The sequence below is a fragment of the Dactylosporangium sp. CA-092794 genome, from assembly GCF_050948465.1.
In the GTDB taxonomy this organism is placed as follows: domain Bacteria; phylum Actinomycetota; class Actinomycetes; order Mycobacteriales; family Micromonosporaceae; genus Dactylosporangium.
On record NZ_CP192044.1, the window covers coordinates 403,039 to 459,432 of the forward strand.

Genomic DNA, 56,394 nt, shown 5'->3' on the forward strand with positions numbered 1-56,394 from the left:
GCGCCGCGATGCCCGCAGGTGGCCGCGATGCCCGCCCCCGGTGCGTCGCAATGCGCCGGGGCGGGCATGGTCGGTGATCATGTCCCATACGCCGGTCGCCGTGCGCCGCGCAGCGACCGGAAGTCTCCGCGATCATGCTGCACGCGACACCGACACCAACGGCTTTTCGTGATCGCGGAGTGAACGTGTACACCCGTGTACCACAAGGCTCCGTGATCATGGCAAACCCGTGGTGCAGTCCCGGCGGTGATCATGATCGCGGAGACTTTCGTCCGCCCTGGCCGCAGGCGCGACCACCAGCGGCGGCCGGGGGCGAAGGCCGACCCGATCGATGCCGCGTATCGGCCGCGTTGGGCGGGGGAGAATTTGTCTAACAACATATGATAGTGGCCACAGGGCTATAGATTGGCATATCGTGATGCGGTGATCGATCACTATGGGGACCGGCCCGTGTACAAACAGCTTGCGGACATCTTGCGGGATCAGATCTACTCCGGCGCCGTGCCGCCGGGTAAGCAACTGCCATCCGATCTCTATCTGTCGCAGATGCATCGGTTGGGCCGAGGAACGGTCCGGAGAGCGGTTGAAGTTCTGCAGAATGAGGGCCTCGTAACCAGAGACAAGGGGCAGCGGGCCACGGTGCGCGAGCAGTCACCGCGTGACGTCGTGTTGCTGGAGCCCGGCGACGAAGTGAGCGGCCGGATGCCGAACGACGCGGAGCGGCGGTCGTTGGGCCTGCCGGTCGGGGAGCCGATCCTCGAAGTGCGTCGCCGCGGCGGATACGTCGATGTCTTTCCTGGCGCGGCGACGACCCTGCGGGTACCCAGCGCGGAAGACTGACGTCCGTCAGCCGGTGCGGCGGTGGCGGCCGGGGTGGTCGGAGGCGGCGACCCGGTGGCGTTCCAGGTGGGACATCACGGCCTGGTTGGCCTCCCAGCCGTCCGGGAACTTCACGACCTCGTTGAGGTACATGCGGCCGGTCGACGGGTGGGCGTCCAGCAGCTCGGTGATGCCGGCCCGGGCCACCGCGATGCACGCGTGGCGGTGGCGGGAGGTCAGCACGCACAGGCGGCCGGCCTCCAGGTGGAACGCCGTGGCGTCGCGGCGGCCGGACAGAGGGTGCCAGACGATGGTGACGTCGTACTCGCGGCCCTGGAGGCGGTTGGCGGTGTCGACCGTGATGCCGCTGTCGGGCGGCAGGTACTGGCGGACCGCGGCGGCCTGGTCGCGGTGGGCGGTGCCGATCGCGATGCGGTCCGCGGTGATCAGCGAGCCGGCCGGGGTCTTCTCCGAGGTGGCCACGACCCCTCGTTCGAGCAGGCGCAGGGCCAGGTCCGCGCAGGACTGGGCGACCTCCGTGTCGGTGCGCATGGCGTGGCGGGCGGGGAGCTCGTGCAGGGCCCAGCCCGACATGACCGCGGTGGAGAGCGTGTCGTCCAGCGGGGACGCGCCGAAGGCGTGCGTGGAGAACGTGAGCCAGCGGTCGGCCGGGCCGGTGCCCGCGGCGAAGCCGGTGAACGGGTAGAACGCCTCGGAGACGACCGGGGCGGCGCTGGACGGCAGGCGCCAGGAGATCGGCAGGCGGTGGACCTTGACCTCGGGATTGTGGCGCAGCAGCACCGCCACGGCGCTGAGCTGCGGGTCCCACGACAGGCCCGCCCAGCGTTCCGTCTCCACCGTCGAGAAGGGGTCGAGCTGGCCCGGGTCGCCGACGAACAGGGTGCGCTCGAAGCGGCCCGCGACCTGCAGCAAGGCGTCCGAGCGCATCTGATACGCCTCGTCGACGATGGCCCAGGGCCAGGAGCCCTCGGTGAGGGTTGCCCATTTGGCGGCGGTACCGATGATGACCCGGCAACCGGCCAAACCCGCCACGGCGGTGTCGACCTGCACGGTCCCGTGTTCGCTGATGCGGGGGACTGGCACGTAGTTCTGGGCGGAGAGGCGGCCGATCGGCAGTGCCGGCTCGGCGCGGGACAGGTTGGCGATGAGGTCGTCGACCTGCTCGTTGGTCTGGGCCACGACGGCCAGCGGCTCGCCGGAGCCGGCGATGTGCCGGGCCGCGCGGACGACCAGCGTCGACTTGCCGGCGCCGGGCGGGGAGTCGACGACCACGCCGGGGGCGGCGCCGAACTGCAGGTCCTCCAGCACGGCCGGGAACACGTCGACGGTCATGACCAGGCCTCCACGGCGTCTTCCTCGGTCGGTTCGGGCGGGGCGGGCGGGCCGCCGTGCGTCCACGGCGTGTCCTCGGCGCTCGGGAAGTTGCCGTTGGGCTGGAAACCGGCGGTGAGCGGGCTGTAGGTGATCCGCTCGCCGACGGCCGGGACGCTGCCCGGCGCCGCGGTCAGCGACTTGCCCATGCCGCCGGTGAGCTCCAGCACTACGTCGAAGCCGCCGCCGGGCACCGGGGTGACCTCGAGGATCTCGGCGTTCTGCCCCGGCCGGGCGGGCGACTGCACGCCGGTGCGCGGGGCGAGGCGCAGCGGGTCCGCGGTGCGCACGGTGATGTGCGGGCGGAGCTTGCGGCGCGGGCCGCCGGCGTCGATCCGGTCCGGCTCGGCCGCCACGACGGTGCCCGCGAAGGCCTCGCCGGCGAGCCGGAACTCGGCCATGACCAGCGGGTCGTCCAGGGCCCGCTGCGCGTCGAAGCGGGCCTGGGCGCGCTCCAGCCGGTTCAGCCGGCGGGCGGCGGCCACGGCGCTGTCGCGGCGGGGCTGGGGCAGCGAGCCCGGCGTGCTCACATACTCGACGTAGTCCGTGTAGGCGTCGCGGTCCTCGGCCCAGCGGTCCACGACGTGAACGCCGGGCGGCAGCGCCCGCAGCAGCTCGACGCCGCGCCACATCAGCCGCCAGGTCGGCTCCAGCTGGCCGCGCAGCGTCGACTCCAGGTGGGCCAGGGCGTGGCGGCGGGCCGCCGGGTCGGCGTCGGTGCGCGCGTAGCGGTTGATGGCCGGCTCGAGCTGCGACTTGTCGAACGTCGGGTCGGTGGTCGGGCCGGCCGGCGGCCACAGCTCCGGGTCCTCCGCCTCGGCCGCGGCCTCGAACGGCGAGCGGCCGGCCGGCGGATCCAGCCAGGCCATCAGGGCGGCGAGGTTGGCGTCCTCGACGGAGCTCTGGCCGGTGGCCCAGTGCGCGCCGAGCACCGAGGTCATGGCCGGCATCAGCGACGAGCCCGGATACTCGGCGCGCTCGGCGAAGAACGTCAGCCACCGGCCGAACAGCGGCACGACCTTCGGCACGGCGTATTCGCCGAAGGTGCGGCGCAGGCGGGTGGAGCGGCCGAACAGGCGCACGAAGCCGATGCCGCCCGGGTTGGGCACGAGCAGCTGCGGCGCGTCGGCGAAGCGTCGCCGGTTGCCGCGCACCTCTTCCTGCTGCCGGGCGAAACCGTCCACATAGGACATGAAATAGCGGCCGAGCTCGGCGGCGAAAGCGAAGCGTTGGTCACGGTTTTTTGGCTGTGGTACTACGAACAGCCGGGCCGAGTCCGGGCGGTCGCCCACCATCGCGGCCAGCGGGGCGTTGGCCTCGCCGGCCAGCGTGAGCGGGATGAGCACCAGCGGGCGAGCGCTGATGTGGGTGTGCCGGACGGTGGTGATCTGCTGGGCCGCCTCGTGGCGGACGGCCAGCGCACGGGCCAGCGACGTCAGGGAGCTCACGCCGGTGCCCCGACGAGCTCGGTGCGTATTCGGAGGGCTTCCCGCAGTACCGTTGCCGCCTCGATTTGCTCCGGAGCGGGAGTGAGCTTGCCGGATGCGAGGTCCAGCGCCGTGTCGATCGACTCGACGCTGCCGAGCTCCTCGCTCACCGACTTGCCCAGCGCGAGGGTCGTGCGGTGCGCCTCGCGGCGGCAGAAGTAGGACATCTCGCACGTGGCCAGGCACTCGGGGGAGTACCGCGCGGGGATGTTCTCCAGCGTGTCGCACAGCTCGCCCACCGGGCGGGTCGGCGCGCCGTCGCGGTCCGGCCGCAGGTCGAGCGTGAGCCCCGGGTCCAGCTCGTCGAGGAGTGCGTCGATGCGGGCCATCCGGCCCAGCTGGCGCTTGAGCACGGTGAGCTGGCGGCGGACGTCGAGCTTGGTGGCGACCGCGCGGTTGGAGAAGTTCTCCGGGCACACCAGCACGACCTCGTGCGAGACACAATTCGGGTCGTGGCCGAGCTCCTCGATCAGCCGGCGCAGCGCCACGACGTAGACCGCGGACTGCACGGCGGCCACCGCGACCTGGCCGCCGTCGGCCTGCCCGTCGATCACCGCGAACGACTTGATCTCGATGACGTAGAACTTGTCGCGGTACCGGAAGGCGATGAGGTCCGGCTCCAGGAAGACCTGCCGCCCGCCGACCGGCAGGCGCAGCAGCGGATGGTCGAACAGCGTGCCGGCGTCGTCGGCGTGCTCGGCCGCGGCGCCCAGCACCTGCCGCGCGAACGCGTGGCGGACCTCCTGGGTCTCGTTGCCGCCGGCGTCTTCGAGGTCGAGGTACGCCGCCTCGCCGATCGACAGGTCGAGCACCTTGCGCAGCATCCGCAGCAGCTCGGCGCAGCCGTTGGCCTTGACCTGCGCGATGAACGCCCGGGTGCGGGTGATCGCGAACGGCGACTGGCCGTAGGGCGGCGGGAATCCCACGCGGGCGGCGACCGCGCGCTTGTCGACCCCCGCGGCGTCCATCACCGCCCGGCGCACGCACCCCGGGTTGGTGGTCAGCGCGGCGATCGTGCGGGCGTTGTGGGCCTGCGGCGGCACCGGTCCGCGCAGTGACGCAAGCCGATCTTCGGTGCTGTTCACGTCCGTACTTCCTTCGCGGCTTTTCTATTCTTGGCCGGCCGCCGCTTTGAGCGGCCCGGGGCCGAAGAGCTGCTCGGCATCGGTCAGTTGGGCGCGGGCCCGGGCGGCGGCCGCTTCGCGGTGCGACCGGTCGGCCGGTTGGTGGGTTTGCAGCTCGGCCTGCGCGGCGCGGATGACCGCGTCGGGCTTGGCCGAGCCGATGCCGTCCGCGGCGCCGGGGATGTTCTCGGCGAACAGCCACAATAGGCGCGCCGTGGCCCGATCGCTATCGGGCAGCCGGGCCACGTGTTCCGCGATGCTGACCGCGGCGTTGAGGAAGTCGACCCGCGGGCTGAGCGCGCCGATGATCCGCCGCTCCAGCGGCCAGGTCGACAGCGCGAGCAGCGCACGGGCCGGCGTCAGGCGGTCGGCGTTGAGCGCGGCGCAGAGGTAGTACGGCCGGGAGAACGGCGCGACCCGGAACGACCGCTCCTCGTCGCGGCGCAGGCTTGTGAGCTTGGCACTCTGGATGTCGCCGCCGAAGCAGGCGTTGTACACCTGGGCGATCAACCGCGGCGCCGTGGGCACGGTGAGCAGGGTCAGCGCGTTGTGGACCTGTTCCCGCAGCGGCAGCAGCGCGGGCGCCGCGCCTTGGGGAATCCGATCGGCATCCGCATCCGGGGCGAGCTCCTCCAAGGCTTCCTCCCAGGCCCGCTCGAGCGCATGGAGCTCCGCCTTGAGCCCCCGAACCCGTGGCCGATCACCGGCGGACATCGCTTGGCGGACCTCGGCGCGCAACGCCTCGATCTGCCGCTCCAACTCCTCAACGGTGTCGCCCACACACGGACAGTACCGTGCTCCAGTAATTTCCAGCAATCCCCTTGCAGCCCTGAGTTACCTTCCACTATGTTCCACTAAGTTCCAGTAATCAGCCAGCGCCAATGCGTGGGCGGGAGCCGGGGGTTTCCATGCTTGAGCTGCACAAAGACCTGACACTGGAGACGGTGCTGCGCGGCCTTCGGGCCTCCGGCCTGCACCCGGTGCTCCTCTCCGAACTGTCCGGCGACACGGAGTTGGTCGTGGTCGCCGTCATCCGCAACGACCCGGCCACGTCGACGGCCAAGGCCGGCTGGGACCTACTCACCGACCGCGAGCGGACCGCGGCGCGCCTGGCCGGTCAGGGACTGACCAACCGGCAGATCGCACGCCGCATGGACATCACGCCGCACACGGTGAACTTCCACCTGCGCCAGATCTTCCGCAAGCTGCAGATCAGCTCCCGCGTGCAACTCGCCGCCTATGCCGCCGAGCACCCGCAATGAACGTCAGAGCCGCCGCACGGCCGCTGAGTTGAGCCGGGCCCCGATCGTCCGCTCGACCAGCATGGCGACAAGATCCGCTTTCTTCGTCTTGCTGATACCGGAGATGCCGAGCTCGCCGGCCACGGCGCGAAGGTCGGCGACTGACATGGGCGTCAGTCGCCGCTCGCCCTCCTCGCGGGTGTGCATCTGTTCCAGCGCTTCGACGACGTGGGTCATGTCCTGTGCCGGCTTAGCCGCGGTGCGTTTCGCGGGCGTCCGGGTAGGCGTTACCGGCTTGCTGGCGCCGTAGGGGTGGTATGTGATGGTCGCCCGGCCCTCGGCGATGTCGGCCAGATGATCCTCGGGCAGGGAAGCCAGGAACTCGGAGACGCGCTGCAGGACGGTCATGGAAAGCTTTGCGACGTCGCTCACGCGGCTGCTCCTTCGGCGTGGATGGTGTTAAGGAACTCGGAGGCCAGCGTCCGCAGCTCGATGTTGATCTGCGAGGTGACCCGTTCACGGAGCACCGCCGGCACGCCGCGGGGCACCGAGCCCGCGAAGAGGGTGTTGTTCTCGCGCATGTACGTGCTGAAGACCGGGATGCCGAGGCCGCGCACCTGGTTGATGTAGTTCTGCAGCGCCGAGATCGGACTGCCGTTGCGGAATTGGATCATGGTGAACACGACGCCGGCGATGTTGGGCTCGATCCGGCTGTGCCGCATCTTCGCGTGTTTGAGCGAGTGCTCGTTGTGCCGCTCCACGAGCTCCTGCACGTTGCCGTAGAGATATTCGATGCCCAGCGTCGAGAGGTAGTCCGCCTTTGCCGGGATGACGATGTGATCGCTGGCGATGATTGCCGACTGCGTCACCACGTTGAAGCTGGGCGGGCAGTCGATGAAGATCCAGTCGAATTCCGCAAATGACTCGTCGTGCAGTGCGTCGGCCAGCGCACCGCGCATTCGGAACAGCGCCGGATCGAACTTTTGTTCGATTCCGCCGATGCGTCGCGCGAGCTCGAAATCGACGTCGATGAGCCCGAGATGCGATGCGATGAGGCCGAGCCGACCGCTGCCGTCCGGCAGTGCCGCGTTTACCGGACGGGGATAAACGACCTGTTCGCCCAGGGTAACGCTGGGTATGCCGTCCTTGATGCTGTCGAACCAGCGCTTGATGGTCTGTCCGCCGCGAAGCTCCGCGCGCCATTCGTCCGGATGGTAGAAGCAGAACGTGAGGCTGCTCTGCGGGTCCAGGTCGATCAAGAGCACATGCTGGCCGCGGCGGGCGAGTTCGGCGCCAAGGTTTGCGGTCAGCGTCGTCTTGCCGACCCCGCCCTTGTAATTGATGACCGACACCACCTGCACCGATCGACCGTAGGCCACTCGAACGGAAGGTCGCCACCAACCGTTAGGCCGAGTCATTCCGCTACTTATGGACCCGTGATTCCGCGGAGAGGCGTGATAGCTCTACAGAATGCGGCTCGAAGACCTGGTGCCCGGAGCGTCCGTGATCGGGGTGGTGCCGGGCGGCCCCGTCGAGGTGATCGCCGTGGCGCCGATGGGGCCGGACACGGTCCGGCTCGTGTACCGCACGGAAGCCGGCGCCCTCGGCGAGCAGATCCTGATGCGGGTCAGCGAGCCGTCGCTGCAACTCGTCGAGACGCAGCGGACGCCGTTTGACGCGGCGGCCGAGGACTTCAAGCTCGCCGCCGAGGCCATGCGAATCCGCGCCGCGGCACAGTCCGATCTGATGCTCGCCGTCACGACCAGCGACCTCGAGCCGCTGCCGCACCAGATCGAGGCCGTGTACGGGCACCTGCTGGACAAGGTCCCGCTGCGCTTCCTGCTCGCCGACGACCCGGGTGCCGGCAAGACGATCATGGCGGGGCTGTACCTCAAGGAGCTGATGCTGCGCGGCGACCTCTCCCGTTGCTTGATCGTCGCGCCCGGCGGGCTGGTCGGCCAGTGGCAGGACGAGCTGAGCGAGAAGTTCGGCCTGCGCTTCGCCGTGCTCACCGCCGACACTGCGGCCGCGGTGCCGCCCGGACAGTCGGTGTTCGAGGAGTACCCCCGGCTGATCGCGCGGATGGATCACCTTTCGCGCAACGAGACGCTCGTCGAACAGATCAGTCATTCCAGCTTCGATGTGGTCGTGGTCGACGAGGCTCACCGCATGTCGGCCCACTACTTCGGCAAGAAGCTGCAGAGCACCAAGCGGTACAAGCTCGGCCAGATGCTCGGCAGGTCCGCGCAGAACCTGCTGCTCATGACGGCGACGCCGCACGCGGGCAAGGAGGAGGACTTCCAACTGTTCCTGGCGCTGCTCGACCCCGACCGCTTCGAGGGCAAGTACCGCAAGAACGAACACGTGCTCGACGCCGACGGGCTGATGCTGCGGCGGGTCAAGGAGGACCTGCTTACCTTCGCCGGTAAGCCGCTGTTCACGCAGCGGGTCGCCTACACGGTGCCGTATGAGCTCTCCGATCTCGAGGCCGAGCTCTACGAGGCCGTCACCGAGTATGTGCGTCAGGAGTGGGATCGGGTCGATCAGCTGCGCAGCGCCGGCGAGATCGTCCGCGGCAACCGGGTCGGCTTCGCGCTCACCGTGCTGCAACGCCGGCTGGCGTCGAGCCCCGAGGCGATCCTGCGCTCGCTGCAGCGCCGGCAGGAGCGCCTCGAGCGGCGCCTCAACGAGCTGCTGACGAAACCTGCGGCGAAGGACAAGGAGCGCCTGCCGGACGTCGAACTGGCCGACCTCCTCGACGACGACCTCACCGACTCCATGGAGGAGACCGAGGAGCAGGTGGTCGACGCGGCGACGGCGGCCCGCTCGGCCGACGAGCTGCGGTTCGAGATTTCGGTACTGCAGGGGCTGGTCGCACTGGCGGCGAAGGTCCGCGCATCGGGCGCCGACCGTAAGTGGGCCGAGCTGAAGGTGCTGCTGCAGCGGCACGCCACCCATAAGCTCATCATCTTCAGCGAGCACCGCGATACCCTGGCCTACCTGGTCGAAGGCATTGCCGGAGTGCTGAACAAGGATGCCGTGGTCGCCATCCACGGAGCGATGTCCCGCGAGGCGCGCCGCGCCGTGCAGGACCGCTTTACGTCCGACCCCGGCTGTCTGGTGCTGGTCGCGACGGACGCCGCCGGCGAGGGTCTCAATCTGCAGCGGGCCCACCTGATGGTCAACTACGACCTGCCGTGGAACCCGAACCGGATCGAGCAGCGCTTCGGCCGTATCCACCGTATCGGCCAGCGCGAAATGTGCCACCTGTGGAATCTCGTCGCCGTGAACACTCGTGAGGGCGCGGTCTTCGAGCGGCTGCTCGCCAAGATTGAGGAGCAGAACGCGGCCCTCGGCGGCAAGGTGTTCGACGTGCTCGGCGAGGCGTTCGAGGGCGAACCCCTACACGAGCTCCTCCTCGCCGCGATCCGCCGCGGACAGGACCCGAAGGTAAGGGCGCACCTCGATCGGATCATCGACGAGCGCGTCGGCGACCGGGCCGTCAAGCTCGTCCAGGAGCGGGCGCTGCACCAAGATCTACGATCGGTGTCCGATGTGGACACTGCCCGCCGTGACATGGAAGAGGCGCGCCTGCTGCGGCTGCAGCCGCACTACATCGAGGGCTTCTTCCGCGACGCGTTCGGCCGCGCGGGTGGGCGCATACGCGAGCGCGAGGCGAGTCGCTGGGAGATTCCGTCCGTGCCGCAGCAGGTTCGCGAACTGCGGACGCCGACGGCTCCCATCAACCTGAGGTACGAGCGGGTCTGTTTCGACCGCTCGGCCATCCGGGTCGACGGAGGGCTTCCCGCGCAGTTGCTCGCACCGGGCCACCCACTGCTGGACGGCCTGGTGCAGTTCACCGTCGAGCAGTATGGCCAGGCACTGGAACGCGGCACCGTCATGGTCGACCGGCTCGATCCGAGCGAGGACCCGCGGCTGCTGGTTGCCCTGGACGAGGAGATCATCGACGGGATGGAACGCGCGGTCGCCAAGCGCTTCCAGTACGTCGAGCTGTGGCACGACGGGCGGGCCCGGCCGAGCGCCGCGCCGTTTCTCGACTACGACGCGCCGACGGCCTACGAACTCGAGCTGACGGTCGACCTGCTCACGGCGCCGTGGCTGTCGGGCGCACGGCGTACCGCCGAGCACTGGGCCGCGAGCGAAGACCTGCCTCAGTGGTACGCCACCATCAGCGAACGCCGCCGGGACCAGGTCCGTCGGACGACGGGCCTGGTGCGCGAGCGGCTCGAGCAGGAAATCCAGTATTGGCGGGACGAAGCGGCCCGGCTGGCCAACATCGTGCGGCATGGCGGCAAGCCGGCGATGCAGCCGACGACGGCGGAGCAGCGTGCCCAGGATCTGCGTCGGCGCCTCTCGCGCCGGATGGCCGAGCTGGATCAGGAGGCGCACACGCAGGTGCGCCCGCCGGCAGTGGCGGCCGTTGCGCTCGTCGTCCCGCAGGGCCTCATCGACCGGCGGGCTGGCCGCCGGGCGGATCTGGCCGCCGAGTACCTGGAGGATCTCGCCGCCGTCGAGCGCCGGGCCGTCCAGGCCGTGGTACAGGCCGAGCGCCGGCTGGGCCGCGTGCCGCAGGTCATGGCCCACGACAACCCCGGATACGACGTGCGTTCGGCCGATCCCGACGGCCACCTGGTCCACATCGAGGTGAAGGGCCGGGCGGCCGGTCACGACAGCTTCTTCGTCACCAACCGCGAGATCCGCGCCGGGCAGAACGCGGACAACTATCGGTTGGCGCTCGTCGAGGTGGACGAGCAGGACCCGGCGGCGGACCGGGTCCGCTACGTGCGCGATCCCTTCGCGGACGTACGCGTGTCCGCGTTGGTCAACGGCGTGCAGTTCAAGTGGCCGCAGATGTGGGCCCGGGGCACCGAGCCTTCCTGAGCGGCAACCCGCTCCTCACCATGCACCGCTCTGGCGAACGCGGGGCCGGCGTCGATCGTCGCTGGACGCCGCCACGATGGGGTGAGGCTGGAGAACCTCGGCGGTTGCGGACAGAAGCTGGCCGCAATCGGCCATAGCGTTGGGGGTGTCAGCAAGTTGGCGACTCCGAACGAGGGTGATGACAAGATGACCGCGGCGATCAACCAGACCGTGACCGGTGAGCGGGCCGACCTGCTCGAATCGCTCGGCCAGGCGCGATTTTTCCTCCGCTTCACCGCCCGCGAGCTCACCGACGAGCAGGCCGCTACCCGCAGTACCGTCAGTGAGCTCTGCGTCGGCGGCCTGATCAAGCACGTGACGGCGGTCGAGCGGCAGTGGGCGCGGTTCATCGTGGAGGGGCCGGGGGTGATGCCGGGCGGTGATGACCCGTCGGCCTTCGAGGAGTACGCGTCGGGCTTCCGCATGCTGCCCGGCGAGACCCTGGCCGGGTTGCTCGACGACTACGAGCGGGTCGCGGGCGCCACCGATGAGCTGGTGCGGACGCTGCCCGATCTCGACGCCGGGCATGCGCTGCCGCCGGCGCCGTGGTTCGAGCCGGGGGCGCGGTGGAGCGCGCGGCGGACGCTGCAGCACATCATCGCCGAGACCGCGCAGCACGCGGGGCACGCCGACGTCATCCGGGAGGCGATCGACGGGGCGAAGTCCATGGGGTGATGGCCGCGGCCGTTACGTCGGCGGTGCCGGGGGAACCTTGTGACGGTGATCGTCGTATTGCCCGGGCGTGTCCGCAGCGGCCCGGCCTGGCGGCTGATCTGCCGGGGCGATGGCCGGGCCGACCTGCTCGCGTACGTCCCGCAGCCGGGCGGCTGGAAACGAGCGGTCGAGTGCATCCGGGACACCGCCGGCACCCTGAGCGTCGTCTGCGGCGAGGACGGCCAGTACGGCTGGATCCTCACCGACGAGCACGGCGACCTGGTCGCGGCATCACCCGCGGTGTACCGCGACGCGGAGGGCTGCCGCCGCGCGTTCAGCGACGCCCGGCGGGCCGCCGGAACCGTTGTGGCACCTTAGAAACTCACCGGGTGAGGACGGCGGTGGCCGTGTAGGTCGAGCCGTCCGGACGGTAGGCGATCTCCAGGCGGCCGTCCGGGCCGAGGTGGATCGTCATGACGCCGGTCGGCGTGCAGCGGCCGGACGTGATCGCCTCCTGCGCCCGGATCACGTCGCCGCTGCGTGACAGCACCGTCACCGTGCCCTGGCAGGGGATGTCGGGGTAGCGGACCTGTGCGGTCTTCGCGCCGGCCGTGATGTCCAGGTTGATCTGGTGGGACTTGGCGTTGTCCTGCTGGTACTCGCCGGTCCAGGAGCCGGCCCAACCCGCCGGGTACTCGAGCGCGGCCGGCTGGGTCGCGACCGCGGCCGTCGTCACCGGGGGTGGTGCTGCGGCGGCGGGCGTGGTCTGGGCCGCCGCGGCGGGCTGGGACTGGCTCGCCGCCGTCGACGCGGCCGGCTGCCACGGGCGGATGACCGCGAGCACGACGCCGACGGCGACCAGGGCGGCCACCACGGCGACGGCGATCATCGCGCCCGTCCGCCGTGGCGGGGCGGGAGCCGTCGGAGCGCCGTACCACACCGGGGGCACCGGAACCGGGGGCGGCAGGACCGGGGCCGCCGCCACCGGCGCTGCCGAGACTGAGGGCGCCGACGTCGGGGAGGCGGCCGGTGGCGGGGCGCTGACCGGGAAAGCGGCGGTCGGGCCGACCGCAGCCCAGCCCGGCGAGACGGGGGCCGACGGAGGCGCGCTGACCTGGGCGGTCGGCTGACCGCTCAGGGTGCCCTCCGCAGGAGCCCCCAACCGCAAGGCGCCCTCCGCGACCACCAGCTCCGGCTGGTCGATCACCGTCGGGGCGATCCGCAGCGTGCGGTGCAGCAGCGTCGCGGCGAGCGGAATGCGCGACGAACCGCCGACGAGGAAGACGCCGGCGATGCGTTCCGGGGGTACCCCGGCCTCCTGCAACACCTGCAGCGTCATCGAAGCGGTGCGCTCGAGCTGCACGCGAGCCGCCTTCTCGAACTCCTCGCGGGTCAGGCGCACCTGCTGGTCGACCAGGGGCAGGTGCAGGTCGCCGCTGGCGTACCGGGACAGCTGCTCCTTGACCGCCCGGGCCGACTGCCACAGCGTCTGGCGGGCCTGCTGGTCGGCCGGCGTCTGCGGCCAGTCGAGCCGGCGCCACGCCTCGGTGGCGGTCGCGGTCTGGGTGCGCACGTGGTCGACGACGGCGGCGTCGAGGTCGAGGCCGCCCACGTCGGGCAGGCCGGCCGACGCCACCACCTCGAACCCGCCCGGCGACGGCAGCAGGACGCTCACATCGAAGGTTCCGGCGCCGAGGTCGTACACCACAATGCTCCGCCCCGGCGGGATCCGCTGCCCGAGCACCGTAGCGAAGTACGCGGCGGCCGCCACCGGCTCGGGGACGAACCCGACGGTCCCCAGCCCGGCGGCCTGCGCCGCGGCCGTGAGCACCGCCAGCCGGGGCCGGCCCCACGCGGCCGGATGCGTGAGCACGACGTCACCGACGGGCTCACCGGCGACGCGGTTTGCCTCGGAGTACACCCGATGCAAGACGGCGGCGACGAGGTGCTCGATTGGAAATTCCCGCTCGCCCAGCCACACCGCGCGGTCGTCGATGCGCCGCTTCGGATTGGCCTCGAACCCGGCCGGCGCCCCGATCGCCGCCCGGACCGCGTCGGCCCCGACCAGGAGCCCGGTGTCCGGCCCGGCGAACACGGCCGAGGGCAGCAGCGGCGAGCCGTCGAACAGCAGCGGCCGCACCCGCCCGTCCGGCCCGGCCAGCGCCGCAACCGTGTTGGACGTGCCGAAGTCGATGCCCAGCCGGTATGCGCCGCTCACCCTTTGACCCTAGGGAAGGCCGACAGCCAGGTGGCACGCCCGCACGGACGCACTCGACAACCCGAACGCCCGACCCGCTCCGGCCGGATCGCTATCCGCGCGCTATGCTTACGGGCAGCGATGTGGAGCTTCGAGTCCTTTGGTGCGGATTTTCTGCACGAAGAGGTCTAAGCGAGGGGGTTGCGGTGCTTCTGCGCTTCCGGGTTGCGAACCACCGTTCGATCCGGGCCGAGCATGAGCTGTCGCTGGTCTCCACCGAGTTCAACGAAGGCACGGCCCGATCGACCGGGGTGCGGGCCGAGGGTCGAGAGATCGGTGTCCTCCCCGTATCCGGCATTTTCGGTGCGAACGCCTCCGGTAAGTCCAACGTGCTCGCCGCGCTCTGCGCCATGCAGGCGGCGGTCCGCGGCTCATTGGCCGACTGGGCGCAGGGCGCGGGGGTGCCGCGCGAGCCGTTCGCCCTGGATCCGCCGGCCCGCGACGACACGTCGCTGTTCGAGGTCGACCTGCTCCTCGGCCAGCGACCCGTCCGCTACACCTACGGCTTCGAACTATCCGACGAGCGGGTGGAGGCCGAGTGGTTGCATGCGTATCCGCACGGTCGTAAGCAGGTCTGGTTCGACCGCGAGGCCGACCGTGAGCACGGGGAGGAGTTCACCTTCCCGGGCGACGGGCTCAAAGGCGGCAAGGAAAGGCTCGCCGAGTTCACCCGGCCGAATTCCCTGTTCCTGACCGTCGCCGCGAGCCTGAATCAGCCGCAGCTCAGCGTGATACATCGCTGGTTCCTCGAAAACCTGGAGATCGTCACGCCGGGTGCTGACATCGCCCGGCGCGGGGAGCACACCCGCCGGCTGCTCACCGAGGCTCGGGGCAGGGAAGGGCGCCGGAAGCAGATCGAGGCGCTCTTGCGGGTCGCGGACCTGGGGGTGGTCGGGCTCCAGGTCGACCCGTCTCTGCCGGCCGAGCAGCAGGTGCGGCTGCTGCATTACAGCGGCTCGGGTGAACCCGTCCCGCTCGACTTCATGCGGCAGGAGTCTTTGGGCACGTTCGCGTGGTTCGGTTTTCTGGGTCCGCTGCTCGATGTGCTCGATCGCGGGTCGGTCCTGTTGGTGGACGAACTCGACGCCAGCCTGCACCCGATGCTCGCGGCCGAGGTCATCCGGCTCTTCCAGGATCCGGCGGCCAACCCGCGCGGCGCGCAGCTGATCTTCACGACCCACGACGCCACGCTGCTGGGCACGTCGATGGTCGACCGGCCGATCGATCGCGACCAGGTCTGGATCACCGCCAAGCGCCAGACCGGCGAGACCGAGTTGTACCCGTTGATCGACGCGAGGCCACGTCGTGAGGAGAACCTGGAGCGCGGCTACCTCCGCGGGCGCTACGGCGGCGTGCCGCGAGTGACCAGCGGCGAGCTGGCCAGGGAGATCATGCAGGTACTGGCGGAGGCCGGATGAGCCCGCGCCGCCGCAGCAACCCAAACGCGGAACGGCGCCTTCACCGCGGCCCGGCACCGGCGTGGCGCGGCAACCGCGTGTTCTATGTGGCTGTCGAGGGCGAAGCGACCGAGCCGGATTACCTCGCCATGCTCAATCGGGAGTTCGGATCCGACCATCAGTTCCTCATCCACCCGCTCTACAAGCGCAACGGGATGACCCCCACCCGCGTCGTCGCGAAGGCCTTGGAGCAGCGAGACGAGGTCGCGAGCGGCGACGGCCGGGTCCAGCTCTGGGCATTGTTCGACCGGGACCAGCACCATGAGATTCCACAAGCGATGCGCGCCGCCAGGGCCGGTGGCGTGCGGGTCGCATTCTCCCACCCGTCCTTCGACCTGTGGCTGCTGCTGCACTTCACCGACGTTTCCGGTCAACAGGACGGATCGAGCCGGATAGTCCACCAGAAGCTACGGCAGTGCACTGGCTTCGAGACCTTCGACCTGCACAACGACAAGAGCGTCAGCGGTCCGCGGGCGCAGGCGCTGCACGGCCGGTATCTCGACGCCGTCCGGCGGGCAAAGAGGCTGGTTGACGACTGCCCCTCCGGCGCGTGTTCGGCGAGCGACGGCCACGTCCAGTCCTGCGATGCCCTCCGACGAGACCCGTCGACCGACGTCTGGCAGCTCCTCGTCGAGTTGGGCATCGCCGGGCGGTGACGATCGCGCCGGCTCACCCCGGCGGCATCGGCCTCACCACCGCGCCGACCCGCTCGGATCGCTATCCGCGGGGATCGCCCGCCAGTCGCGCGGCGTGGGCGGTCTCCTCGGGCGCGACCGTGTCGGCGCGGCTCTCCCGCAGGCGCCAGCGGGTGATGGTCCCGTCGGGTCCGTGCAGTTGACCGTCGCCGAGCGCCGTGTCGATCCGGCGGCGTACCTCCGGCTCGTCGCTGGGGTCGGCGGCGAACAGTATCCGCAGCCGGACCAGGTCGCCGGCCTGCTCGGTGGCGGTGTGGTGGGCGGCGAGCGGGCATGGCGGCTCGTGCTCCCAGCCTCCGCACAGCGCGAGCGTGATCGCGCCGCCGGGGGCCCGGGTGTCACCCTCGTCGGCCATCTCGAGCACCGCGACGTGTGCAAACCCTTCCCGCATGCCCCCAGTATGCCGAGCCGGTGAGCGTTCCGGACGGGTGAATGTCTCCGTGATCATGATGCCCGCGGTGGGCGCACCGCGGGTTTGCCATGATCCCGGAGACTTTCGGTACGCGGGGGTACATGGACGCTCCGTGATCATGAAAAACCGTTGGTGTGGCGGCGGGTACGGCATGATCGCGGAGACTTCTGGTCGCTGCGCCGTGCTCCGCGGCGCGCGCTGCCCGCCGTGCTCCGCGGCGCGCGCTGCCCGCCGTGCTCCGCGGCGCGCGCTGCCCGCTGTGCGGGGACCTGCATCGCGGATCGGTGCCCGCCGAAGGACGGCCGCCGCCGGGCGTGGCGGCCTGCTCGGCGGCGACCAGCCCCGGCGGCGGGGCGGCCAGGCTGACAGCGGCCGGTGCCTGGTGGCGCCGGCCGCTGCGGGTGCGGGGTGCGAGTGGGCACCGAGGCTGCGGGCCGGCCACCCCTGGCCGCACGCGGGGCACCGCCGCACGGCCACGGCCCCCGCCCACCGGACCGGCCCCCGCCCACCGGACCGGCCCCCGCCTGACGGCAGGCAACCGCTACGACCAAGCGCCCTAGCTGGAGGCGATCGCCGGGCCCGGGTCGCCGGTGGTGAGGTGGGTGGCCTGGGTGAAGTCGGTCTCGAACTGGGCACGCAGCGCGTCGAGGCCGGAGTACTCCGAGAAGTGCGCCGACTCGCTGCCCTGCGCGGCGAAGACGGAGTCGGACTCCTCGGTGTCGTGGGAGTAGTTGGTGAAGTCGGTCGACTCGTAGTGGCTGCCGTCCGCGCCGGTGACTTCGACGTGCCGGCCGGTTTCGAAGTCGGTCGATTCGGCCGCGGAGTGGTCCTGGGCGTAGACGCCGAACTGGGAGTTGTAGTCCTGCTCGCTGCCCGACTCCTGGTGCAGCTGCTCGAGTTCGCCGGCCTCGTGCCCGGTGGAGAAATCGCCGTATTCGCTCATGGTGCCGATCCCTTCGCTTCCGATTGTTGCGGCGCGTTCGCCGGTACCCATGAAGCTACTAGGATTGGTAGTAGAAGCTATCCCCTGTTCGTGCCAGCAGGGTCGGGATTTACGACCGGCCATAGTACGTCGGTGATCGCGGCAATCAGGGCGACGACGACGAAGGCGATGGTCACCCACAGCGAGGCGCGGAACGCCAGGTCCCAGCTGCCGCCGTTGTACGCCAGCTGGTTGAAGAACATCGAGCCGACCGCCGCGATGCCGATCGCCGTGCCGATCCGCTGGCCGGTCTGCAGCACCGCGCCCGCGCTGCCGGCCCGGCGGACCGGCACCTCCGACAGGGTGAGCGCCTGGTTCGGGCTGATCACCAGGCCGCTGCCCAGGCCGGCGACCAGCAGCGGGACGGCGGTGGCCCAGCCGGCGCCGGTCCCGGGCACGAAGTGCAGCGCGGCCACCGTCGCGGCCAGCCCGGCGACGACCAGGATCAGGCCGGTGACGACCAGCGGGCGGCCGTACCGGTTGACCGCGCGGCCGCCGATCGCCGACGCGGCCGCCGAGCCCAGCGCGAACGGCGTGGTCGCGAGGCCGGCCAGCAGCGCGGTGTAGTGCAGGCCGTTCTGCAGCAGGAGCGTGAAGGTGAAGAAGATCGAGGTGAAACCGCCGAAGTAGAACAGCCCGACCAGCGCACCGAGCGCATAGGAACGTACCCGGAACAGCGACAGGTCGATGACCGAGGTCGCCCGGCGGCCGAAGCGCCGCTCCCACAGCACGAAGCCGGCCAGCACCACCACGGCGGCCAGCGCCAGCAGCCACTTGCCGTGGCCGGGCCACGACCGCTCCTGCACCAGCGGCAGGAGCAGCAGTACGACGCCTACTCCCAGCAGGGACACTCCGACCGGGTCGAGGCTCTCCCGCTCCCGTGCTTCCGCCGGGCGGCCGGGGAGCCAGCGGGCGGCCAGCGCGATGGCCACCGCGCCGATCGGCACGTTGATGTAGAAGATCCAGCGCCAGCCGTCGGCGGCGCCGAACGCCTGGATGAGCAGGCCGCCGAGCAGCGGGCCGACCGCCGTGGAGATGCCGATGGTGGCGCCCAGCAGGCCGAAGGGCCGGCCCCGCTCGGGCGGGTCGAACAGCTGCTGGATCAGGCCGGAGACCTGCGGGTTCACCACGCCGGCGGCGGCGCCCTGCGCCAGCCGGGCGGCGATCAGCCAGGTCGGGCCGGTGGCCACCCCGGCGGCGGCGCTGGACAGCGTGAAAGCGGCCAGGCCGGCGATGAAGGCGTTGCGCCGGCCGTGCGCGTCGCCGAACCGGCCGGCCGGCACCAGCAGCAGCCCGAAGGTGAGCGCGTAGCCCGACAGTACCCACTGCAGCTCACCGGAGCTCAGGTGCAGGCCGGAGCGGATGGACGGCAGGGCGACGTTGACGATGCTCACGTCCAGCAGGGTCATGAACCCGGCGACGAGCGCCACGCTCATCGCCCGCCACCGGTTCACGGCCCTGCCTTGCCCGCCGCCGCCCCGCCGCAAACCAGCGGTCAGACCAAAGCGGGCTCGGGGGCGAGCTCGGGAGTGTGCTCGACGCGGTGCTCGTGCAGCGGCCACCCGCGCCCGGCCAGTACGCCCGCGCCGAGGCAGGCGGCGGCGAGCAGCAGCGTGACCTGCAGGCCGAACCGGTGCGCGCAGCAGCCCCAGCCGATGGCGCCCAGGCCCTGCCCGCCGAAGAGGACCACCTGGTAGAAGGCGAGGCCCCGGGCCCGGACCCAGTCCGGCAGGTAGCTGTCGATCGCGGCGTTGGTGCAGGCCAGCGCGATCACCCAGGCCGCGCCGGCGGCGACGAGCACCACGCCGGCGCTGAACGGGTCGCGGTCGACCGCGATGACCACGATCGCCGCCAGGAAGACGCCGGCGGCGGCGGTCATCCGGTCGCGGGCCGCCACCGCGCGCAGCCGCGGCTGCAGGAGCGCCCCGGCCACGGCGCCGGCGCCGAGCGCGCCGAGCAGCATGCCGTAGCCGCTGACGCCGAGCCCGAGCCGGCTGCCGGCCAGCACCGGGAGCAGGGCGAGCAGGGCCGAGCCGGGCAGCAGGAACAGCATCGCCTGGCCGAGGATCCGGCGTACCACGGGCGCGCCGCGCACGTACCGCCAGCCGGTGCGCATCGCCGCGCCGAACGGCTCCGTGCAGCGCGGCGCGCCGACGCCGGACGGGCGCCAGGCGGCCAGCACGCCGACGAACGTGAGCACCGTCACGGCGTGCAGCGCGAACACGGCGGACGCGCCGGCCCGCGCGATGACGAACCCGGCGATGGCCGGGCCGACGGCCCGCACGACGTTGGCGCTGACCGCGCCGAGCGCCGACGCCTGCGGCAGGTGCTGCTGCGGTACCAACTCGGGCGTCAGCGACCCGAACGCGGGCATGGTGAACGCGGCGCCGATGCCGAGGGCGCACTGCAGGGCGATCAGTGTCGTGGACGCCATCCGGTCGTCCAGGGCCAGCCCGGCGAGCACCAGGCCGACCAGGGCCGTGGCCAGTTGTACGCCGATGAGCAGCCGGCGGCGGTCGACCAGGTCGGCCAGGACGCCGGCCGGCAGGCCGAGCAGCAGTACCGGCAGCATCCCGGCCGCCTGGACGAGCGTGACGAGGATGTCGGCGACCGGGTGGCGGCCGGAACCGCCGGAGATCAGCCACTGGGCGCCGATGACCTGCATCGCGGTGCCGGCGTTGGCCGCGGACATCGCCAGCCAGAGCGCGCGGAAGGCGCGGCAGCGCAGCGGAGCCCACGCGGAGTCGGTGCGGGCGGCGTTCAGTGATCGGGTCGTCATGAGTGGGGAGCGCCAATCGGGGGCCGAGGACCGGACGCCCACCAGCCTCCCGGAAACCGCCTAATCCGGACATCGCTGCCACCGCCCGTCGCCGAGGCCCGGTGCCGGTACGACCCCGTTACCGGCTGTCCGGTAGCAAGGGTGAAAGGCCGTGCGCTACACCACTACGAGTGCGTGGCCAGGTCGAGAATGCGCTCGAGGATCTGCTGCGGGGGCACCGGCGGCTCCTCGGCCAGGCCCTGGTGGTAGAAGACGGTCGCCGGGGTGAGGCCGGGCAGCGCGTTCGCCTCGATCACGATGATCTCGCCGGTCTTGCGGTGCATGAAGGCGTCGATCCGGCCGTAGCCCTCCATGCCCAGCACGTTGGCGGTGCGGGCGATGCGGGCGCGGACCGCCTCGACGGCGCCCGGCTCGACGCGGCCCAGCGGCGGCCCGGGCGGCGGCGTGATGTTGATGCCGGTGCCGCCCATGAACTTCTCCTCGAGGCTGAGGATGCCGGCGCTGGCCACGGTGATGCTCGGGTTCATCGCGACCATCGCGCCCTTCGGGCCGATGACGCCGACGGTGACCTCGATCCAGCCGGTGTCGCGGTCGCGGCCCCAGATCAGCTCGGCCGCGCCGGAGCCGTCCTCGACCCGCACGTCGTCGGTGTCGATGTAGTCCTCGAACAGCAGGAACGACGGCCGGCTGGTCGGCATCTCGACCAGCTGCTCGGGGCTGAGCAGCGAGAACCCGGCGCCGGAGAGGCGGGCCGCGCCGGCGTGGATGAACTCGAGGTAGCGGCGCAGGTCGGCGGCGTTGCCCAGGGGCAGGATGCCGGCCGAGCAGCCGTCGTCGAGCGGCTTGACCACCACCCGGCTGTCGGTGCACTGGGTGACGATCTCCTGCCACAGTGTGTCGATGGTGGCGTCGTCGAGCGTCTCGGGCACCGCGACGCGGATCCGGCGGGCGGTGTGGATGCCCTCGGCGGCGAGCCCGGCGACGACCTTGCCGGTCTCGTACTTGTCCATGCACAGCCGCGACGCCGCCGGCCCGGAGCCGTTGTAGCGGATGCCGTGCCGGTCCAGCACCTCCTGCAGGGTGCCGTTCTCGCCGGCACCGCCGTGCAGCGCGATGAACACCAGGTCGTGCCGCCCGAGGAAGTCCTCCATGGTCAGCTGCACCGGCGGGGTCACCCGCGTGCTGATCGCGCCGGGCGCGAGGCGCAGCCGCTCGACGATCCGCGCGGCGAGCCGGCCCCGCCGCTCCTCCAGGCGCACGCCGTCGCGGCAGGCGGAGACGATCTCCTCGACCGAGTGGCGCAGGGCGGAGGAGTAGGACACCTGCCACACCGAGCCGTCGGGGTCGAGCAGGTAGGGGACCGGCGCGTATTTGCCGGACCGGGCCAGCTTCAGCCACACGTTGGTGCCGCTGAGCACGGACACCTGCCGCTCGGCGGTGGAGCCGCCGAAGAGGACCGCCACCGGCTGCTTGGCCGCCGACGAGTCCGTTTGTGCGGAAATTTCCGGGAATGGTACGTCATGTCGGCGCGCCGCCGCCCTGAGCACCTCGAGCAGCACGTCGGCGTGGGTCATGCCCAGCTGGGCCGCCTGGATGAACAGGAAGCTGTTCTGCTCCATGCCGCTGATCGGGTTGACGTCGGAGACCAGCACCGAGCCGTCCGGCTGCAGCCACCCGTCGATGCGGGCGAAGTCGCGCAGCCCGAGCGCGGTGAACACCGCCTCGGAGGTGGCCTGGATCCCGGCGATCGTCGCGTCGTCGCGCGGCGGCGGGCAGTGGTAGTGCGAGTCGTTGCTGGCGAGATACTTGCGGCGGTAGTCGAAGATCTCGTGGTCGCCGGCCCGGTTGTGCAGCTCGATCTCGACCGGCAGCAGGGCCACCGGCCCGTCCGGCCCCTCGAGCACGATCGTGGTGACCTCGACGCCGCCCATCCGCGGCTGCACCACGATCCGGTCGTGCCGCTTGCGCAGCCCGCGCAGGATGTCGGCGGCGGCGCCCCGGTCGCGGGCCACGAACACGTCGATGCTGGACCCGCCGCGGGCCGGCTTGAGCACCAGCTTGGCGGCGTCGGGGAAGGCCTCGGCGACGACCCGCTCGGCCTCGGCGTCGGACATGGCGGCGTCGACCAGCACCGAGGGCACCGCGCCGATGCCGGCGGCGTCGAGGGCCTGCTTCGCCTTGTACTTGTCGAACGCGGTCGCGCACGCCTGCGCGCCGGTGCCGACATACGGCACGCCGGCCCGCTCCAGCAGCGCCTGGACTCCGCCGTCCTCGCCGAACTCGCCGTGCATGACCGGAAACACCAGGTCGGTGCCGCGCAGCCGGGACAGCAGCTCGTCCTCGGTCAGCGGGCGGCCCTCGTGGGCGAGCTTGAAGTCGAAGTCGGAGGGGGTGTTGCAGTACAGCAGGCCGCGCGAGATCGCGAAGGGCCGCGTCTGCCGATCGAAGAAGATGATCTCCTTCAGGTCGATGACCCCACCGGCCAGGTGGTCCGCTACGGAGCGTGCCGAGTTGAGCGAGATGCCGCGCTCCGCGGACGGACCGCCGAGCAGTAGCGCAACGTCGACCATCGGTTCCTCTTCAGCTTTCGGGGGCCTCGCCGGCGTTTTCAGGGCCACTTTCGACCCGGCCACTCTACACCGCGCCCTGATCACGCACTGTCGGCAAGCTTCATGTATGAACGGTGACGTACCCCCTGGAGGCTCCCCATGCGATCGACACCGGTTACGCTCGGCCACGGCAGGCTGTAGTGCAGAGGTCGACACGCCACCTTGCGAAGATGGAGGACGCCGGTTCGATTCCGGCCGGTCTGCCCTTCCTCGCCCGTGATCTGCCCCAGTGGCGGCGGATCCGCGCCGAGATGCCGTCGCCGTCCGTGGTCGCGGCGGCGGCCGAGGCCCGCGCCGCCGGCGACTGGCGCGCCGCAGCCACACTCATGCCCGTCGATGTCGTCGTCGACCCGCCCGCGGTCCGCGCGCGCTTCGGCGCCGCGGCGGCCGACGCGCTGGAAGACGACCTGCGCCACCTGTGCCTCGACCTGCTGTGGTGGCACCTGCCCCGGCACCGGGGCGGGATGACGACGCTGCAGGCGCAGGTCAGCGCGATCCTCGCGCCGCGCACGGGGGCCGACACCGCGCCCCTGCTGCGCCTGCGGCTGCCGCGGTCGCCGACCGGGCCGCAGCGGGTCCGCCTGGAGGTGGCGAGCCTCGCCGACCTGCAGTACGACCGCTGGTATCTCGCCCCGCGCCACACCTGGGACGTGCGCGAGACCGCCGAACTGGCCAACGTTTGGCAGGATTCGCAGGTGTACTCCCTGTTGTCGGCCGGCGACCATGCGTCGGCCTGGCGGCGGTGCGGGATCGCGGTGGACTCGATCGACCCGGAGGCGCTCCAGCGTCCGACGACCGCGCCGACCTCGCCGCTCGGCGTGGCCGAGCAGGCCCGGGCGGCGGCCGCCGCCTTCGGCGTCGACGAGGTCGCGACGCTGTTCGGCGCCTACCTCAGGCTGAACGTCTCGGACCTGACCGCGACCGGCTCGGACCCCAGCGAGTGGATGGAGGTCCCGGTCCGCATCCCGACCGGCACCATTCCGCCGGACCTCGCCCTGATCGAGGCGGGCCTGATGTCGCCCTCGCGGTTGCACCCGCTGATGCGTGAGGCGCTGTACCCGGACGCGCCGAGTTTTGCGGAGAATGCCGGTTTTGTGGGATATCCCGGATCGTTCCGGGTGCGCTGCGGCGCCGACTGGCACCGGCTCGCCATCGAGGGCGGCGCGCTGCGGCTGCCCGACCACGACGAGGCCGAGCAGCTGCGCGAGGCCGCACTGCGCTCGCTGGGCGGCTCCAGCAGCGGCTGCTACGCGGCCCAGCAGGCCTGGACCACGGGCGGCCGGCTGCCGCGCGCGCTGGCGGCCCACCGCCGCGAGGTGCTGCACCGGCTGCAGCACGGCGACACGGAGTACCTGATGGAGGGCCTGGGCAACGGGAGCATCGACCCGCGGATGCGCGCGGGCAACGGCTGGTCGCTGGTGCACATGGCGATGTGGGTCGACCACGCGCGGGCCCTGCCGGCGCTGCTGGCCGCCGGCGTGCCGGTCGACGCGCGGGACCGGATCGGGCGCACCCCGCTGTACACCTGCGTGATGAACGGCGCCGATCCGGAACTGGTCCGCGCCCTGCTCGCCGCCGGCGCCGACCCGCACGCCGAGACCGTCCACGGCGCCGACCCGGCCGGCGTGGCCCGCGCCCGCGGGGACTGGCGCGACCTGCGGTTCCTGGGCGACCTGGTGTCAGGTGGTTGACAGTAGCGGCCAACTCCGCCCGTTCGGGCCAGTCGCCGCGCCCGCCCCGTTGGCATAATCGGCGCGTTCCGTGGGAGCCGACCTCGACCGACGGGTGGATCATGACGCTTGAGGCAGCGAAGACCGACGAAGTCGTCCCCGCCCGCACCGCCGCCCCGGCACGCCTGCCGTCGCTGACCGGCACCCGCTTCCTGGCCGCGTTCATGGTGCTGGGCTTCCACGTCTCGATCTCCGGCCTGTTCGCCCCCGGCCTGGCCCAGGACACCCTGACGGCGATCTTCGCCCAGGGCGCGAGCGGCGTGTCGTTCTTCTTCATCCTCAGCGGCTTCGTGCTGACCTGGTCGGCCCGCCCCGGCGACCGCCCCGCCCGCTTCTGGCGCCGCCGCTGGGCCAAGATCTACCCGAGCCACGTCGTCGCCTGGGTCCTGGCCCTGGGCGGCATGGTCGCCGCCGGCAAGGCCATCGCCGCCGACCAGGGCCTGGCCACGCTGTTCCTGGTGCAGGCGTGGTGGCCGACCGAGCGGGTGTACTTCGCGGTGAACACCCCCAGCTGGTCCCTGTCGGCCGAGGCGTTCTTCTACCTGACCTTCCCGCTGATCTTCGCCCTCCTGCGCCGCGTCCGCCCCGGCGCCCTGTGGTTCTACGCCGCCGCCGCGGCCGCCGCGGTCGTCCTCATGCCGGTCGTGGCGCTGGCCCTGCCGGAGCACCTGCGGTACTGGTTCGTCTTCGTCTTCCCGGTGACCCGATGGTTCGAGTTCGCGCTGGGCATCGCGATGGCCCGCATCCTGCGGGAGAATCGGTGGGCCGGCCCCGGCCCCCGCGTCGCCGCGGTCCTGGTGGTCGCCGCCTACATCGCCTCGAAGTTCGTCCCCGACCAGTTCCAGCCGGCCGCGGCGACGGTCATCCCCTTCGCCCTGCTGATCACCGCCCTGGCCGCCCGCGACGTCACCGGCGCCCCAAGCTTCTGGCGCCGCCCGATCATGGTCTACCTGGGCGAGATCTCCTTCGCGATGTACCTGCTGCACCAGATCGTGCTGCGCTACATCCAGAAGTTCCTGCACGCCAACGACTGGCCGACCCTCAAGGCCGCCGCCGTCGCCCTGGCCATCGTGGCCATCTCGATCGCCGCCTCGGCCGTCATGTACCGCGTGGTGGAAAAGCCCCTGACCAAGCGCCTCGGCTCGCCCCGCCGCAAGCCCCAGCACTCCGCCGCATGACCCGGAGCGTCAGCTTCGATGGCGGGTCCGCGGTCGCCCCGACGCCCGGGCTCGTGTTCCGCGATCGGAACGCCGTGGCATGAGCCGAGCGCCATTGCCCGAAGGCCATCGGCGAGTCACGGCCTGATCCGCAGCAGCGCGGCCCGGCCGCCCGGACGGATGTCTCCGTGATCATGCGGGTTGCCGCGGGCGCACCGCGGGTTTGCCATGATCGTGGAGACATTTGGTACACAGGGGTGCATGTTCACTCCGTGATCATGAAAAACGCGTGCTGTCTCCGGTGGTCCGGCGTGATCGTGGAGAGTTCCGGTCGGGCGGGTTAGGCCAGGCGGTCGATCAGGGCGAGGGTGAGGGGGACGAGCGGCAGCAGCGGGCAGGTGACGGCGATGCCGGCCCGCGTGGTCCGGGACAGCGGCCGCGGTGGTGCGAGGAGCCGGTGCAGCCGCTCCAGCGCGTCGCCGCCCTGGGCGCAGAGGGCGCCGTCGGCGGTCGGTGGGGGCGGGGAGGACATCGCGACCAGCGCGCGGGCCAGGTCGATCCGGCGGGTGCTGCGGGCCGCCGTGTCGTCCGCGCACAGCTCGACCAGTCGGTCGACCTGCTGCCGGGCGAGGCGGAAGCAAAGCACCCGCGGAAAGGCCTCGGCGAGCAGGCGGGTCCAGTGGACGGCCCGGTAGTGGCGGCCCGCGTGGTGGCCGCGCTCGTGTGCGAGCACCGCCGACAGCTCGGGCGGGGCCAGCCGGTTGACGGCCGCGGTGGTGATGACGATGTCCGCGGCGCGGCCGGGCACGAGGTAGGCGGCGGGGTGCGGGTGGGCGACCACGGTGGCGCCGGGGATGGCGTCGGGCGCGGTCATCCGCACGAGCAGCCGCAGCCGGCTGCGCAGGGCGCGGCGCGCGGCGTAGCTGCGGTCCGCGCCGAGGGCCAGGCGCGCGCCGAGCAGCAGCAGGGCGGCCAGGCCGGCGAGTGCGGCCGCGTGGGCGCGCCGGTGGTGCCGGCCCAGCAGCGCGTCGAGGCAGGCATGCCAGGCGCCGGCGACCAAGTCGTGGGTGCAGTCCCAGTACAGCATCAGGCCGACCCCGGCCAGCACGCCCGACAGCAGCAGCGCCGCGGTCAGGGCGAGCCACGCGGCCACCGCGAGCCGCGGCGCGCGGGCCACCCAGCCGGCGCCGGCCAGTCGCGGCGCCGCCAGCATCAGCAGCGTCGCGTAACCGGCCAGCAGCAGCGGGCTCATCGCCCGGCGATCCGGCGCTCGTAGCTCTCCAGCGCCGCGCGCAGGGCCGCCGCCTCGTCGAGGGTCATCCGGCCGACGAAGTGGGTCAGCGCCTCGGTCCGGTCGCCGCTGTCGACCAGGGCCTCATGCATGGTGTGGGCGACGTACTGGTCGCGGGTCATCGCCGGGGAGTACCGGTAGGCGCGGCCGTCGGGCTCGCGGGTGAGCCAGCCCTTGCGGTACAACGTGTCCATGACGGTCATGACCGTGGTGTAGGCCAGCTCCCGGTGCCAGGTCAGCCCGGCCAGTGCCTCGCGCACCGTCGTGGCGGTGCCGCGGCGCCACAGCAGCTCCATGAGCGCCGCTTCCAGATCCCCGAACCCCTGCACGCCACTACTATTCCACGTAGTGCAAGCCCGGCTCCCATGCCCGGGGTCAGTGCTGGGTGAAGATGCGTTGGACGCGGGGGCCGACCTGGCTGAGGAGCTCGTGGGAGACGGTGTCCATGGCCGCCGCGGCCTGCTCGACGGGGGAGGAGAAGCCGGCGTACTGGCCGAAGATCAGCACGTCGGAGCCGACCTGGGCGTCGGGGTGGCCGGTGATGTCGATCGCCATCGAGTCCATCGAGATCGTGCCGGCGATGTCGCAGCGGCGGCCGTTGACCAGCACGAACCCGACCTTGCGGAAGGCGCGCGGCACCGCGTCGTAGTAGCCGGCGGCGATCAGCGCGATGCGGGTGCCGGGCGCCTGCGCGCGGAACAGGCCGCCGTAGCCGACCCGCTCGCCCGGCGCCATGTCGTGGATCTCCACGATCCGGCTCACCAGGCCAACGCCCGGGGTCAGGGTGATGAGGCTGCTGGTCGCCGTGGACGGCTGGATGCCGTAGAGGCCGAGGCCGATGCGGACCATGTCGTAGCGCGCCTCGGGGAAGCGGATCGTCGCGGCGGTGGCGGCGGTGTGGCGTACCACATCCTCGAAACCCATGTCGGCGGCGGCCGCGCACACCGTGCCGAAGCGTTTGAGCTGCTCGCGCGTCAGGTCGTCCTCGGCCGGGTCGTCGGGGCAGCCCAGGTGGCTCATCAGGCCGGCCAGCCGCAGGTGCTCGCTGTCGCGCAGCTTGGCCAGCAGGTCGATGGCCGCCTCCGGATACAGGCCGCTGCGATGCATGCCGGAGTCGACCTCGACGTGCACGTCGAGGCGGCGCCCGCTGACCGCGGCGGCGCGGCAGGCGGCGTCGTACATCTCGACGGAGTAGAGCGACGGCGTCAGCCGGTGCCGGACCAGCCGCTCCACGTCGCCGGGGACGGCGAGGAAGACCAGGATCGGCATCTGCACGCCGGCTCGGCGCAGCGCGACGCCCTCCTCGGTGGTGGCCACGCCCAGCCAGTCGACGCCGGCCTCACGCAGGGTGTGGGCGACGATCACCGGATTGGTACCGTACGCGTCGGCCTTCACCACGCCCATGAGCTTCGTGTGCGGGCCGACCAGCTTGCGAAACGCCGCGACGTTGCTCTTCACCGCGGCGAGGTCGACGTAGAGCCGGGTGGCGGCGGCGGTCTCGACGAGGTGCATCCAGTCGTCGGTGACCATGGTGTCGCGCGGCACGTGCACCAGCGCGACATCCTCCGGGCGCAGCTCGGTGGCCACGAACGCGCGCATCCGGTCCTCGTCGGGGAAGCGGTGCACCTCAACGCCGGCGCCGCGCAGCGCCGCCTCGATCAGCCCGTGCGCCTCGGCCGTCAGCCCGCACACGACCTGCACGTGCTCGGCGCGCAGGCAGCGGGCCATCGCCTCGGCCCGCTCCGCGTCGAGGCCGGCCAGCGGGTCGCCGATGATCATCAGGGTGCGGCCGTGCGCGCCCATGAGCGAGCGCGCCGTGCGCAGCGCGCTGCTGAGCGCCAGCGGGTCGGTGTTGGCCAGCTCGCCGACGACGGTCGCCCCGTCCGGCCGGCGCCACATCTGCATCCGGGTCGACGGCGGCGTGTACTCCGCGACCGCCGCGAGCAGCTCCGCCGAGCCCATCCCGAGCAGGGTGGCGGCGCCCATGGCCAGCTCGAGGTCGGTGAGCACCTCCGGCGACGGGGTGGCGACCAGCAGGTCCTCGGCGGCGCCGTCGGGCAGCGCGGCGCGGACCAGCGAGGCGTGCTCGACGTGGCGCAGGCGGGTCAGCCGCGGCAGGGCGGGGTCGCCCACCGGCAGCACTCGCGCCTTCGTGATGTCCCGAGCCTGCAGGTGTACCGCCGGATCGGGCTCGCCCATGATCAGCCATCCGTCGGCGGGCAGCCCGGCGGCCATGATCAGCAGCTCCCGCGCGTGCGCCTCCCGGCTGCCGAAGCTCTGCACGCTGCGCGAGCCGAGGTTGGTGAACACCACCGCGTCCGGCGCGACGATGCGGGCCAGCCGGGCCATCTCGCCCGGCTCGGTGGCGGCCGCCTCGATCACCGCGATCGGCACGTCGGCCGGGCACTGCAGCACCGACAGCGCGACGCCGAGCTGGCTGTTGTAGCTGCCCGGGCTGCCGTAGGTGGTGCGGTGCCCGGTGAGCAGCCCGACCAGCGCGTCCTTGGTCACGGTCTTGCCGTTGCTGCCGATCACCGCGACGAACGTCGTCGCGGTGAGCTGGGCGCGCCACCACGCCGCCATCGCCTGCAGCGCGGCGAGCGGGTCCGCGACGGCGATCAGCGGACCGGCGTCGCGGGGCAGCTCGGCCAGCCGGTCGGCGGCGACGACCGCGGCGATCGCGCCGTTGGCCAGCGCCCGGCCCACGAACCGATGACCGTCCGTAGCGCCACCGAGCGCGAAGAAGAGGCTGTCGGCCTGCAACCGGTCGGAGTGGATGGCGACGCTGCCGACCTCGCGCTCCTCCGCCGGAAAGTGCACGGTACCGCCGATGATCGACGCGACCTCGGTGACCGGGACTGGGTCCATGTCGGGCAATAGTAGTTGGAGAGCGGGGTACCACGGACAGTAAGATTGCCCGGTGCTAGAGATCATGGAGATCCTCCGGGCCGACGCGCACGCGACGCCGGAGCGGATCTCGGCGATGACCGGGATCGCCGCCGACGAGGTGCGGGCGCAGATCGCCGAGTGGGAGCAGCAGGGCATCATTCGCCGCTACAAGGCCGTCGTCGACGCCGACCGGCTGCGCGAGCTCACCGGGGCGCAGCAGATCACCGCGTTCATCGACGTGGCCGTGATGCCGGCCCGCGGGTTCGGCTTCGACGACGTGGCGCTGCGGATCTCCCGCTTCCCCGAGGTGCGCTCGGTCTACCTGGTCTCCGGCGCGCAGGACCTGCGCTGCGTGGTCACCGGCCGCAGCATGCACGACATCGCCGACTTCGTCGCGCAGAAGCTCTCCACGATCGAGCGGGTCACCGCGACCGCGACGCACTTCGTGATGAAGACGTACAAGGACGACGACGAGCTCTACGCGACCGCCGAGGTCGACCGGCGCCTCCCGGTCACGCCATGAAGCCGCTCAACTCGATCGTCGCCGCCTGCCCGCCCTCGGGCATCCGCCGGTTCTTCGACATCGCCGCGACTCTCGACAACGTGATCTCGCTGGGCGTGGGTGAGCCTGACTACGTCACCCCCTGGCACGTGCGCGAGGCCGGTATCTACGCACTCGAGCAGGGCTACACGACCTACACATCCAACGCCGGGCTCTTGGAGCTGCGCCGGGCGATCGTCGAGGACCTTTCCCGGCGGTACTCGGTAGCTTTCGACGCCGGCGCCGAGTGCCTGATCACGTCGGGTGTCTCGCAGGGTCTCGACCTCGTCATGCGCACCCTGCTGGAGCCCGGCGACGAGGTGATCATCCCCGAGCCGTGCTACGTCGCCTACGGCCCGTGCGTCACCTTCGCCGGCGGCACCCCTGTCTACGTACCGTCGGATCCGCGCTTCCACATCCTGATCGACGAGATCGAGCGGGCGATCACCCCGCGCACGAAGGCGATCCTGGTCTCTTCCCCGTCCAACCCGACCGGCGCGGTCCAGCCGCGCGAGGTGCTCACCGCGCTGGCCGATTTGGCGGTACGTCACGATCTCTACCTCGTCTCCGACGAGATCTACGAGCGGCTGAGCTACGACACCGCCCACACGTGCGTGGCCGCCCTGCCCGGCGCCCGCGACCGCACGATCGTGCTCGGCGGCTTCTCCAAGGCCCACGCCATGACCGGCTGGCGGGTCGGCTACGTGTGCGCCCCGGCCCCGGTGCTGGAGCTGGCCAGCCGCATCCATCAGTACACGATGCTCTGCGCCCCGCACGTCTCCCAGGCCGCCGCCCTGGAGGGCCTGCGCTCCGGCGAGCCGCAGGTGATCGAGATGGTCGCCGACTACGACCGCCGCCGCCGGCTCTTCGTGAAGGGCCTCAACGAGATCGGCCTGACCTGCGACGAGCCCCAAGGCGCCTTCTACGCCTTCCCGTCGATCCGCGCCACCGGCCTGGACTCGGAGACCTTCGCCGAGCGCCTGCTGTCGGCCGAACGCGTCGCGGTCGTCCCGGGCAGCGTCTTCGGCCCGTCCGGCGAGGGCCACGTCCGCTGCAGCTACGCCACCGCCCTGCCGCTGCTGGACGAGGCCCTGGAGCGGATGGGCCGCTTCGTGCGCACGCTGACCCCATGACCGGCGTCGAGGGGCCCGCCGCCGGCTACTGAACGGCGGCGGGCCAGCTCGCGGATCAGCAGCGCGCCGCCGCCGTACATCGGGGCCAGCGCGACGAGCGCGAACAGCATGGTGATGGGCAGGTTGCCGAGCAGAAACTCGGCGACGAGCGGCGCGAGGAAGAACAGCCCGGCGGCGGGGGCGATGCGACGAATCATGTCTATGAATGAACCACCGGCCGGGCGGCGGCAGCAGGATCAGATCTCAGGCATTGTCCAGTACATATGTCATGCCCGGCGCCGGGCTTCCTGCAGCCCTCGGGCGGCCAGCCGGTCGGCCCGCTCGTTCTCCGGGTGGCCGTTGTGGCCCTTCACCCAGTGCCACTCGATCTGGTGCCGCGCGGCGAGCGCGTCGAGTTCCTGCCACAGGTCGACGTTCTTCACCGGCTGCCGGTCGGTGGTCTGCCAGCCGTTGCGCTTCCAGCGCGGTACCCACGCGGTGATGCCGTTGCGCACGTAGGAACTGTCCGTGTAGAGGTGCACGACCACCGGCCGGGTGAGACTCTCCAGGGCGCGGATCGGGGCGGTCAGCTCCATCCGGTTGTTCGTGGTGGCGGTGGCCTCGCCGCCGAAGAGCTCCCGTTCCACGGTCCCGTACCGCAGGACGGCGCCCCAGCCTCCCGGACCGGGATTTCCGCTGCAGGCGCCGTCCGTGTAGATCTCGACGTGGTTGGTCACGCCCCTATTAGACCGTGTGCCATGGTTCGGCTGGTCAGGCCGTGTGCCATTGTTGGGCTGGTCAGGCCGTTCGCCATTTCTGGTTGGCGCCGCCGGAGCACTCCCAGGTCTGCAGCGGCGCGCCGTCGGAGGCGTTCCAGTCGGTGATGTCGACGCATTTGTTCGCCTGCGGGTTGACCAGATCGCCGGCCGCGGTCAGCACGAACTGCTGCGCCGCGTTGCCGCTGCAGTTGGCGATCTGGATCGCCGCGCCATTGGCGGTGGAGCCCCACGCCACGTCCATGCACTTGTTGTTCTCGGTGCGCAGCGTGCCGTCGACGAACGTCCATTGCTGGTTGGAACCGCCGTTGCAGCTCCAGGCGATCAGCCGCTGCCCGTCGGCGAAGTTGCGGGCGGGCACGTCGATGCACTTGCCGTGCCAGTTGCTCACGATCGACCTGGTCTGCTGCCCCGGTGCCGGGGGCGGCGGGTTGGCCGGGCCGGTGCTGCCGCCGGAACCACCGCCCGAACCGCCGCCGGTGCCGGAACCGCCGCCGGTGAACGGGCTCAGGGTGATGCCGGCCGCGCGCGGATCGCCGTCGTGCACCAGCGACTCCTGGTTGAGCACGTCGTCGAAGGCGAATCCGTAGGCCTTTCCGTCGGCCATGTTGGCGTGCACGATCCGTGAGTAGTGGTTGGTCAGCGCGCTCTTGTAGAAATCGGCGGCGGTACCGCCCGGCTGCGTGTCGATGGTGCCGAGCGTGCTGCGGTGCAGCGCCGCGCACAGGGTGCGCGCGATCGGCCCGACGACCTGGTCGTTCGGCGCGGCGAGCGCGCCGTCGCAGCCCCACACGTTGCTCGTCGACGGCCGGTTGAACGAGGCGACCACCTGGCCGGACCCGTTCGTGAAGGTCATCACGTTGCCGTTGGTGCGGCCGAAGTACTGCACGTTGGGCTGATCGGTGAACGGGCGCACGGTGAGCGTCTTGCCGGTGTACGCGGCCCAGGCGTTGGCGATGTACGGATCGAGGTACGTCGCGCTGAACAGCCCGGCGTCGGCCGCCTTGCCCGGCGCGAGCACCCGCAGCACCGTGCCGTCGGCGCGGGTGACGACCGTGCCGCCCCAGCCCGCCTGGCCCTTGACCTGGTCGATGACGTTCTGCCGGCCGTTGGCCACCAGCGCGCCGGTGGTGTGCACCGCGCCGTCCGCGCCGGTGACGCTGACCGCGTGCGGCACGGCGAACATGTCGACCTGCGAGCTGTTGAGCCACAGGCCGGCTTCGTTGTAGGTGAATTCGCTCCAGTCGAAGAGAATGTCGTGGTTGGGGTCGCCCGCCGCCCACGGCGCGGGCTGCACCAGACCATCGGGGGTCAGGAAGAACTTGAGCTTCTCGCCGAGCGACATGTACACCCGGCCGGACAGCCCGCGGGGCAGCTGGATGGTCTTGGTGGCGCCGTTGCCGGGCCCGGGGATCGACACGTCGGGGGCCGGCATCGGCGGGTTGGTGCCCGGCGACCAGGCGGTGAAGGTGCCGTCCGCCGACACGTACCCGAGCCGGCCGGTGCTGAGGTTGGTTCCCAGTACGTATAGGTATACCGAGTCCCCGCGCCCGGTCGTGTTCGTGACGGTGAACGGCAGCAGCGACGGCCCGGTCGCCCGGGCGGACGGCATGGCGGCGATGGCCACCGGCACCGCTGCCGCGAGCGCGGCCGCGACGCCGAGCAGCTTCGTCCTCAATCGCACGATGTACCCCAATCCCTCTGAGAGCGCTCTCAGGAGGATCGCGGCGATACCTACGCCCGTCAACGGAAGTCAACGCGATCCAACGAACTGTTAAGGGTCGGTTGAGCCTGATACCGGATAGCAAACCGTACGTACGTCTTGTTAAGGTCGTGCCATGCCAACCGGACCGCTGCGGCTGCTCGTGGTCGCCCAGCTCGTCAACACGCTCGGCACCGGCCTGTGGATGGTGACGAGCGCGCTGTACCTGACCCGCTTCGCCGGCCTGACGATCGCCCAGACCGGCGCCGCGCTCACCGTGGCGGCCCTGGTCTGCCTGCTGGCGAGCGTGCCGATGGGGTACCTCGCTGATCGGGCCGGCGCCCGCGGCGTGCTCGTGGCGGGCCTGGTCGCGCAGGCCGTCGGCACCGCCGCCCTGGTGCTGGTCGACTCGGTCTGGACCTACCTGCTGGTCGCCGTCCCGCTGGCCATCGCCGACGCCGCCCAGCGCGGCGCGAAGGGCGCGGTGATCGCCGTCGCGGTGCCGGCCGACCGGCGCGTGCACACCCGGGCGTACCTGCGCTCCGTCACCAACGTCGGCATCGCGGCCGGCTCGGCCCTCGCCGGCGTGGCCCTGGCGGTGGACACCCGCCCGGCTTTCATGGCCCTGATCCTCGCCGACGCGCTGACCTACCTGATCGCCGCTGCGCTGCTCAGCCGCCTGGCCCCGGTCCCACGCACGGCCAAGCGGCCGGAGGGCCCGCGCCTGATCGCGCTGCGCGACCGGCCGTTCCTCGCTTTCGTCGCCCTCGACGGCCTGCTGTCGACCCACTTCGGCGTGTTCGAGGTCGCGCTGCCGCTGTGGATCGCGCACCGGACGGATGCGCCGCACTGGCTGATCGCCGTCGTCTTCCTCACCAACACCACCGTCGTGGTCCTGCTGCAGGTCCGCGCCGCCCGCGGCACCGACCACCCGACCGGCGCCGCCCGCGCCGCCCGCCGCGCCGGGCTGGCCCTGTTCGCCGCATGCGCCCTCTACGCATTGTCCGGCCACGCCCACCACACGGTGACGATCACACTCCTCGTCGTCGGCGCCCTGACCCACGTCGTCGGGGAACTGTGGCACTCGGCGTCGGGCTGGGGCATCTCGTTCGGCCTCGCCCCACCGGACGCGCAGGGCCAGTTCCAGGGCGCGTACGCGATCGGCATGCAGTTCGGCCAGATGCTCGCCCCGCTCGTGGTCACCACCCTGGCCCTGGGCTGGGGCGGCCCGGGCTGGCTCCTGCTGGGCGCGACGTTCGCCCTGGCCGGCGCCGCGATGCCCCCGGTGGTGGCGTGGGCCTTGCGTAACCGCACCTTCCACCCGGAGCCCGTCGCCGCCTGACGTTCCCGACCGGCTCGATCGGCTCGATCGGTCCTGGGCAGACTTGAGCGGTCTTGGGAAGACTTGAGCGTATATGTCCAGACACTCCGTGTCCGGACATATACGATTTATACCCTGACGGGCGGCGAAACGGCCGCCGAGTAACCTGTCACGCCGCGGCGCACCCGCCGGCCTCCGCCGCACTTCGCGCAAGCCCTCGGGCGGCGGCTCCAGCCGGGCAGGTCAAGCGCCGGGCGGGTTGGACGCCGGGCGGGTTGGACGCCGGGCGGGTTGGACGCCGGGCGGATCGTGCGCTGGGCGCCACCGCGACCACAAGTCTCCGTGATCATGTGTGTCACCGTGGCCGCACCGCGGGTTCGTCATGATCGTGGAGACTTCTGGTACACAGGTGTACATCGTCGCTCCGTGATCATGAAAAACCCTTGGTGTTAGCGGCGGGTGCAGCATGATCGCGGAGACTTCCGGTCGCAGCGGGTGGGGCGGGGTGGCCGCGCGTTCGGCCGAAGGTGGCCGGCTCGCCGCCGCCCGCCGCCCGCCGCCCGCCGCCCGCCGCCCGCCGCCAGGCGCCAGGCGCCTGCCGCCTGGGTGCCTGCCGCCTGGGTGCCTGGCGCTGGGAGGTCAGTCGCGGGCCGTGGGCAGTGGGCGGACGGCGCCGGCGACGGCTGTGGCCAGGGCCAGGAGGACCGCGACGGCGGTCAGGGCGCGGACTACCGTCACGTGGTCGCCGAGGAAGCCGATCAGCGGCGGGCCGCTCAGGAAGGCGCAGTACCCGATCGATGCGACGACGCTGACTCGGGGTGCGGCCACCGCCGGGTCGTCCGACGCGGCGCTCATGCCGACCGGGAAGCCCAGGGAGGCGCCGATGCCCCAGAGCAGGGCGCCGGCGAAGGCGACCGCGGTGGCCGGGCCGAACACGAACAGCAGCAGGCCGGCCAGGCCGACGACGGCCATGGCGCGGACGACCGGGACGCGGCCGTAGCGGTCGAGCAGGACGGGGCCGAACCAGCGGCCCGCGGTCATCGCGGCCAGGAACACCGCGAACGCGAGCGTGCCCACGGCGGCGGGGGCCTGGTAGCCGTCGATGACCGCGATGCCGATCCAGTCGATACCGGTACCCTCCGCAAAGGCAAAGGCCAGCACGAACACGCCGACCAGCAGGGTGCGGGGCTCGCGCCAGAAGCGCAGCGTGTGCCGCAGGCCGCCGCCCGGTGCGGGCTGCTCGGCGGGGCCGTCGGGGGCGAAGTTGCGCACCGCGGTGACGGTGCTCGCGCCGACGAGCAGGGCGATCACGGTCAGATGCAGGGTGACCGGCACGTGCGCGGCCACCATGGCGGCGCCGAGGAGGGCTCCCGCGACGGTACCGACGCTGTAACCGGCATGGAAGCGCGGCATGATCGAGCGGCCCAGGCCGCGTTCGACGGCGGCGCCCTGGACGTTCATGGCCACGTCCCACGCGCCGTTGGCGAAGCCGAACGCGAACAGGGCCAGCACCACCGGGGCGACGCCGAGGCGGTAGCCGAAGGCCGCGCCGATCAGGGCGGCCGTCATCAGCGTCGCCATGACGGTGACGGTACGGCGGGAGCCGAAGCGGGCCACGATCGCGCCGGAGGCGACGAGCGAGGTGATCGAGCCGCCGGCGATGGCGAGCAGCACCAGGCCGAGCCGGGACGGGGCCAGGTGCAGCGCGTCGCGCACCTGCGGGATGCGGCTGGCCCAGCTCGCGATCGCCACGCCGGACCAGATGAAGGCGGCGTACGTGGCGCGGGTGGCGGGGCGGAGGTCGGTGTGGGTGGCGGTTTCCGGGGCGGCGGTCATGCGGCGGGTCCGATCGCTCGGTCGACGATGGCGCGGATGTCCTGCCGGGACACCGTGCCGGTCGACAGGGTCTTGTGCATCACCAGGCCTTCGATCAGGGCATCGACGCCCCGGGCCGTGGTCGGGTCGACGTACCGTTCGAGCACGGAGCGGCTGGTGCGCATCCAGGCCTCGGTGACCTCGCGCAGGGCCGGCTCGCGCAGCGCGGCCAGGTACAGCTCGTAGGCGATCGTCCAGTCCGTGTCGTCGGCGCCGGCGTCGCCGTCGATGAGGTCGGTGACCGCCGCGACGAGCTCCTCGCGCGTGCGTACGTCGTGGAAGTGGGCCTCGTAGATCACCGACATGCGCTGCGCGTGGCGCCGGAACGCCTGTTCGCGCAGGTCCTCGAGGCTGGTGAAGTGGTAGGTGAGGGAGCCCAGCGGTACGTCCGCCGCCTTGGCGATCAGCCGGTGGGTGGTGCCCGCGACCCCGTGCTCGGCGATGACCTCGATGGCCGCGTCGATGATGCGGTCCTTGCGGTCGGGGTCGTGCCGGCGGGTCGTCACCGCAGCTCGCGCACGATCCGGGCCGGGTTGCCGACCGCGACCACGTTGGCGGGCAGGTCCTTGACGACCACGGCACCGGCGCCGACCACGGTGTTGTCGCCGATCGTGACGCCCGGGCAGACGATGACCCCGCCGCCGAGCCAGACGTTGTCGCCGATGGTGATCGGGGAGCCGGCCTCCCACTTGTCCCGCCGCTGCTCGGGGTCGAGCGGGTGCCAGGCGGTGAGCAGCTGCACGTTCGAGGCGATCTGCACGTCGTCGCCGATCGTCACGCGGGCCACGTCGAGGCAGACCAGGCCGAAGTTCACGAAGCTGCGGGCGCCGATGAAGGTTTGGTACCCGTAGTCGAACTGCATCGGCGCGCGGATCTCGGTCTCCGCGCCGAGGCCGCCGAGGAGCTCGGTGAGCAGCTTGCGCTTGGTCTCGTGGTCGCCGGGGGCCAGCGCGTTGATGCGGTGCGTGAGCTCCTGCGCGCGCACGATCTCGCGCGCGGTCTCCTCGTCGCCCCGGTACAACTCGCCGTCAAGCATGCGCTGGCGCATCGACTTCTCGGTCATATGTACAAACGTACGCTCGCTATGTACGTCTGTACATAGCGGCGCCACGTCGGTGCTGGAACCGATAAGTCGGGCGCTCCGCGCCACGACTTATCGGATTTTTCGCCTGACGGGGCATATGTCGGATTCAGCGACCATTTGTCTCCGCGATCATGCGACTCCCACCGCCGCGCGGCCGGGTTTCCCATGATCGCGGAGACAAATGGTACCTATAGGTACATAGACCTTCCACGATCATGGAAAACGCGTGGTGCGGGTGGCGACTACAGCATGATCGCGGAGAGTTCTGGCCGCGCGGCCGCGAGGCCCGCTGGAATCAAGCCGATCGAGGGCTCGCCCGAGGGCGGCACGAAGTGGCGCGGCATTGGCAAGGTGGCCGGCAACGCTCGGTGGCCACCGGAGTGCTTGGCCGCGCGGTTGCGTGATGGCGCTCAACCGGAGGCCAGGCCGCGCCGCCGAGCCGGGGACTCTACGCGGCGGCGCCGGACGGGATTACGTGGGTGGCGCCCAGGCCCAGGCGCTGTACGACCAACGTGGCGATCTCCGGCGTCAGGTTTCGCGCGTCGGCGACGTTCCAGCCGTCGCCCGCCGCGTAGGTGGCGCCGGACCAAGTCGGGTGCAGGACCGGGATGACCGCCTGCATGACGGCCTCGAAGGTGTGGCCGTCGGCGACGGTGTCGAAGGTCGTGATGGTGACGACCGTGCCGTCGATCGTGCAGGTGCCCTGGTCGCGATACTGATAGACAGCATCTTCGTGCTTAGTGGCCCGGGTGTAGCCGTCGCAGCCGATCGCGGCCGCGACCTTGTCGGCGTTCTCGCCCAGGTAGGCCGGCTTGGTCAGCGCGCCGATCGCGTGCGGGGCCTGCCATCCGGCCAGGCCGGCGGCCGCGGCCAAGGCTACGGCGCCCAGGATGAGCCGGGGCCGGCGTGGGGTAGCGGCCTCGGTCTTGGGTTCGGGCTGGTCGACGATCGTGGCCACTGGCGTCCCCGCTTCCATTCCGGCTCATTCGGTACAAATCCAGGCTAGGTGCAAAACGGGTGCGGTTCTGTCAGCCGAAACGGCGCCGGCCGGCGCCCCGTCGAGGGGACACCGGCCGGCGTTGGGCGGGCGGCGGGGGGTCAGCCGGTGGCGCCCGGTGCGGCCTGCGTGATCGGGAACCAGGTGCCCCGGTCGGCCGGGTTGGCCAGCTGGGCACTGTCGAGGACCTTGCGCAGGTCGCTCGTCGACAGGCCGCCGTTGGTGTCGATCTCGACGAGGTACTTGCCGTCGGCGGTCATCTTGTAGCAGAGGTTCGCGTTGCCGGCGTTGCACGAGGCCGGGCCGGGCTTCTGGTGCGTCGAGTCGGTGAACTCGATCGGGTAGACCGCGACCCGCAGCGTCGGCGAGCCGGTCGCCGACGCGTCCACCGTCGCCTTCAGGTCGGTGTACGACGGGCGGGTCTTGATCAGCCGCAGGCTCGACGTCATGTACGTCGCGCCATTCGGGTAGTCATCCGTAGCGCCCACCGAGGTGAGTACGTACCCGGCCGGCGCCCAGGTCAGCTTGACCGGCACGGTGGCCGGCGCGGCCGGCGCGGCGGCCAGGCCCGACGCGATCTGCAGGAACTCGGCCTTGGTGAAGCCGTCCGGCGTCACCGCCGCCACGACCGCCCACGCGTTGTCGGCGTACTGCCAGGCCAGCGCGCCGTGCGAGGGCGAGTCGTCGCCGGGCTGGTAGTGCACGTCGGGGGCGTAGCGGCCGGGGCGGCCCTTCACCTGCACCGACTGGCCGTCGGCGAACCGCGACGGCTGGAATACGCCGGGGCGGAAGACGGTGACGAGGGCGCTCATGCGAGGCGAGGAGGCGACCACCTTGTCGTTCTGGCTCCCGTCGTAGAGGTCGTCCACCGCGTTGCCCCGCCGCACGTAGAGCTCCTGGTAGCCGGGGGTGACCAGGATCGGGCCGGTGATCGTGAACGGGCCGGTGGTGTAGCCGCGGAAACCGTAGGAGAACTTCGCCGCCGGGTACGCCAAGCCGGGGGCCGCCGCCGTGTCGGCCGTGGCCGGGTCGGCGGCCGCGGCCGAGGGCAGCGCCGTCGCCGGCACGGTGGCCGGCGCGGAGGCGGCGCCCGACGCGCCCGCGGTGACCGTGCCCTGGCCGGCGAACGCCTGCGGCAGGGTCACCGCCACGGCGACGGCGACGGCCGCGGCGGTGGCCGCGCCACCGGTCTTGAGCAGCCGGTGCCGCACCTGCGAGCGGCGGCCGGCGGCCACGACGTCGTCGACGTCGCGGCGCATCGGGGGCGCCTCGGTCAGGGCGGCGCTGCGCGCCTGCTCCATCAGATCGTGCATGTTCTGGCTCATGACGCCCTCTCGAAATGGCCCGGTCCCACGGCGGTGCCCAGCGGCTCGTCGACGCCGAGCCACTGGCGAAGCCGGTTGAGACCGCGTGCGGTGTTGGTCTTGACGGTTCCCTCCGGGCACCGCAGTGCCTCGGCGGTCTCCTGGACGCTTCGTCCCTCGAGGTAGCGCAGCACCAGCACGGCCCGCTGCTGCACCGGCAGCGCCCGCAGCGCCTCCAGCACCGTCAGCCGGTCGACCATCGCCGACGTCCCGTCGTGGGCCGGGGGCTCGGGCAGGGCGTCGCCCGCCGTGTGCTCCCGCCGCCACCAGGGGCGCCGCACCTCGTCGACCGCGGCCCGCACGACCATCGTGCGGGCGTAGCTGTCCGGTCTGTCGACCTTGCGCCAGCGGGTGTACAGCTTCGCGAGCGCCGTGCACACCGCATCCTCGGCCAACTGCCAGTCACCGCAGGTGAGGTACGCCAGGCCGCGCAGCTGATCCATCTGCGCGGTGGCGAACTCACGGAACGCCGCCTCGTCGTCACTGTTCACCGGTCAGGACTCCAATCGTCGCGGGGACTAGACGGGCGCAGCGTCTGGGCCGGTTTCAGCTTCACCGGACTTTTTCCGCGGAGCAATGCGACAAGTCCGGCGACGGCGTCACCGGACTTGTCGGATGTTTCAGATTTATCGGTACTACATGGCAGCGGCCGGTACGAACGTGTACCCGGCGGCCAGCACCCCCTCCACCGTCGTACGCAGGTAGCTGACGTCGACGTACGGATGGAAGAAGAAGCTGGCCACCCCGTCCTTGACCACCGTGTTCAGCTGGGCCGAGGCGATGATGTCGGGCGGCAGGTGCGCGGGGTGGTTGTTGAACGGCTCGAGCTCGATGTTGCCCAGGTTCTCCGGGTACGTCAGCACGCCGTAGATGTCACGCACCGTGTACGGGAAGAACTGGCCGATGATCCGCGTGTTGTCCAGCGGGCCGCCGCGCAGCGCGCCGACCGGGTACAGCCCGCGGTCGTAGCGGGTCGCGAAGCTCGCGGCGACCGCCCGGTTGTCCGGGTCGCTGCCGGCGTAGTGCGGGAACTCGAAGATCGTCGGCTTCGGCAGGCCGGCCGCGGCGAACGCGGCGAACGACGCGTCGATGCGGCCCTGCGCCCAGTCCTGCGAGTCCTCGGTGACCGGGCCGTCGTAGATCACGTTGTTCGTCACGGCGTCGACGTGCGCCAGGTAGAACTCGAAGTCGTCGGCGCTGACCCCGTTGTAAGGGTTGTCCTGCGTCGCGTACTGGTGGGTGTACCCATGCATCAAGAGCGTGCCCCCGTGGGCCTCCATGTTCTTGAGCGCGGCCACCACCCGCGGGCGGTCGGCGAGCGTGTAGTCCTCGGGCACGCCGCCGTTGTTGGCGCCCTTCGGGTCGACGTAGCGCGGGTAGACCGCGACCGTGAACGGGACGTTCTGGCTGGACAGGTACGTCGTGATCGCGTTGAGCTCGGCCGGGTCGGCGTCCGGCCCGACGTCCTCGATGCGCACCAGGGCCCGGTGCCGCTCGGCGGTCTGCGGCGCGAGCGCCTCCATCAGGACCTCGGCGAAGGCTACGTAGCGGTCGTCGGCGCTCATGTACGCATATGGAATCTCGCCCAGGTACGTAAAGTTGCCGGAGCGTACGCCCCAGGGCAGCGCCGAGCTGTCCGCGTCGCGCACCGCGTCGCCGATCGGGCTGGCCTTGGTCGCGTCGGTGATCGTCGTACCCATGATGCCGGCCATGTTCTGCGGGTCGCGGGTGAACGTCTTGCCCTCGTAGTTCACCTTCGACACGGCCGAGACGTCGAACTGCGTCCAGGTGAAGCCGCGGTTCGCCGCGAAGTTGGGGTCCCGGGCGGTGAGCTGCCAGATGTTGTCGTACGCCCAGATCACCGGCTTGCTCGTCGCGGTGACGTCGTCGAGGAAGGCCGGCGGGACCGGCTCGTCGTACGTCGAGCCCATGTAGATGACCGCTTGATAGTCATTCAGCTCGCCGGCGACGTAGTCAACCACCGGCTGCGCGGTCCAGTCGCCGAAGTGCGAGGCGAGGTTGGCGGTGGCGATGGCGTACTGCTCGCCGAGGAAGCCGTAGGGGCCGGTGGTGTCGTAGAGCACCAGCGTGCGCCCGGTCGCGCCGGGGATGCCGGCGCCGCTGCGGGCGTCGACCAGCGGGACGGCCGGCGTGCTTACCACCAGCGCCGCCGACGCCGGCGAGACGTTGCCGGCCTCGTCGAGCGCCTCGACGGTGAACGAGTACTGCGTCTTCGGGTCCAGGCCGGTGACCGTGCCGCTCGTCGCCGTCACGGTGAGCGCCGAGGGGCCGCCGAGGATGCGGTACGACGTGACGCCGCGGTCGTCCTCGGACGCCGCCCACGACAGCGCGACGCTGGTCGCGGTGACCTCGCCGGCCACCGGCGCGCCCGGCGCGGTCGGCGCGGTGACGTCCGGCGGGGGCGGCGGGGTCAGCGTGGTGAACGCGGCCGCCTCGCTGGCGGGCGACACGTTGCCGGCCGCGTCGACGGCCCGGACCGTGATCGAGTGCCCGGTCGACGGCGCCAGGCCGGACAGCGTGGTGCTCGTCGCCGGCGGGGCGCCGGTCAGCGTGGCGATCGGCGTGGTGGCCGTACCGTCGAACAGCCGATATGCGGTCACTCCGGTGTCGTCCGTGGCCTCGGGCCAGCTCACCGTGGCCCCCGTCGTGGTCACGTCGCTGACCGTCGGCGCCCCGGGCGCGCCCGGCGCCGTGCGGTCGGCGACGCCGGTGGTGAACGACCACAGGTACTGGTCGCTCAGCACGCCGTCGGCGCCCTTCACCTTGATCGTGATCGTGTAGCGAGTGGAGTCGGCGAGCCCGGCCCGCGGCACGAACGTGAACGTGTGCGCCGGGGCGTCGTACGTGTAGTACGACGGCACGGCCGCGCCGCCGGCGGTCTTCACGAAGGAGTACCGCAGCGACGCCGGGTCGGTGGCGTCGTTGAAGGTGATCGTCGGGTGGGCGGTGACCGGTACTGCCGTCGCCCCGTTCCTCGGGGTGACCGCGGCGACGCCCGGGGCCGCGGCGTGTGCCGCCGTCCCGAGCCCGCCCGCGGCGATGGCGCCGGCGATCGCCGACCCCACCAGCTTCACCACAGTGCGCACTGCTCGCTCTCCTCTGCTTCCGGATGGCTCCGGTTTATCCGGATAAATCCGGCCACTCCGTGACCAGATTTATCCGACACTTCGTATATGCGGCTTTGTTTGCGGATCGGCTGCAGCGAGGGCCCCGGCGCCGACCGGGGCCCTCGGCGGTTCCGGATGGATCAGCCGACCGGCGCGCAGATGACGAACGGCGTGATCGTCACGGTGCCGTTGCCGGTCTTGCTGAACGTGATGGACCACTGCTGGTTGGCCTCGTCGGTCTGCACCTTCGCCGAGGCGGTCTGCGAGAAGCTGGCCGACCCGGTCTTGGCCGACGTGTAGCCGGCGCCCAGCACGATGTAGCTCGCGCTGTTGCACGACAGCGTCATCGAGCTGTTGCCGCTGGACAACTGGACCGGTGCGCTGGCGACCTTGACCGTGCCGGCCGGTCCCGCCGGACCCTGCGCGCCGGTCGCGCCGGTGGCCCCCGCCGGGCCCTGGGCGCCGGCGGCACCCTTGATGCTGCCGATGCTGGACCAGGTGCCGGTGCCGGTTTTCTTGTACAGCGTGAAGTCGGCCGTGTTCAGGTACACGTCGCCGAGCGAGCCCAGGGCGGCGTCGGGGGCGCCGGCGCCGGTCAGCATCGACGTGCCGTTCGAGCCGTCCTTGCCGTTGCTGCCGTCCTTGCCCGCGGCACCGGTGGCACCGTCGGCGCCGTTCGCGCCCGTCGCGCCGTTGGCCCCGATGGCACCGGCCGTGCCGGTGTCGCCCTTGTCGCCCTTGTCGCCCTTCAGCGAGGCGAGCCACTCCTCCGGCGTGCCGGTGAACAGGCCGCTGTCGACCGCCATCTGGTAGGCGTCCTTGCCGTCGGTGCCGTGGCCGACGAGCGACTGCAGCCACTCGTCGACGGTGCCGATGCTGGGGTCGGCGGCCTTGGCGATGTCGTACGCGCTGGCGCCGGGCATACCGGGCAGACCCTGCACGCCGGCGTCGCCCTTCTCGCCCTGGTCGCCCTTGTCGCCTTTGTCCCCCTTATCGCCCTTATCGCCCTTCTCACCCTGCGGGCCGGGGGCGCCGTCCTTGCCGTTGACGCCGGGAATGCCCTGGATGCCCTGCTCGCCCTGGTCCCCTTTGTCGCCCTTTTCGCCCTGCTCACCCTGGGCGCCGGTGTCGCCTTTCTCGCCCTGAGCGCCTGTGGCGCCGGTGGCCCCGGTGTCGCCCTTTTCGCCCTGGGCCCCGGTCGCGCCCGTGTCGCCCTTTTCGCCCTGCGCGCCGTTGGCGCCGGTCGCGCCGTTGGCGCCGGTCGCGCCGGTGTCGCCCTTTTCGCCCTGCGCGCCCGTGGCGCCCGTGGCCCCGGTGTCGCCCTTTTCGCCTTGGGCCCCGGTCGCGCCGGTGTCACCCTTGTCGCCTTTATCACCCTTCGCACCGGTTTCGCCGGTCGCTCCGGCCGGACCGGTGGCGCCCGCGGGCCCCGCGGGCCCTGCGGGCCCTGCCGGGCCGGTGGCGCCTGCGGGCCCTGCCGGGCCGGTCGTGCCGGCCGGACCTGCGGGACCCGTCGCACCGGCCGAACCTGCCGGGCCCGTCGCGCCGGCGGGTCCGGTGGCGCCGGTGGCACCCTTCGGACCGGCCGGGCCGGTGGCGCCCGTAGCACCCGTGGCGCCGGTCGCGCCCTTCGCGCCGGCCGGACCCTGCGGGCCAGTGGCGCCGGTCGCGCCCTTCGCGCCCGCGGGGCCCTGGGGGCCCGTCGCGCCGGTGGCACCCTTGGCGCCGGCCGGGCCCGTTGCTCCGGTGGCACCCTTCGCGCCGGCCGGGCCCTGAGCGCCGGTCGCGCCTTGAGCGCCGGTCGCGCCCTTGTCGCCCTTGGGGCCCTGGTTGTTCCACTGGATTCGCTGCTCGCCGCTCTTGCAGCGCTCACCGCCCTGGTAATCGATGACGCGCAGCGCCCCCGTGCCGGTGTTGCGGCAGCCGGTGATCACGCCGGTGCCGCTGTCGGGCACCGCGCCGTAAGCGGCCGCGCCGACGCCGACGAGCACGGCCGCCGCGGTCGCGCCGATGGCGGCGATCTTCTGCTTCTTGGACTGGAACACGAGCTCTCCCGAATCTCTGGTGCTACTTGCCGATGACGACGACGCGCTCGGACGGCCGAAGCTGCGGTGGCGCGGGCGGCGCCGGCACCTCGCCGTTCTTCGCGGGCCGGCTCTCCGCGGCCGGCGCCGGCGCGGACGGGCCGTGGTGTGCCACGCCGAAGCCGATGCCGAGGCCCAGCGCGACCACGGCGACGCCGGCGGAAATGCCGAGGACGACCTTTTTGTGCACGGGTGACTCCTCAGTTCTCGGGCAGGGTGCAGCGACCGCCAAAAAGCGGGTCGGATTGGCGAGAAAATCGAGAGAGCGTCAGGAATGCGTTGTCGCACGCAAGAACGAACCCACCGGATCTCCCCTTGGAACATGAGTTGTTCGGGGCCGGTTTCGCCACTGGCTCCCCGCCGGGCCGATACGGCGACCAAAGGACGCCCGGCGGATCTCTGCCTTCCCGACAGCCCGTCGCCGGGCTGGTCCACTTAAGGTAGCGGCTCGGTTGCAGCCGCGTTGTCGGCAGCGCGGGACCCAACCGCCCGCCAGTCGGATGACAAGAGCGCCGAACAAGGATGACAAAGCGCGCCGAACAAGGATGACAAGAGCGCCGAATGCGCCGACGGCCGCGACACCCGGAGGTGCCGCGGCCGTCGGGAGGCGCGAACGATTACGGTCGAGCGCCGAACCGCAGCTTCCACGGCATCAGCGCCGACTCCAGCTGCACGCGCAGGCTCATCTTGGACGCGCCGGCGGTGCGCTCGCTGAAGCGGATCGGCACCTCGACGATCCGCAGGCCCTGCCGCACGGTGCGGTAGTTCATCTCGACCTGGAACGAGTAGCCGTTGCTGCGGATCGAGGCGATGTCGATGCGGCGCAGCGTGTCGGCGTGCCACGCCTTGAAGCCGGCCGTCGCGTCCCGCACGCCCATGCGCAGGATGGCGTTGACGTAGAAATTCGCCCACGCCGACAGCGCCTTGCGGTGCCACGGCCACTCGCCGGCGACGCTGCCGCCGGGCACGTAGCGTGAGCCGAGCACCACGCCCACGCCCTCGCCGGCCAGCGCATCGATCATCGCCGGGACGGCGGAGGTGGGATGGGACAGGTCCGCGTCCATCTGGATGAGGACGTCGGCGCCCTCCTCGAGCGCCTGCGACAGCCCCGCGATGTAGGCCCGGCCGAGCCCGTCCTTCGCGGTGCGGTGCAGCACGCCGACCAGGTTCGGCGACTGGGCGGCCAGCTTGTCGGCGACCTCACCGGTACCGTCCGGTGAGTTGTCGTCGACGACCAGCACCCGCAGGTTAGGCATCGACAACGCCGCCAGCTGCTCCACCAGCTGTGGCAGATTGTCTCGCTCGTTGTACGTCGGCACGACGACGGTGATCCGCTGAGGCCCGGCTGGCACTGGCATTCCCCTGTTGTCTGGCACGAAATCTCCTGGTTCGGCACCCTATCGGACGACGGGCCGAAGCGCGCCCCCAGGTAAGTCGATGCAATGGGCGGGGCCGCGGGAGGCGAGGAAGAATGGGCGCATGAAGCTGGGTCTGCACTACTGGAACTACGCGAAGCCTGCCGAGCCGATCGAGATCGGACCGACCCTGCGCGAGACGGCCCTGATCGCCGAGCAGTCCGGGGTCGCCGCGTTCTCCGTCATGGACCACTACTTCCAGATGGAGGCCTCCGCGCCGGCCGAGGAGCCGATGCTGGAGGCCTACACCACGCTGGGCTACGTCGCCGCCCTTACCTCCAGGATGAGCCTGGGCGTGCTGGTCACCGGCGTGATGTACCGCCACCCGGGCCTCCTGGCCAAGATCGTCACCAGCCTCGACGTGCTCTCCGGCGGCCGCGCGCGGCTGGGCATCGGCGCGTCGTGGTACGAGCGCGAGCAGCGCGGCCTGGGCGTTCCGGTCGTGCCGGTGGCCGAGCGTTTCGAGCGGCTCGAGGAGACACTGCAGATCTGTCTGCAGATGTGGAGCGGCAAGGTCGAGGAGTACCACGGTCAGTACTATCAGCTGACCGAGACGCTGAACTCCCCGCCCGCCATCACCAGCCCGCACCCGATGATCATGATCGGCGGCGGCGGCGAGAAGAAGACGCTGCGCCTGGTCGCCAAGTACGGCGACGCCTGCAACCTCTTCGCCACCTCGCCCGAGGACGTGGCCCGCAAGCTCGACATCCTGCGCGAGCACTGCGCTACCGAGGGGCGCGACTACGACTCGATCGTCAAGACCGCGCTGGCGGTGCGCCCGCCGCTGGCCGACGTCGACGGGTGGCTGGCCTACGTCGAGCAGCTCGCCGGCCTCGGTATCACCGAGGTGCAGACCATGCCCGAGCGCAACCCGGTCGAGTTCGCCACCGAACTGGCCGAGAAAGTCCTGCCCCGGCTCGCTTCGATCGGCTGAACGGCGGAGAAATCCCGGCCGAATCGTCCAAATCGCCCCAAAAGCGTCACTCACCCGCTTTTGGGGCGTTGGACTGGGACGATGAGAGTTCTGGTCACGGGCGGAGCGGGGTTCATCGGCGCGAATCTGTGCCGGGAGCTGGCGGCGCATCCGCGCGTCGCGGAGGTCGTGGCGTTCGACGACCTCACCACGGGTAGCGAACGCAACCTTGACGGCGTCGAGGCGCGGCTGGTCGTCGGGAGCATCCTCGACCGGCCCGCCATCGATGCGGCGGTGGCCGAGGCGGACGTGGTCGTCCACCTCGCCGCGCGGCCGAGCGTGCCGCGGTCGGTCGCCGACCCGGTGCGCAGCCATCTGGTCAACGCCACCGGGACCGTGCACGTGCTCGAGGCGTGCCGGCGGCGGGACACGCCGATCATCGCCGCCTCCTCGTCGTCGGTCTACGGCCCGACGCGGATCCTGCCCAAGCACGAGGAACTGCCGACCCGGCCGCAGAGCCCCTACGCGGCGAGCAAGCTGGCCGCCGAGTCGGCGGTGCTGGCCTACGGGGCCACCTACGGGCTGCCGGTGCTCGCGCTGCGGTTCTTCAACGTGTACGGCCCGCTGCAGTCGGTCGGGCACGCCTACGCCGCGGTCATCCCGACCTTCGCCGACGCCGCGCTGCGCGGGCAGCCGGTGCACATCCACGGCGACGGCCGGCAGACGCGCGACTTCACCTACGTCGGGTCGGTGGCGCGGCTGCTGACCGACGCGGCCGTGCGCCGGGTGACCAGCCCGACGCCGGTGAACCTGGCCTTCGGCACGCGCACCTCCCTGCTGGAGCTGCTCGAGCGGATCCGCGAGCTGGCCGGGCGGCCGGTCGAGGTGGTCTTCGACCCGGCCCGCCCCGGCGACGTGCGCGACTCCCAGGCCGACTCCGGCCGGCTGGAGGAGCTGTTTCCCGACCACCGGCCGGTGCCGCTGGACGCAGGCCTGGCCGAGACGGTCAGCTGGTACGAGCGGCAGATAGCGTCGGCACGTCGATAGCCACGTTCGGCACGACGCACAGGTCCGCCATCGCGCCGATCAGCCCGGCCGGCGAGGCGGCGACGGCGGTCAGCGCGCGGGCCAGCACCGGGTCCAGCGGCGGCACGGCGACGTGCGAGATGAGCGGGTGCAGCGGCCGCACGTCGGCCTCCCCGGCGCCGAACAGCTCCTCGTGCAGCTTCTCGCCGGGCCGCAGCCCGGTGTACACCACCTCGACTGGCGCCTCGCCGATGAGCTGGCGGGCCAGGTCGGCGATGCGCACGGGCGAGCCCATGTCCAGGACCAGCGCCTCGCCGCCGGCGCCCAGCGCGGCAGCCTGGATGACCAGCTGGACGGCCTCGGGGACGGTCATGAAGTAGCGCGTGACGAGCGGGTCGGTGACCGTCACCGGGCCGCCGGCGGCGATCTGCGCGCGGAAGGCGGTGACCACCGAGCCCCGGCTGCCCAGGACGTTGCCGAAGCGGACGTTGAGATGGCCGTGGTACGCCGTGAGCCGCTCGGTGATCCGCTTCGAGTACCCGAGCACGCTGATCGGGTTGGCCGCCTTGTCGGTGGAGATGTTCACCAGCCGCTCGACGCCGATGGCCGCGGCCGCCTCCAGCACGTTGAGCGTGCCCAGCACGTTGGTCTGCAGCGCCTCGGCCGGGTGGCGCTCCAGCAGCGTGAGGTGCTTGAGCGCGGCCGCGTGGAACACCACCTCCGGGCGGCGGGCGGCGAAGATCGCGCGGATCGTCGCGGCGTCGCGCAGGTCGGCCAGGATCAGCGACGGGTCGTCCAGCAGCGCCCGGCCGTGGATCGACAGCTGCACGGCGTGCAGGGCCGACTCGTCGCGGTCGAGCATCATCAGCTCGGCCGGGGCGAAGCGGTGCAGCTGCCGGCACAGCTCGGAGCCGATCGAGCCGCCGGCGCCGGTCACCAGCACGCGGCGGCCGGTGAGGTAGTCGCCGATCGCGGCCAGGTCGGTGTCGATCTGCCGCCGGCCCAGCAGGTCGGAGAGCCGCACGTCGCGGACCTCGTTGACGCTGACCGGCCGGTCGAGGGAGTCGTCGAGCGAGGGCAATACCTTGAGAAAATATGATGATAAGTCGGATAAGTCAGGACGCGAAGCGTCCGGACTTATCCGTGCCAGCTCAGAGCGCAGGTGGCGCAGGAGGGAGCCGTCCCCGTTGCGCACCGCGAAGATGATGCCGGCCGCGCCGGTCGAGGCCAGGGCGTCGCGCAGTTCGGGCATGCCGCCCAGCACCGAGATGCCGGAAATGCGCAGCCGCCGCTTGTAGGGATCGTCGTCGAGCAAGCCGGCGGCCCGGTAGCGGCAGTGCGGGTCGTGCCGCATCGCGCGCAGGAGGCGGTGCCCGGCCGAGCCGGCGCCGTAGATGAGCACCGGGACCGTGGCCCGCGAGGCGCGGCGGCGGGTCAGGCGGGCGAGGCGCACGGCCAGCATCAGCAGGAGTGCCGCGGCGCCCCCGGCCAGGGCGACGGTCTGGCGCACGGGGGACAGCGCGGTCAGCAGGCCGCCGGCGATGGCGGCGGTCGCCATCAGCGCGCGCAGCTCGGCCGCGGAGCCGTACTCGTATCGCCGCCGGTAGAGCCGCACCGGCCAGGCCACCGCCGAGTGCAGGGCCGCCGCCAGCAGGATGGTGCCCGCCGCGGCGGTCAGGGGCGGGCGGGGTGCGGACAGCGACAGGGCGAGCGCGAGCCCGCAGGTCCAGGCGTAGAGGTCAGCGGGCCAGTCCCCGGGCCCTGCGGGTCGGTGATCGTCCACGCGACGATTCTTCACGAATGAGCCGCTTATTTCGGCGTAAAAGCCGTATCGCACCCCAAAACCGCAAGGCGGATGTCACTCTGAGTCTAACGATCTGCTACAGGAGGTCATGGCGTATGGAGCTGCGCGACTACGTCAGCGCGGTCCGCAAACGCTGGTGGCTGGTGGCCACGACGGCGTGCCTGGCGCTGGTCGGGGCGGTGGTGGTGACGGCGCGGACGGCGCCGACCTACGCCGCCGGGGTCACCTTCTTCGTCAGCACCTCCAACACCGGCGCCAACGATGCGTACCAGGGCGGCCTGTACTCGCAGCAGCGCGCCCGTTCCTACGCCGACCTCGTCGACAGCGACCGGCTCGCGGGCGCCGTGGCGGCGGACCCGGCGATCGGGCTGGACGCGGCCGGCATCCAGCGGCGGGTCAGCGCGCGGACCGTGCCGGACACGGTGCTGCTGGAGATCACCGTCGTGGACACCGACAGCGCCCGGGCGCTGCGCATCGCCCAGGCGGTCGCGACCCGCTTCGCCGCGCTGGTGGCGACCCTGGAGACGCCGCCCGGGGCGAGCAACCCGACCGTGCGCGTGGACGTGGTCACCGGGCCGCGGGTCAGCACCACGCCGATCAGCCCGCAGCCGGTGCGCAACTTCGCGATCGCGCTGCTGCTGGGGCTGGTCGCCGGGGCCGCGGCGGCGGTCGTGCGGGAGGTCCTGGACACCAGCATCCGGTCGGCGGCGGGCCTTCGTCAGGCGACCGGAAAAGCCGTTCTGGCGGCGGTACCCCATGATTCGCACGCCATCGAATCCCCGCTGCTCGTCGAGGACGCGGCCTGGTCGCCGCGCGGCGAGGCGATGCGGCACCTGCGCACCAACCTGCAGTTCGTCGACCCCGACCGGCGGGCCCGCTGCGTGGTGGTGACCAGCGCGCTGCCCGACGAGGGCAAGTCCACGATCGCCTGCAACCTGGCCATCGTGCTCGCCGAGGCCGGGCACCGGGTGCTGCTCGTCGACGCGGACGTGCGCCGGCCGCGGCTGGCCGGGTACCTCGACCTGGAGGGCGCGGTCGGCCTGACCAACGTGCTCGTCGGCCAGGTCGACCTCGACACCGCGGTGCAGCGCTGGGGCGACCGGGAGCTGTGGGTGCTGCCCAGCGGCTCGATCCCGCCCAACCCGAGCGAACTGCTCGGCTCGCAGCAGATGACCAGGCTGCTGGCCGAGGTGAGCGAGGCCTACGACTACGTGGTCGTGGACAGCTCGCCGCTGCTGGTCGTCACCGACGCCGCCGTGGTGGCCAGCCGCGCCGACGGTGCGGTGCTGGTGGCCCGGGCCGGGCGGACCACGGTGGCCCAGGCGCAGGCCGCGGTGCAGGCGATCGAGGCGGTGTCGGCCCGGCTGTTCGGCTGCGTGCTCAACGCCGCCAAGGGCGGCACCGGCGACGGCTACACGTACACGTACTACGGCCCGCGCGACGCCGAGCGCCCGGGCCGGCGCTTACCGGCACCGCCGGAGCCGGCCGCGGCGGAGTCCATACCGGTCAGAGCCGGGATGCGAGGAGCCTGAGGATGGCGGTGATCGTCTCGGCGCAGTCCCGAAAGCCCTCGATCGGCCCGCCGAACGGGTCGTCGAGATCGTCGTCCGCGGGCGTGCCAGGCTGCAGCCGCCCGCGGACTCCCGCGACCGCGGCCGGGGTGAGCGGACCGGGCGGCAGCGCGGCCAGATACCGGCCGTACTGCCGCAGCGTGAACGTCCGCGCCGCGGTCGCCGGGGCCAGCGTCACGCAGTGCGCCCGCTCCGCCCGGCTCGCGGTGAGCACCAGCTCGGCCCCGGTCAGCAGCGGCGGCGTGACCCGCCGGCTGCGGAAGCCGGCCGGGTCGGCGCCGAGCTCGCGCAGCACGGTCGCGGCGTGCGCGGGCAGCTCCCGGCCGGGCACCGCGTGCGTGCCGGCGCTCTGCGCCGCCAGCCCCAGCGCGCGGGCCAGCCGCTCGGCCATCGGGGACCGGCACAGGTTGGCCCGGCAGACGAAGAGCATCAGGGTGGACTCCAGCGGGGGTGTGCGGTGAACACGCGTATCCATCTCTCGGCCCCGGACGTCTCCGGCGTCGAGGAGCGCTATCTGGTCAACGCGCTGAGGTCCGGCTGGGTCGCGCCCGTCGGGCCGGATCTCGACGCATTCGAAAGCGAGATCGCCCGGCGGTGCGGCGTCGCGCACGCGGTCGGGGTCAGCTCCGGCACCGCCGCGCTGCACCTGGCGCTGCTCGCACTCGGCGTCGGGCCCGGGCAGGCGGTGATCGTGCCGACGCTGACCTTCGCGGCGACCGCGAACGCGGTGGTGTACACCGGCGCCGAACCGGTCTTCGTCGACAGCCTCCCCGGCGACGGCAACGTCGACCCGGAGCTGGTCGTCCGGGCCGCCGCCGACCTGCGCCGGGAGGGCCGGACGGTGGGCGCGGTCGTGCCGGTCGACCTGTTCGGCGCCTGCGCGGACTACCGGGCCCTGGACGGGCTCGGCGTGCCGATCGTGGAGGACGCCGCCGAGGCGCTCGGGGCGAGCCGGGACGGGCGGCCGGCGGGCTCGTTCGGCCGGGTCGCGGCCCTGTCCTTCAACGGCAACAAGATCCTGACCACGTCCGGCGGCGGCATGCTGCTCACCGGCGACGGCGCGCTCGCCGCCCGCTGCCGGCACCTGGCCACCCAGGCCCGCGAGCCGGTGGCGCACTACGAGCATCGCGACGTCGGGTACAACTACCGGCTCAGCAACGTCCTCGCGGCGCTGGGCCGCGCGCAGCTCACCCGCCTCGACGAGATGATCGCCCGGCGCCGGATGCTGCGGGAGGGCTACCTCAAGCAGTTCGCCGCGGTCGACGGCACCCGCCTGCTCGGCGAGGGCGACCCAGGCGCCAACTGCTGGCTCACCACGCTGGTGGTCGACGAGCAGCGGGCCGGCTGGTCCGCCGCCGATCTCGGCGCGTGGCTGGCCGCCCGGGACATCGAGACCCGCCCGGTGTGGAAGCCGATGCACGCCCAGCCGGTGTTTCGCGACCGCCGGGCCTGGCTGACCGGCGTCGCGGACCGGCTCTTCGCCACCGGCCTCAACCTGCCCAGCGGCTCGGGCCTGCGCGACGACGCCCGCCGGCGGGTCTTCGACGCGATCAGCGATTTCCTGGGTACCCGATGAAAAGAGCCTTCGACCTCGTCGGCGCCGGCGTCGCCGTGGTGCTGCTCGCGCCGCTCATGGCCGTCACCGCCGTGTTCGTGAAGGCGACGCTGGGCGGGCCGGTGCTGTTCCGCCAGGAGCGGGCGGGCCGGCACGGCGCGCCGTTCACGCTGGTCAAGTTCCGTTCGATGCGGGAAGGGCCGGGCAGCGACGCCGAGCGGCTCACCGCGGCCGGGGCGTTCCTGCGCGCGAGCAGCCTCGACGAGCTGCCGGCGCTGTGGAACGTGCTGCGCGGCGAGATGAGCCTGGTCGGGCCGCGCCCGCTGCCGGTGGCCTACCTGAGCCGCTACACCGCCGAGCAGCGGCGCCGGCACGACGTGCGCCCCGGCATCACGGGCCTGGCCCAGGTGCGCGGGCGCAACGCGCTGAGCTGGGAGCAGAAGTTCGCCTACGACCTCGAGTACGTGCGCCGCCGCTCGCTCGGGCTCGACCTGCGCATCCTCGCCGAAACCGCCCGCGCGGTGCTGCGCCGCGACGGCATCACGGCGCCCGGCGCCGCGACCGCACACGAGTTCCAGGGTGTGAACAGATGAAGAACGGGCTGGTGATCGTCGGCTGCGGCGGGCACGGGCGGGAGCTGCTGATGATCGCGCGGGCGGCCGGCCTGCCCGTGCGCGGCTTCGTCGACGACGGGCCGAGCCAGCGCAACCTCGACCGGGTCGCCGCCCTCGGCGTGCCGTTCCTCGGCCCGACGGGCCGGCTGAGCGACGAGCGGCCGTCGATCGGCTACGTGATCGGCATCGGCGACCCGCGCATCCGCGCCCGCATCGACGATGACCTGCGCCTGCACGGGCTGGCCGCGGCGACGCTGATCCACCCGGCGGCGACGATCGGCCCCGACGCGGTGCTCGGCGAGGGATTCGTGGCGTTCGCCGGCGCGCGGGTCACCACCAACGTCACCATCGGCCGGCACGTGCATCTCAACCAGAACGCGACCGTCGGGCACGACTGCGTGCTCGCCGACTTCGTGCAGGTCGGCCCGCTGGCCGCGATCTCCGGCGACTGCCACATCGGCTCCGGGGTGTACATCGGCACCACCGCCTGCGTGCTGCAGGGGCTGCGGGTCGGCGCCGACGCGACGGTCGGCGCCGCCGCGTGCGTCACCCGCGACGTCAAGCCGAAGACGACCGTGAAGGGGGTGCCCGCGCGATGAGGGTGGCGCTGGTGATCAAGACCGCCGACGGCGGCCGGTGGACCCTGCCGCACGTGGACGAGCTGCGCGAGCGCGGCCACGAGGTGGTGGCGGTGCTGCCGCCGGGCAGCGAGGGACAGCTGCGCAAGGCGCTGCACGACCGGGGCGTCGACGTGGTGCAGTCCGCGTTCGACTTCCGCTTCCGGCCCGGCCCGGGGACGCTGCGCGGCCTGCTCGGGCTGCGCCGGCAGCTGCGCGGCCTGGCACCCGACGTGGTGCACTACCACCTCTACGCCTCGGCGCTGGCCTGCCGGCTGGCCACGCTCGGCCGCCGCGGCGCGGCGCCGGCCCGGGTGCACATGGTGCCGGGGCCGCTGTTTCTGGAGTCCCCGCTGATCCGGGCGGTCGAGCGGGGGCTGTGCCGGCTCGACGACGTCACGATCGGCGGCAGCGAGCACATCGCCGGGCTCTACCGCGAGATCGGGCTGAGCGAGGAGCGGACCCCGGCGATCCCGTACGGCGTCGACGTCGAGCGGTTCACCCCGCCCTCGGCCGTCTACCGGGCCGCGTCCCGCGACGCGCTGTGCGCCGGCGACGACACGTTCGTGGTGTGCATGGTCGCCTACGTCTACGCGCCGAAGCGGCTGGTCCGCCGGGGCCGCGGCGTGAAGGGCCACGACGTGCTGCTGGCCGCCTGGCGGGAGTTCACCCGGGACCGCCCGGACGCCCGGCTGGTCCTGCTCGGCGGCGGCTTCGACGCGGCCGGCGCGGCCCACAAGCGGCGGCTGCTGGAGCGCTACGACGTCCCGGCCGACCGCACCATCGACTGGCACGAGTCCGCGCTGGACGTGCGCGACTGCTACGCCGCTGCGGACTGCAGCGTGAGCCCGTCGCTGTCGGAGAACCACGGCGCGGCGCTGGAGGCGGCCGCGATGGGCGTGCCGAGCATCGTCTCCGACGCGGGCGCGCTGCCGGAGACGGTCGATCCGGCGTCGGGCTGGATGGTGCCGCGCGACGA

Annotated in this window: 49 protein-coding genes and 1 tRNA gene (1 of these 50 only partly in view); 20 read left to right on the forward strand and 30 right to left on the reverse strand. The window is 72.0% G+C overall.

What is annotated here, in order from left to right:
• Positions 1–423: 423 nt before the first annotated feature.
• Positions 424–840, forward strand: coding sequence for a GntR family transcriptional regulator (locus tag ACQPXD_RS01770; RefSeq protein ID WP_432834128.1), 417 nt, complete (start codon positions 424–426; stop codon positions 838–840).
• A 6-nt stretch (positions 841–846) separates the two neighbouring features.
• On the opposite strand, the gene ACQPXD_RS01775 is transcribed toward ACQPXD_RS01770, so the two are convergent.
• From ACQPXD_RS01775 to ACQPXD_RS01790, 4 genes are read right to left on the reverse strand one after another with little or no spacing between them, the layout of a single operon-like run.
• Positions 847–2,172, reverse strand: a complete 1,326-nt coding sequence (locus tag ACQPXD_RS01775; RefSeq protein WP_432834130.1) for an AAA family ATPase — start codon at positions 2,170–2,172, stop codon at positions 847–849.
• Positions 2,169–3,659, reverse strand: a complete 1,491-nt coding sequence (locus ACQPXD_RS01780) for a hypothetical protein (protein WP_432834132.1) — start codon at positions 3,657–3,659, stop codon at positions 2,169–2,171. Before ACQPXD_RS01780 ends, ACQPXD_RS01775 begins: the two co-directional genes overlap by 4 nt.
• Positions 3,656–4,783 (reverse strand): hypothetical protein, encoded by a 1,128-nt coding sequence (locus ACQPXD_RS01785; RefSeq protein WP_432834134.1) that lies wholly within the window; start codon positions 4,781–4,783, stop codon positions 3,656–3,658. Before ACQPXD_RS01785 ends, ACQPXD_RS01780 begins: the two co-directional genes overlap by 4 nt.
• Positions 4,784–4,807: 24 nt before the next feature.
• Entirely contained in the window at positions 4,808–5,602 is a 795-nt protein-coding gene (locus tag ACQPXD_RS01790) for a hypothetical protein (RefSeq protein ID WP_432834136.1), read from the reverse strand.
• A 128-nt stretch (positions 5,603–5,730) separates the two neighbouring features.
• Between ACQPXD_RS01790 and ACQPXD_RS01795 the strand changes: the two genes are divergently transcribed.
• The gene (locus tag ACQPXD_RS01795) at positions 5,731–6,084 is read left to right on the forward strand and encodes a response regulator transcription factor (protein WP_432834138.1); all 354 of its coding nucleotides are present in this window, start codon (positions 5,731–5,733) and stop codon (positions 6,082–6,084) included.
• 3 nt (positions 6,085–6,087) lie between these two features.
• Here the strand turns inward: ACQPXD_RS01795 and ACQPXD_RS01800 are convergent, their stop codons facing one another.
• Positions 6,088–6,495 (reverse strand): Rho termination factor N-terminal domain-containing protein, encoded by a 408-nt coding sequence (locus ACQPXD_RS01800; protein ID WP_432834140.1) that lies wholly within the window; start codon positions 6,493–6,495, stop codon positions 6,088–6,090.
• Positions 6,492–7,424, reverse strand: coding sequence for a ParA family protein (locus ACQPXD_RS01805; RefSeq protein WP_432834142.1), 933 nt, complete (start codon positions 7,422–7,424; stop codon positions 6,492–6,494). The genes ACQPXD_RS01800 and ACQPXD_RS01805 overlap by 4 nt, the downstream gene beginning before the upstream one ends.
• A gap of 109 nt (positions 7,425–7,533) precedes the next feature.
• On the opposite strand from ACQPXD_RS01805, the gene ACQPXD_RS01810 reads away from it, so the two are divergent.
• From ACQPXD_RS01810 to ACQPXD_RS01820, 3 genes are all read left to right on the forward strand, one after another.
• Complete coding sequence (locus ACQPXD_RS01810; RefSeq protein ID WP_432834144.1) at positions 7,534–10,965, forward strand: helicase-related protein; 3,432 nt, start codon at positions 7,534–7,536, stop codon at positions 10,963–10,965.
• A 186-nt stretch (positions 10,966–11,151) separates the two neighbouring features.
• On the forward strand, positions 11,152–11,679 hold the full coding sequence (locus ACQPXD_RS01815) for a DinB family protein (RefSeq protein ID WP_432834146.1): 528 nt from the start codon (positions 11,152–11,154) through the stop codon (positions 11,677–11,679).
• Positions 11,680–11,724: 45 nt separating this feature from the next.
• The gene (locus ACQPXD_RS01820) at positions 11,725–12,036 is read left to right on the forward strand and encodes a hypothetical protein (RefSeq protein ID WP_432834148.1); all 312 of its coding nucleotides are present in this window, start codon (positions 11,725–11,727) and stop codon (positions 12,034–12,036) included.
• A gap of 4 nt (positions 12,037–12,040) precedes the next feature.
• Here the strand turns inward: ACQPXD_RS01820 and ACQPXD_RS01825 are convergent, their stop codons facing one another.
• Positions 12,041–13,876, reverse strand: coding sequence for an Hsp70 family protein (locus tag ACQPXD_RS01825; RefSeq protein ID WP_432834150.1), 1,836 nt, complete (start codon positions 13,874–13,876; stop codon positions 12,041–12,043).
• Positions 13,877–14,061: 185 nt separating this feature from the next.
• Between ACQPXD_RS01825 and ACQPXD_RS01830 the strand changes: the two genes are divergently transcribed.
• Positions 14,062–15,333 carry an AAA family ATPase gene (locus ACQPXD_RS01830; RefSeq protein ID WP_432834152.1) on the forward strand — a complete coding sequence of 424 codons (1,272 nt, stop codon included), beginning with the start codon at positions 14,062–14,064 and terminating at the stop codon, positions 15,331–15,333.
• Positions 15,330–16,028, forward strand: coding sequence for an RloB family protein (locus ACQPXD_RS01835; RefSeq protein WP_432834154.1), 699 nt, complete (start codon positions 15,330–15,332; stop codon positions 16,026–16,028). Before ACQPXD_RS01830 ends, ACQPXD_RS01835 begins: the two co-directional genes overlap by 4 nt.
• A gap of 61 nt (positions 16,029–16,089) precedes the next feature.
• Here the strand turns inward: ACQPXD_RS01835 and ACQPXD_RS01840 are convergent, their stop codons facing one another.
• From ACQPXD_RS01840 to ACQPXD_RS01860, 5 genes are all read right to left on the reverse strand, one after another.
• Complete coding sequence (locus ACQPXD_RS01840; RefSeq protein ID WP_432834156.1) at positions 16,090–16,458, reverse strand: hypothetical protein; 369 nt, start codon at positions 16,456–16,458, stop codon at positions 16,090–16,092.
• A gap of 577 nt (positions 16,459–17,035) precedes the next feature.
• A complete protein-coding gene (locus ACQPXD_RS01845; RefSeq protein WP_432834158.1) occupies positions 17,036–17,422 on the reverse strand; it encodes a hypothetical protein in 387 nt (128 codons plus the stop codon).
• A 77-nt stretch (positions 17,423–17,499) separates the two neighbouring features.
• Positions 17,500–18,915: an MFS transporter gene (locus ACQPXD_RS01850; protein ID WP_432834160.1), complete on the reverse strand. Its 1,416-nt coding sequence runs from the start codon at positions 18,913–18,915 to the stop codon at positions 17,500–17,502.
• A 41-nt stretch (positions 18,916–18,956) separates the two neighbouring features.
• On the reverse strand, positions 18,957–20,240 hold the full coding sequence (locus ACQPXD_RS01855; protein ID WP_432834162.1) for an MFS transporter: 1,284 nt from the start codon (positions 20,238–20,240) through the stop codon (positions 18,957–18,959).
• 164 nt (positions 20,241–20,404) lie between these two features.
• Positions 20,405–22,810 carry a D-alanine--D-alanine ligase family protein gene (locus tag ACQPXD_RS01860; RefSeq protein ID WP_432834164.1) on the reverse strand — a complete coding sequence of 802 codons (2,406 nt, stop codon included), beginning with the start codon at positions 22,808–22,810 and terminating at the stop codon, positions 20,405–20,407.
• Between the two features lie 169 nt (positions 22,811–22,979).
• On the opposite strand from ACQPXD_RS01860, the gene ACQPXD_RS01865 reads away from it, so the two are divergent.
• The 3 genes from ACQPXD_RS01865 to ACQPXD_RS01875 all read left to right on the forward strand — a co-directional run bounded on the left by ACQPXD_RS01865 (position 22,980) and on the right by ACQPXD_RS01875 (position 25,757).
• Positions 22,980–23,054 (forward strand) — tRNA-Arg (locus ACQPXD_RS01865).
• A complete protein-coding gene (locus tag ACQPXD_RS01870) occupies positions 23,020–24,540 on the forward strand; it encodes an ankyrin repeat domain-containing protein (RefSeq protein ID WP_432834166.1) in 1,521 nt (506 codons plus the stop codon). The genes ACQPXD_RS01865 and ACQPXD_RS01870 overlap by 35 nt, the downstream gene beginning before the upstream one ends.
• Positions 24,541–24,641: 101 nt before the next feature.
• Positions 24,642–25,757 carry an acyltransferase family protein gene (locus tag ACQPXD_RS01875; protein ID WP_432834168.1) on the forward strand — a complete coding sequence of 372 codons (1,116 nt, stop codon included), beginning with the start codon at positions 24,642–24,644 and terminating at the stop codon, positions 25,755–25,757.
• A gap of 319 nt (positions 25,758–26,076) precedes the next feature.
• Here the strand turns inward: ACQPXD_RS01875 and ACQPXD_RS01880 are convergent, their stop codons facing one another.
• Genes ACQPXD_RS01880 through alr form a run of 3 tightly spaced genes read right to left on the reverse strand, consistent with a single transcriptional unit; the run spans position 26,077 to position 29,895 of the window.
• On the reverse strand, positions 26,077–26,988 hold the full coding sequence (locus tag ACQPXD_RS01880) for a M56 family metallopeptidase (protein ID WP_432834170.1): 912 nt from the start codon (positions 26,986–26,988) through the stop codon (positions 26,077–26,079).
• The gene (locus ACQPXD_RS01885) at positions 26,985–27,356 is read right to left on the reverse strand and encodes a BlaI/MecI/CopY family transcriptional regulator (protein ID WP_432834172.1); all 372 of its coding nucleotides are present in this window, start codon (positions 27,354–27,356) and stop codon (positions 26,985–26,987) included. The genes ACQPXD_RS01880 and ACQPXD_RS01885 overlap by 4 nt, the downstream gene beginning before the upstream one ends.
• Before the next feature lie 46 nt (positions 27,357–27,402).
• On the reverse strand, positions 27,403–29,895 hold the full coding sequence (alr, locus tag ACQPXD_RS01890) for an alanine racemase (RefSeq protein ID WP_432834174.1): 2,493 nt from the start codon (positions 29,893–29,895) through the stop codon (positions 27,403–27,405).
• 52 nt (positions 29,896–29,947) lie between these two features.
• Here alr and ACQPXD_RS01895 point away from each other — a divergent pair, with 52 nt between their 5' ends.
• Positions 29,948–30,439 carry an Lrp/AsnC family transcriptional regulator gene (locus tag ACQPXD_RS01895; RefSeq protein WP_432834176.1) on the forward strand — a complete coding sequence of 164 codons (492 nt, stop codon included), beginning with the start codon at positions 29,948–29,950 and terminating at the stop codon, positions 30,437–30,439.
• Positions 30,436–31,590, forward strand: a complete 1,155-nt coding sequence (locus ACQPXD_RS01900) for an aminotransferase class I/II-fold pyridoxal phosphate-dependent enzyme (protein ID WP_432834178.1) — start codon at positions 30,436–30,438, stop codon at positions 31,588–31,590. Before ACQPXD_RS01895 ends, ACQPXD_RS01900 begins: the two co-directional genes overlap by 4 nt.
• Here the strand turns inward: ACQPXD_RS01900 and ACQPXD_RS01905 are convergent.
• The 3 genes from ACQPXD_RS01905 to ACQPXD_RS01915 form a co-directional block, all read right to left on the reverse strand.
• Complete coding sequence (locus ACQPXD_RS01905) at positions 31,515–31,787, reverse strand: hypothetical protein (protein WP_432834180.1); 273 nt, start codon at positions 31,785–31,787, stop codon at positions 31,515–31,517. The genes ACQPXD_RS01900 and ACQPXD_RS01905 overlap by 76 nt on opposite strands.
• Positions 31,788–31,856: 69 nt before the next feature.
• On the reverse strand, positions 31,857–32,306 hold the full coding sequence (rnhA, locus tag ACQPXD_RS01910) for a ribonuclease HI (RefSeq protein WP_432834182.1): 450 nt from the start codon (positions 32,304–32,306) through the stop codon (positions 31,857–31,859).
• A gap of 61 nt (positions 32,307–32,367) precedes the next feature.
• Complete coding sequence (locus ACQPXD_RS01915; protein ID WP_432834184.1) at positions 32,368–34,029, reverse strand: glycoside hydrolase family 64 protein; 1,662 nt, start codon at positions 34,027–34,029, stop codon at positions 32,368–32,370.
• Positions 34,030–34,183: 154 nt separating this feature from the next.
• Between ACQPXD_RS01915 and ACQPXD_RS01920 the strand changes: the two genes are divergently transcribed.
• Positions 34,184–35,389 (forward strand): MFS transporter, encoded by a 1,206-nt coding sequence (locus ACQPXD_RS01920; protein ID WP_432834186.1) that lies wholly within the window; start codon positions 34,184–34,186, stop codon positions 35,387–35,389.
• A 618-nt stretch (positions 35,390–36,007) separates the two neighbouring features.
• Here ACQPXD_RS01920 and ACQPXD_RS01925 read toward each other — a convergent pair.
• The 10 genes from ACQPXD_RS01925 to ACQPXD_RS01970 all read right to left on the reverse strand — a co-directional run bounded on the left by ACQPXD_RS01925 (position 36,008) and on the right by ACQPXD_RS01970 (position 47,258).
• On the reverse strand, positions 36,008–37,204 hold the full coding sequence (locus tag ACQPXD_RS01925) for an MFS transporter (protein WP_432834187.1): 1,197 nt from the start codon (positions 37,202–37,204) through the stop codon (positions 36,008–36,010).
• A complete protein-coding gene (locus ACQPXD_RS01930) occupies positions 37,201–37,749 on the reverse strand; it encodes a TetR/AcrR family transcriptional regulator (protein WP_432834189.1) in 549 nt (182 codons plus the stop codon). Before ACQPXD_RS01930 ends, ACQPXD_RS01925 begins: the two co-directional genes overlap by 4 nt.
• Positions 37,746–38,306 carry a sugar O-acetyltransferase gene (locus tag ACQPXD_RS01935; RefSeq protein WP_432834191.1) on the reverse strand — a complete coding sequence of 187 codons (561 nt, stop codon included), beginning with the start codon at positions 38,304–38,306 and terminating at the stop codon, positions 37,746–37,748. Before ACQPXD_RS01935 ends, ACQPXD_RS01930 begins: the two co-directional genes overlap by 4 nt.
• 469 nt (positions 38,307–38,775) lie before the next feature.
• Positions 38,776–39,303 carry a hypothetical protein gene (locus tag ACQPXD_RS01940; protein ID WP_432834192.1) on the reverse strand — a complete coding sequence of 176 codons (528 nt, stop codon included), beginning with the start codon at positions 39,301–39,303 and terminating at the stop codon, positions 38,776–38,778.
• Between the two features lie 122 nt (positions 39,304–39,425).
• Complete coding sequence (locus ACQPXD_RS01945; protein WP_432834194.1) at positions 39,426–40,637, reverse strand: hypothetical protein; 1,212 nt, start codon at positions 40,635–40,637, stop codon at positions 39,426–39,428.
• 8 nt (positions 40,638–40,645) lie between these two features.
• Entirely contained in the window at positions 40,646–41,179 is a 534-nt protein-coding gene (locus ACQPXD_RS01950) for a SigE family RNA polymerase sigma factor (protein ID WP_432834196.1), read from the reverse strand.
• Between the two features lie 144 nt (positions 41,180–41,323).
• Positions 41,324–43,795: a DUF2334 domain-containing protein gene (locus tag ACQPXD_RS01955; RefSeq protein ID WP_432834198.1), complete on the reverse strand. Its 2,472-nt coding sequence runs from the start codon at positions 43,793–43,795 to the stop codon at positions 41,324–41,326.
• Between the two features lie 161 nt (positions 43,796–43,956).
• Positions 43,957–45,807: a spore surface glycoprotein BclB gene (locus ACQPXD_RS01960; protein ID WP_432834200.1), complete on the reverse strand. Its 1,851-nt coding sequence runs from the start codon at positions 45,805–45,807 to the stop codon at positions 43,957–43,959.
• A gap of 76 nt (positions 45,808–45,883) precedes the next feature.
• Complete coding sequence (locus tag ACQPXD_RS01965; RefSeq protein ID WP_432834202.1) at positions 45,884–46,090, reverse strand: hypothetical protein; 207 nt, start codon at positions 46,088–46,090, stop codon at positions 45,884–45,886.
• A gap of 427 nt (positions 46,091–46,517) precedes the next feature.
• On the reverse strand, positions 46,518–47,258 hold the full coding sequence (locus ACQPXD_RS01970; protein ID WP_432834204.1) for a polyprenol monophosphomannose synthase: 741 nt from the start codon (positions 47,256–47,258) through the stop codon (positions 46,518–46,520).
• A gap of 121 nt (positions 47,259–47,379) precedes the next feature.
• Between ACQPXD_RS01970 and ACQPXD_RS01975 the strand changes: the two genes are divergently transcribed.
• Together ACQPXD_RS01975 and ACQPXD_RS01980 are read left to right on the forward strand one after the other, a co-directional pair.
• Positions 47,380–48,249 carry an LLM class F420-dependent oxidoreductase gene (locus ACQPXD_RS01975; RefSeq protein ID WP_432834206.1) on the forward strand — a complete coding sequence of 290 codons (870 nt, stop codon included), beginning with the start codon at positions 47,380–47,382 and terminating at the stop codon, positions 48,247–48,249.
• 81 nt (positions 48,250–48,330) lie between these two features.
• Positions 48,331–49,275, forward strand: a complete 945-nt coding sequence (locus ACQPXD_RS01980; protein ID WP_432834208.1) for an NAD-dependent epimerase/dehydratase family protein — start codon at positions 48,331–48,333, stop codon at positions 49,273–49,275.
• Here ACQPXD_RS01980 and ACQPXD_RS01985 read toward each other — a convergent pair.
• Positions 49,235–51,037 carry a polysaccharide biosynthesis protein gene (locus ACQPXD_RS01985; RefSeq protein WP_432834210.1) on the reverse strand — a complete coding sequence of 601 codons (1,803 nt, stop codon included), beginning with the start codon at positions 51,035–51,037 and terminating at the stop codon, positions 49,235–49,237. The genes ACQPXD_RS01980 and ACQPXD_RS01985 overlap by 41 nt on opposite strands.
• A 116-nt stretch (positions 51,038–51,153) precedes the next feature.
• On the opposite strand from ACQPXD_RS01985, the gene ACQPXD_RS01990 reads away from it, so the two are divergent.
• On the forward strand, positions 51,154–52,590 hold the full coding sequence (locus ACQPXD_RS01990) for a polysaccharide biosynthesis tyrosine autokinase (protein ID WP_432834212.1): 1,437 nt from the start codon (positions 51,154–51,156) through the stop codon (positions 52,588–52,590).
• Here the strand turns inward: ACQPXD_RS01990 and ACQPXD_RS01995 are convergent.
• Positions 52,565–53,104: a low molecular weight phosphatase family protein gene (locus tag ACQPXD_RS01995; protein ID WP_432834214.1), complete on the reverse strand. Its 540-nt coding sequence runs from the start codon at positions 53,102–53,104 to the stop codon at positions 52,565–52,567. The two genes, ACQPXD_RS01990 and ACQPXD_RS01995, sit on opposite strands and share 26 nt — an antisense overlap.
• Between ACQPXD_RS01995 and ACQPXD_RS02000 the strand changes: the two genes are divergently transcribed.
• The 4 genes in view from ACQPXD_RS02000 to ACQPXD_RS02015 are tightly spaced (each overlapping or abutting the next) and all read left to right on the forward strand, a layout consistent with a single transcriptional unit that may run on beyond the window.
• Entirely contained in the window at positions 53,087–54,205 is a 1,119-nt protein-coding gene (locus ACQPXD_RS02000) for a DegT/DnrJ/EryC1/StrS family aminotransferase (RefSeq protein ID WP_432834216.1), read from the forward strand. The two genes, ACQPXD_RS01995 and ACQPXD_RS02000, sit on opposite strands and share 18 nt — an antisense overlap.
• Complete coding sequence (locus tag ACQPXD_RS02005) at positions 54,202–54,777, forward strand: sugar transferase (protein WP_432834218.1); 576 nt, start codon at positions 54,202–54,204, stop codon at positions 54,775–54,777. Before ACQPXD_RS02000 ends, ACQPXD_RS02005 begins: the two co-directional genes overlap by 4 nt.
• The gene (locus tag ACQPXD_RS02010; protein ID WP_432834220.1) at positions 54,774–55,397 is read left to right on the forward strand and encodes an acetyltransferase; all 624 of its coding nucleotides are present in this window, start codon (positions 54,774–54,776) and stop codon (positions 55,395–55,397) included. Before ACQPXD_RS02005 ends, ACQPXD_RS02010 begins: the two co-directional genes overlap by 4 nt.
• A protein-coding gene (locus ACQPXD_RS02015) for a glycosyltransferase (protein ID WP_432834222.1) crosses the window boundary here: on the forward strand, positions 55,394–56,394 show its 5' portion. Its footprint extends 205 nt past the window's final position; only the first 1,001 of its 1,206 coding nucleotides appear in the window; the start codon lies at positions 55,394–55,396; its stop codon lies off the right edge, out of view. Before ACQPXD_RS02010 ends, ACQPXD_RS02015 begins: the two co-directional genes overlap by 4 nt.

Excerpts from the sequence above, each read along its gene's own strand:
- ACQPXD_RS01775 (WP_432834130.1), bottom strand. The coding sequence starts at position 2,172 with ATGACCGTCGACGTGTTCCCGGCCGTGCTGGAGGACCTGCAGTTCGGC.
- ACQPXD_RS01795 (WP_432834138.1), top strand. The coding sequence starts at position 5,731 with ATGCTTGAGCTGCACAAAGACCTGACACTGGAGACGGTGCTGCGCGGC.
- ACQPXD_RS01810 (WP_432834144.1), top strand. The coding sequence starts at position 7,534 with ATGCGGCTCGAAGACCTGGTGCCCGGAGCGTCCGTGATCGGGGTGGTG.
- ACQPXD_RS01815 (WP_432834146.1), top strand. The coding sequence starts at position 11,152 with ATGACCGCGGCGATCAACCAGACCGTGACCGGTGAGCGGGCCGACCTG.
- ACQPXD_RS01835 (WP_432834154.1), top strand. The coding sequence starts at position 15,330 with ATGAGCCCGCGCCGCCGCAGCAACCCAAACGCGGAACGGCGCCTTCAC.
- ACQPXD_RS01840 (WP_432834156.1), bottom strand. The coding sequence starts at position 16,458 with ATGCGGGAAGGGTTTGCACACGTCGCGGTGCTCGAGATGGCCGACGAG.
- ACQPXD_RS01845 (WP_432834158.1), bottom strand. The coding sequence starts at position 17,422 with ATGAGCGAATACGGCGATTTCTCCACCGGGCACGAGGCCGGCGAACTC.
- ACQPXD_RS01855 (WP_432834162.1), bottom strand. The coding sequence starts at position 20,240 with ATGACGACCCGATCACTGAACGCCGCCCGCACCGACTCCGCGTGGGCT.
- ACQPXD_RS01860 (WP_432834164.1), bottom strand. The coding sequence starts at position 22,810 with ATGGTCGACGTTGCGCTACTGCTCGGCGGTCCGTCCGCGGAGCGCGGC.
- ACQPXD_RS01870 (WP_432834166.1), top strand. The coding sequence starts at position 23,020 with ATGGAGGACGCCGGTTCGATTCCGGCCGGTCTGCCCTTCCTCGCCCGT.
- ACQPXD_RS01875 (WP_432834168.1), top strand. The coding sequence starts at position 24,642 with ATGACGCTTGAGGCAGCGAAGACCGACGAAGTCGTCCCCGCCCGCACC.
- ACQPXD_RS01880 (WP_432834170.1), bottom strand. The coding sequence starts at position 26,988 with ATGAGCCCGCTGCTGCTGGCCGGTTACGCGACGCTGCTGATGCTGGCG.
- alr (WP_432834174.1), bottom strand. The coding sequence starts at position 29,895 with ATGGACCCAGTCCCGGTCACCGAGGTCGCGTCGATCATCGGCGGTACC.
- ACQPXD_RS01900 (WP_432834178.1), top strand. The coding sequence starts at position 30,436 with ATGAAGCCGCTCAACTCGATCGTCGCCGCCTGCCCGCCCTCGGGCATC.
- ACQPXD_RS01905 (WP_432834180.1), bottom strand. The coding sequence starts at position 31,787 with ATGATTCGTCGCATCGCCCCCGCCGCCGGGCTGTTCTTCCTCGCGCCG.
- ACQPXD_RS01920 (WP_432834186.1), top strand. The coding sequence starts at position 34,184 with ATGCCAACCGGACCGCTGCGGCTGCTCGTGGTCGCCCAGCTCGTCAAC.
- ACQPXD_RS01925 (WP_432834187.1), bottom strand. The coding sequence starts at position 37,204 with ATGACCGCCGCCCCGGAAACCGCCACCCACACCGACCTCCGCCCCGCC.
- ACQPXD_RS01935 (WP_432834191.1), bottom strand. The coding sequence starts at position 38,306 with ATGACCGAGAAGTCGATGCGCCAGCGCATGCTTGACGGCGAGTTGTAC.
- ACQPXD_RS01940 (WP_432834192.1), bottom strand. The coding sequence starts at position 39,303 with ATGGAAGCGGGGACGCCAGTGGCCACGATCGTCGACCAGCCCGAACCC.
- ACQPXD_RS01945 (WP_432834194.1), bottom strand. The coding sequence starts at position 40,637 with ATGCACGATCTGATGGAGCAGGCGCGCAGCGCCGCCCTGACCGAGGCG.
- ACQPXD_RS01970 (WP_432834204.1), bottom strand. The coding sequence starts at position 47,258 with ATGCCAGTGCCAGCCGGGCCTCAGCGGATCACCGTCGTCGTGCCGACG.
- ACQPXD_RS01975 (WP_432834206.1), top strand. The coding sequence starts at position 47,380 with ATGAAGCTGGGTCTGCACTACTGGAACTACGCGAAGCCTGCCGAGCCG.
- ACQPXD_RS01980 (WP_432834208.1), top strand. The coding sequence starts at position 48,331 with ATGAGAGTTCTGGTCACGGGCGGAGCGGGGTTCATCGGCGCGAATCTG.
- ACQPXD_RS01990 (WP_432834212.1), top strand. The coding sequence starts at position 51,154 with ATGGAGCTGCGCGACTACGTCAGCGCGGTCCGCAAACGCTGGTGGCTG.
- ACQPXD_RS01995 (WP_432834214.1), bottom strand. The coding sequence starts at position 53,104 with ATGGATACGCGTGTTCACCGCACACCCCCGCTGGAGTCCACCCTGATG.
- ACQPXD_RS02005 (WP_432834218.1), top strand. The coding sequence starts at position 54,202 with ATGAAAAGAGCCTTCGACCTCGTCGGCGCCGGCGTCGCCGTGGTGCTG.
- ACQPXD_RS02010 (WP_432834220.1), top strand. The coding sequence starts at position 54,774 with ATGAAGAACGGGCTGGTGATCGTCGGCTGCGGCGGGCACGGGCGGGAG.